Below are 49,619 nucleotides of genomic sequence, written 5' to 3' on the forward strand. Positions count from 1 at the left end.
CAATGAAGGCGATTATCAAGGTGGGGCTCGTGGTTTTACCATCTTTAATAAAAAAGGCGACGTTCTGTTTGAAAGCGGTGCCCGCTTTGAGCATGAAGTGATTCGTGTCGGCCATTACCCAGAAAAACGCTCAGGTAAAAAAGGCGCAGAACCAGAAGGCCTAGAAGTGGCAACATTCAACGGTCAAACCTACATCTTCGTTATGTCTGAACGTGGTTCTGTGATGGCCGTGTACAAAGATACCGGCGCTGAGCCTGAATTCGTGCAAATGCTACCATCAGGTATTGCACCGGAATCCGCAATAGCCATCCCTGGCCGTCATTTGATCGCCACCGCAAACGAAGCAGACTTGGTTAAAGACGGTGGTCCTCGTTCTCATGTGATGTTGTACCAGCTTGAAAACAAGGCACCCGCCTACCCGCAAATACGTTCAAACTTAGACGCACAAGGTGCTCCAATTGGTTGGGGAGCTTTGTCTGGCTTAGCCGCGGATCAGAAACAAGCCGGTAAACTGTACGCCATCAGCGATAGCTTCTACTCCAATCAGCCAGCAATCTTTACTATTGATGCTACCAAATCGCCTGCTCAGATCACTGAAAAGCTCGTCGTTACCCGCGATGGCAAACCAGCTGAAAAACTAGACCTAGAAGGTATCGTAGTGGACCCACAAGGTGGTTTCTGGCTGGCATCAGAAGGCAATGAGAAGAAAGAAGTACCGCATGCGCTGTACCACGTGACAGCAACAGGTGAGATTGATCAAACCATTGATTTCCCTGCTGAACTGCTAAAAAACCAAGAGCGTTTTGGCGCCGAAGGCATCACGCTAGTAGACCATACGCTATGGGTTGCTATTCAACGTCCTTGGAAAGATGACGCCAAAGATCAAACCAAACTACTGGCTTACGATCTCGTATCGAAACAATGGAGCGCAGCACATTATCCGCTTGAGAAAGCTGAAAACGGCTGGATGGGCTTGTCTGAAATTACCGCTCACAACGGCAGCCTGTACGTAATTGAACGTGATAATCAGCTCGCTGAAGCAGCCAAAGTGAAACGCCTTTACAAAGTGGATTTAGCGAACGTCAAAACAGCTGCCCTTGGCGAAAGTCTACCAACATTAAGTAAACACTTGGTCTATGACTTTATACCCGAGTTAAAAGCTCAAAACGGCATCGTGGTGGACAAAATTGAAGGCTTTACCATTGATGCGAGCAATACAGGTTATGCGGTAACGGATAACGATGGCGTCGACGACAGCACGGGTGAAACTTTCTTCTTTAAAGTCGGCGAGTTCAAGTAAGCAGCAATCTGTTTTACAAAAAAAACGGCGCTATTACGCGCCGTTTTTATTTAAATGACTAAGCTCTCAACATAACGTCTAATTGATCAACCACCTCTGACCAATCCGCATCATCCGCTTTCATCTGCTTCAATGCCGTTGCTTGCGCTTCTGTCCAAATTGGCGCATCCCAAAGGTTAACATGACTTGGAATCGGTGCTGAAGCGACGACAAATTTTTCAATGCCACGCTTGGTCCCATCTAATCCCAACTGCTCAAAGAGTGCGTTAATTGAGTGAACCTGAGTTTCCATATGGGCCTCCTTAAAATGTTGATGAGAAAATCGCTGTCTTTTAAGACTAGATGAAGGGACTCCATTCCGCTATGTCGAACATCGTAAACAATATCCAGCTTTCGAGTACGTTCTTGATGAAAGATTGAAATAACTCTACGTCAAAAAACCGCGCTTATCAGCGCGGCTCTTTCACATCGCACTCAGTTATTAGAGCTTGAATCGCGAAATAACGTTTTCCAATTGATGAGCCTGATCTGAAATATCATGGCTTGATTGCGAATTTAAGCGCACGGCGTCACTTGTATCCATGGTAATTTCACGGATCGTTACCACATTGCGATTAATCTCATTTGCAGCAATAGATTGCTGTTGAATAGCGCTAGCCACAGAACGCGCCATGTCAGCAATATCATGCACTTCTTGCGTAATTCTACCTAACACATCCCCAATAACAGCTGACTCTTCACTGCTGCGTAAACCATCCTCGCTGCAATCTTTCATAATCATAACGATTCCTTGCGTGCGGCTTTGCAGAGCGTCAATGATCTCTGAGATTTCCACTGTAGCATCGTGAGTACGGCTGGCTAAGGCACGCACTTCGTCTGCAACCACCGCAAAGCCACGTCCCTGCTCTCCAGCCCGAGCTGCTTCAATCGCGGCATTCAAGGCCAACAAGTTGGTTTGTTCAGCAATGTCTTGAATCACATTTAACATACTACCGATACTTTGACTCTGTTTCGCAAGCTCTTCCGCCGATTCCATCGCTCCGTCTAAACGAGAAGACAAATGCTGCACTCGACTCACCGCCTCTGTCACACGAACTTGGCCATCGGTGGCGCTCTGCTCGGTAGACTGAGTTTTATCGACGGCCACAGCCATATTTTGTGAAATGTCCTCAATGGTACTCACCAATTCAGATACCGAAGCGGCAACCATATCGGTTTCATCGCGCTGACGTTCGGCATCGTTGGCAGTACGCTCAGCGGTTTGAGACAACTGTTGAGTCTGCTGATTCATATGCAATACTGAATCGTTGACAGATTGAACGACCGCCTGAAAGCCATTCAACATCTGATTGGTGCTACGGGCGACATCTCCGATCTCATCGTTACCATCGTACTGAATACGCAGACTCAAATCTCTTGTACTGTCCACCTTAAGAACTGCCTCACGAATCAAAGCCAAGGGCCGATTGATTGAACGACTGATACGCCAAGCAATCAACGTAGCAATGATGGTCACCAAAGCAAAAACAACCGCCAAGGTGATTTCAATTTCTTGCAGCAAGACATCTGTTTGACGGCTCATGCCTTGTTTCATTGCCGCAAGCTTTTCTTCTGTTTGCTGAATCGTGCGGCGCATTTCGCCCATGATGCCTTGATCCGATGTCAGGCCGACAAGACGCTGTTGGTTAACGTAAGCATTAAAACTGGCTTGGTAAGCATCAGCCAAATTTAAAAGGCGATCCTGCTCCGCAATTGAAATGCTGGCAGCTTGTATCTGCTGTTTTAACTGCTTTAAGGTATCAACAAAACGCTCTGGATATTTGCTATCTAGGCGTAACATGAAATCCTTCTCATGGCGTCTAAGCTGCAACATACTCACCAAGATATCGGGCATCTCAAGTTGTTTCAATGCGCTTTCTATATCATGCACTGCGCTACGAAGTTGACCTTCTAAGCCTTCATCCTGAGTCAGCCCCATGGTTTGCTTAGCACTCACCAGCGCTTTGAACTTGCGCTCATATTCCTGAAACAGTGGTAAGAGACCGGCGAAATGCTGGTTGTCGATGCCAATTTCTAGAAATAATCGATCCAGCGATTTTTGTTGGGCTGTAATGCGGTCTATGACTTCAGAAAAGCGCTCAACATACTTTAAATCTTCTCTTGCTAGAAAATCTTTCTCATGTCGACGTAGCAATAGCATTTCCGATTCTTGGCGTTGAGCGAGCTCCTTACCCACGATTAATTCTTTTAGTTTGATTTCAGCAAACAGGAATGCAATAACAAGGACGACCATAGCTGCAATGACAACACAGGTATTTAATATGAGCTTTTGCTTAATTTGCACGGTTTGGTACCTTCAAGTTGGAAATGACTATCCTTGCTAGGCACTAAGATGGACTCCTAAGTTCCAAGTGTAGCAAAGACCGTAGATTTCGATAGCGAGACACCATATGAAGGTTTTGTGTCAGAAATGTTACAAACAATTTAATGGATATAAGTATAATTTATTCTTCCACAATTGCCCTTCCAAACTAGAACGGCCTTTTATCATGACCACTTGCTCTTCTCTTGAAGGATGATTGCTGTTTTTTCTGGTACAAAACCAGATGGGGAAACTCGTTCAGTTTTTTCGTTACGATCAAGACGTCAATCATGGAAGGGATTCGAACTCAGTACTCAGTGAGTGCCGCTACTTAGCGGTGGCTTTAAGACTCAAGCACGAACCATTCTTTTGGAATACTATCTAGGGAAGCCTTGAGAGCGGCAAAGCACTGGCGATCAATGGCAGTATCCAAATGCTCTTCCATAATGGATAAAACTTTAGAGACAGGCATCGCAGCACGATAAGGGCGCTCGGCAGAAATCGCATCGAAAATATCCGCCGTTGTGATGATTCGAGTGATTAAGGGAATGTCGGCACTACTAAGTCCTCGCGGATAACCTGTGCCATCTAGCTTTTCATGATGTGATGCCGCCACTCGCGCTAGGCTTTTTAGCGGGGTAATTTTTTCCAATATCACTTCTGTATTCGCTGCATGTTGCTGGACTTCTAACCATTCAGCTTGATCCAATTTTCCGGGTTTATCTAGAACTTGGTTACTTACGCCTAGTTTACCAATATCATGCAGTAGTGCCGCTCGCTTTACCCAAGTGCACTCTAATTCTGAAAGGTTAAGCTGCTCAGCAATCAAGGCTGAGTAAACGCCTACACGCTGGCTGTGATCTGCTGTATAAGGGCTCTTGGCGTCAACAATCTTACCGAAGGTACTGACAATACAATCAAAGTATTCATTGTCTAACAACACATGCGTTTGCGCTGGCCCGAGTGCCATAACATGATGACTGATTTCGGGATCATTTAACCCCTTTAAAAACTTCTCATCACTCACTAAGCATTCAAATTCATCTACCAGCTTAGGGTCAAACCAAGTTCCAGAGCGATGCTTTACTTCTTTGAGAGCGGCCTGTATGTCGTGTTCGATTTGAAATACGTCCGCAACTTGAGCTAGTAAAGCAATTCTAGCGTACAGAGGAATAGACTCCTCACGCAATTGTAGGGGCCGCCCACTGCCATCCCAATGTTCATCCAAGCTTGAAATGCCTGCAGCGACGTCTTCGGAAAATCGTAACTCTCTTGCTACTTCAGCGCCCCGGGTACAGCGAGTTTGAATCAACTCTTGAGCGTAGTCTGTACCGTTTTTTAGAATATCAATGGTCGTTGAAATGCGAGACAACCAGTTTTGGCCTTTACCAGCATTACGAATGACAAAGTTTATGACACTGCTAATACTCGTACCGACCGTTTTAAAGTCTTTCTTAAAGGCTCTGTCGTCGGTTAAGTACAGTTCACAAATACGTGCCGCATTACTGCTACAGCCTGCATCTTTTAAAAGCAGTGTATAAAACAGATCATGAAGCTCTAAGTCCGATAGCCCAAGCTTTTTGCCGAGGTGCATGCCAATCCAACAGCAGCGGATGCAATGCTCTGGCGGCTGCCCTTCGGTCATATCTAAGGCGGTGGTTAAGGCCAGCATGAGCTCAGAGAGAGGTATATGAGCGTTTAAAGAAGTCAGTTCCATAAAAGCCTATCCCTTAATAATGGGCACTCAACTTAATACGTCGTTTCTAAGTTAGCTTCGATCCTAACGAAAAGAGCTACCCATTAGTGTAGCTCTTTATGTCATCACTTGCTTTTTATAGTTCGCGAGAGGCTAAAAACTCATCGTAGGTGCCTTGGAAGTGCTCAATCTTGTGATGCTTGATATGCAGAATTTCCGTCGCCAATGATGATACAAATTCACGGTCATGGCTGACGAAAATCAGGGTGCCCGGATACATTTCCAGCGCCATATTCAACGACTCGATTGATTCCATATCCAAGTGGTTGGTCGGCTCGTCCATCAACAATACGTTGGTTTCTTGTAGAATCAACTTACCAAAAATCAGACGGTTCTTTTCACCACCAGAACATACTTTGGCTTTTTTATTGAAATCATCTGCCGAGAACAACATACGGCCAAGGGTCGCACGAACAATTTGATCATCGTCGGATGGTTTACGCCATTGGGTCATCCATTCAAACAAAGTCATGTCGTTATCAAACATATCGTTACTGTCCTGAGGACAGTAACCTAGGGTCGCATTTTCCGCCCATTTAATGGTGCCTTCTTGAGCCTCAAGCTCGTTCATAAGACAGCGTAGCATAGTGGTTTTACCAACACCGTTTTCACCCAAGACAGCAAGACGTGCGCCCGCTTCTAGGATCAAGTTACCACCTTGGAACAATTTTTCGCCTTCAAAACCATGGCCCAAGTTTTCCAGAACCAAAGCCTGACGATGCAGTTTCTTTTGTTGATTAAAGCGAATAAATGGGTTTTGGCGGCTTGAAGGCTTAATGTCTTCTAGCTTAATTTTATCCAGCTGACGAGCACGAGACGTGGCTTGCTTGGCTTTCGATGCGTTGGCCGAGAAGCGTGCTACGAACTGCTTAAGATCAGCGATTTGCGCTGACTTTTTAGCGTTCGCCGCCATCATCGATTCGCGGGCTTGGGCTGACGCCAGCATAAAGTCATCGTAGTTACCTGGGTAAACTCGTAGCTCACCGTAGTCGATGTCCGCCATGTGGGTACAAACAGAGTTTAAGAAGTGACGGTCGTGGGAAATGATCACCATAGTCGACTTGTACTGGTTTAGCATGTCTTCCAACCAGCGGATCGAGTCGATGTCCAAGTTGTTGGTCGGCTCGTCCAGTAGCAGGATATCAGGTACGGAGAACAGGGCTTGTGCCAATAGCACACGTAGCTTCCAGCCTGGTGCCACTTCGCTCATTGGACCAAAGTGTAATGACTCATCAATACCCGCACCTAGCAGGATTTCACCAGCTCGACTTTCTGCGCTGTAGCCGTCCATTTCCATGAACTCGCCTTCAAGCTCAGCCACCTTGATACCGTCATCTTCGCTCATTTCTGGCAGGCTGTAGATGCGGTCACGCTCTTTTTTTACTTCCCAAAGCTCTTTGTAACCCATGATTACTGTGTCGATCACAGAATATTCTTCAAAGGCAAACTGGTCCTGATTCAATTTGCCCACACGTAGGTTCGGGCTCACCGAAACGTTACCAGATGTTGGAATCAAGCTGCCGTCTAGGATTTTCATGAAGGTGGATTTACCACAGCCGTTCGCGCCAATTAGGCCGTAACGATTGCCATCACTGAATTTAACGGAGATGTTTTCAAAAAGAGGTTTGCTACCAAACTGCATGGTAACGTTAGAAGCTACGATCATGGGGTGTCCAGAAATTGAGAAAGCCCCAGTAAAGGGGCTTAGTGATTGATGAGCGTACTATAAAGCCTGTGTATGAAAAGTCTATGGCATTGATGAAAAAGTCATCATTTTTAACGCCTCTGCGGAGCGTTACTTTTTCAATGCTTTATTGATTTTTTCCATCAAGGCATCGATCTCTTTGTGACGGCCTTCATCTGCTAATGGACGGTCGGCACGAGGTGCCGCTTGCTGAGCCATCGTGATGTATTTCTGCGCTTCGGCATACTGTTTATCATCATATAGGAACTCCGCATAGAAATAGTTTCCATCAATGCCTTGCGGATTAAGCTTCAGAGATTCTTGCAGCAATTTCTGTGCTTTTTTATCACTGCCAAAGCCAATTGGCCAACCCGGTACTTTATGGTACAGCACGCCTAAACTGGTGTAAGCTGAGCCTTGAAGCGCATTAGGGTTTTGCTCAAGAGCTTGTTCAAAACTTGCTTTCGCCGCTTTAGCAAAGGATAAAGCCCCTAACCCCCCCTTTGCCCCTGCGGTGCTGGATTGAATAATGCCCAACCAAACACGGTATTCCGTTTTTTCTGGATGAGCCTGAACCATCTGCTCAGCTTGACTCATTAGCTGCGTGAAGGCTGCCTCACGCTCATCTTCTGGCATCAGATAATTTATTTCCGCCCACGTCTTTTGTAGTGTATGCAATCCTGTATCCGCTTCTTCAGCCCAAGTTTGAGACATCATACCCGCGCACAGTAGCACGGCAGAAAGGATCTTTTTCATAGTCGCTTCTCCTGAAAAGTTGGAGCGATAAAACGCTTAATAATGGGAAGTTTTTTTAGCAAAGCCTTGTCAACAAGACTTGGGAAAGCGCCGTTGAGTTTGACGAATAGACGCTCGGGGAAACCGATAAAGCCACGATTTTGAGCGCTTTCAAGCAGTGCCACAAAATGCTCTGCCACCGTCTCAGGTGTGTCCACGTGATTTCCCAGCGCTTTATTCATGGCATTCGCTACATCACTATTAATCGCTGTGGCGGTAGCTCTTGGTGCCAAATAGGAAACGCGAATGTTGCTATCCGCAAGCTCCCGCATTAGAGCTTCAGTGAAGCCGCGCAGGCCAAATTTACTGGCACAGTAGGCACTTTGCCCAGCAAAACCAATACTGCCAAAAGCTGAACCAATATTGACAATATAAGTCACGCGGTTTTGTTGTAGATGGGGTAGCAAGGCTTGAGTAAGCAACATTGGCGCCAGCAAATTGGTTTCAATGACCGACTCGATGGTTGTACTGTCCGTGTCTTCCAACAAGGATAAATGACTCACGCCAGCATTATTTACCAGCATGGTTAAACCACCTAACTCCGCTACTTTGGTGACTAATGCCACACGCTCTTTGGCACAAGATAAATCTGCGCAAATGACATCATGATTGCCAGGTAACGCTTCAGCCAAGGTATGCAGCTTCATGCTGTTGCGTCCCACAAGGATCAAACTGACGCCCTTTTCAGCTAAGGTTTTCGCAATCGCTTGACCAATGCCACCAGCTGCTCCCGTTAGTACACAACGTTGGTTTTCCCAGTTCATAGCAGCCTCTCTTATGCAGCCTGAGCCGCAGACTTACTGTCCAACGTACGGAAAATATTGGCATACAAAGTGAAGAACATCTTAGCACTGTGGACGATCAGATCTTGCTCTTTAGGAGCATCGATCTTATTCATTAGGTTCTCAAAGAATACGATGTGTTCTTGATCCAGTGCACCGTGAGAGCGCAGGTAACTGAAGGCACTGCTTGGTAGCCCAAGCTTGTCTTGAATATGTTGTGCGGCATTGTCCGCTAAAGCGGTGCTCGTCCCTTCTAGAACAAACACCATGCCAAAGAAGCCCAGAGGGTTGATTCGATTAACCATATCGTAGGCATAAGAGACCATCAATTCCGTCGCCGCCGCAGGGTGACTACGTCGCACAGCCTCTTTATCCGCACCACAAGCCTCTATGTCATTGAGGATCCATTCCTGATGACCCATTTCCTCTTCAATGTATTCACCCACTGCTTCTCGTAGCCATTCTTTTGATTCTGGCAAACGACTTCCCACCGCCATCAATAGCGGTACCGTGTGCTTCACATGGTGGTAGGCTTGTGACAAAAATGCGACATAGTCTTCTAGGCAAATGTCACCTTGAAAACAACGCTGAATAATTGGCGCCGTCACCAAATATTGACGCTCCATTTGTGTTTCATTCTGTAGACGTTGGTACAAAGACATCTCTATTCTCCTAAAAATTGGCGCACTGATTCATTTCATACATGGTTTCAATACGATCATGGAAATGACTCAAAATAGCGTTGCGAATCGGTTTACCCGTACTGGTTATAAGCCCTTCTATTTGCTCTAACGGCTCTGATGAAACAAGCCAATCACCGATTTGAGCGTAATCTGGTAACCCTGCGTTGACCTTATCAATTGTGGCTTGAATGGCGTTATGAGGCATATCCGCTTTTGCTAACACAAGCAGCGCGCCACAAAAGGGTTTTGCTTCACCAAACACGATCACGCTTCGGAAGCACTGGCTAGCCATCAACTCCGCTTCAATCCATTCTGGGGAAATATTGCGACCAAACGAATTAATCAACACGTTCTTACAACGCCCTTCGATGTGTAAGTAATCGCCTTCAAAGCTGACTAAGTCACCGGTCGCAAACTCTGTTGGATAAAAGCTCTCTGGCTGATTCATATAGCCAAGAAACAGGTTTCCTGACACAATCAGCTCGCCATTTTCTAACCGTGCTTGGGCGTGGGGGAGTAACTTACCAGCGCTACTGGGCTGGTCTGCATTGTTAGTATTTAATGAAACAACCGAGGCACACTCTGATAAACCATAGCCTTGGAATACCGGAAGCCCTAATGCTCGGGCTTGCTCGATCAGCGCTGCCGACACTTTGCCTCCACCGACTGCAATAAATTCAAGTGATGCAGGTGGCTGCCAACCTTGCTGACACGCTAGCACCATAAATGCCAACAGTTCGGGAACTAAAATAATACTGTTCGGTTGTTGCAGGCTAATCAGCGACAACATGGCTTGAGGTTGGGTTAAACGACTACCTTGAAAGCCTCGTTCGGCTTGGCTCGCTAAATAAACGGTGCCACCCACCATTAAAGGCGCATAAATTCCAGCGATGTTCTCCAGCAAGGTAGCCAGTGGTAATAAGCATAAGTGCTTTACTTGTGCTAGCCCTATAGTGCTGGCAAGAGAACGGGCGACCGTTAACTGGGACTCATTACTTAAGCAAACTCCTTTAGGCGTCCCCGTTGTCCCTGACGTAAACGTAATCTTGTGAGTACCTGCGGGTAACAACGGCGCAGCACTAGGATGTAAGCGCTGAAATAACACTTTAGCAAACGGTGTTTGCTTACTTACTTCTTCTAGCGTATTAGCTTGGGTCGGACCGACAACAAGCAATTCACTGGCACTGGCTTGTAACAAATATTCAGTTTGCTGAGCACTGAAAAAAACCGGTACAGGCACACAACAAATATTGGCTTGCTGACAGGCTAAATCAAATAAGGCCCATTCAATACTGTTGTCCATAAATAAGGCCACTCGACTGACCTTTTGATCGGCTAACCAAGCGCGTCGTGTTTCGACCGCATTGACTAACTCGTTATAGGTTAGCTGGTTGTCAGCATCCGCTAAGGCAACATTATGCTGCCATTTTTGGGAGAAGTACCACATCATAAGTTCCTCAAAGAGGCCAATAAGTTATTGGAATTGTTCTGCACGATAGCTAACAAGCCATGTAATTCCTTGCGTTGATAAGCAACCTTAATGGAGGCTTCAATATCCAGCACCATGACCTCTGGCTCGTTATCATAGTAACTTCCCCACTCAGATAAGCTTTGTGCAATACAGTCAGGTGATGCTGGCGCAAGGTAAGTCATTGGGAAGCCCATTGCCGTGAGCAACTGGCGCACTTTTTCTGTGCCAGAAAAGACAAGGTGGCGCACATCCGTTAGATATAGCCCCATCACCACAGTCATAATCAGCGGTAAAGTGAACCGTGGACTTTGCGAGTAAAGGTTACCCATTTCAGCAATTTGGTGGCGAGTTGTGCTAATACCAACTTGCGCAAGGGCTTGAGTAATAGAGGTGGGCAAATATTGTTCAATAAAGAGAGGGACATCAGCTCTACGCACACCGACAGCTGCACGCAGTTGCTTCGTTTTAATACCTAATAACAGCGGTAAGAAAGTGCTAAGGTTCGCATCGTAACATTTAGAAAAGCCAGCCTTGATAAACGCTTCTAGCTCACCACGATCTGAGCTTTGATGCTCAGCCGTTACAAATTCGAAGACCTGTTTTGGCCCTTGAAGTCGATTAACCTTAATAGGTTGCTGTAACACTAATGGCTCTTGCATAGTCAGTCCCTCATACTGGATAAGCTCAGACTAAACGCGAAACCTTATGTAAAACTTATGTCCTTTTTAAGTTTTCTTTCAAAGTGAAATGTTTTGTAATTCATCAAGGCTAATTGTCGAAATGATCCTGAGGACTCAGCAGTTTGCCGCCTCCCTCTTGCAACAAACTGTAAAACGTTCGGTGATGCAGTGGCTTAGAATAAAAATAACCTTGGTATAAACGGCAACCGCGGTGATCTAACAGTTGTTTCTGTATTGAGGTCTCAACCCCTTCTGCGATCACTTCTAACCCTAGCTTTTTCGCCATCAATAGAATCACATCAACGATCGGTGTTTCATCATCAACATTTTCAATATCGTTGACAAAACTTCTATCAATTTTTAGCACATTAATAGGCAACTGATTGAGATAACGCAGCGATGAATACCCAGTTCCAAAATCGTCGATAGAGAAGGAAATACCCTGTTCCTTAAGTAGCAACATGGTATCGATGGCGTGTTTAAAGTTATTTATCAGCAGGTTCTCTGTGATTTCAAATTCAATATTAATATCGTCAACGTTATAACGTTGTAAAATTGGCAAAATCCGTTGAATAAAGTCTGCTTGCATAAAATGGGCAGGACTTATATTGATGGATAAGTGACGGAAGGTATCAGGTAAGCCACTACTCTGCCATTGACACAGAAGGCGTAACGATTCTTCTAATACCCACTCTTCAATGACACTGATCTGACCTGACTCCTCGGCGACTGAGATAAACTCTACCGGAGAGACCATGCCTCTTTCTGGATGACGCCAACGTAATAATACTTCTGCGCCAGAAATAATGCCCATGTTGGTGACTTGCGGCTGTAACCAAATCTCCAATTGCTGACGCTCGATCGCCTTGTGTAAACCTTCCTCTAACTGCCAACGGCTCTGAGCTTGGCGCTGCATGCTGACATCGAAAAAGCGAAAACCATTGCGGCCTTCTGCTTTCACACGATACAAAGCCGTATCAGCTCGTCGCAGCACATGACTACTCGAGTCCTTGATCTGCGGAAACGTTGTTAAACCAATGCTGGTAGAACAATGAATCAAGTTACGCCCAATCTGCACTGGCACAGAAATCATTTCGGTAATACTTGCCGCAATATCCATGGCGCGTTGTTCAGCCTTACCTTCATCCTGATTTAGCTCAGGTAGCATGACCACAAACTCATCTCCACCAAAACGAGCAATGGTTGCTTGCTCTGGTAATCCCTCTTTCAAACGCTGCGCCAACGTCATCAGTAATTGATCACCAACCTGATGACCTAAAGAATCATTGATGGTTTTAAATCGATCGATATCAAGATACAGCACAGCGCCAAAGCAACCTCTTGGCTGAACGATGGAGGCATCAAGACGTTCAATAAACTTGCGTCGATTAGCCAGTTCTGTAAGTGGATCAAAATACGCCAACATTTCTACCTGTCGACTTGCTTGATCCTTTTTTTGCCAAATCTGTTCGACACTCTGAACTAACTCGCCTAATTCATCCGTTTTACAATAGGGTGAACTTGCTTCGTCTTTGTCTGTTTCTTTATCCAAACCAGAGACCCAATGCGAGATTTGTTGAATGGGTTTAGAAAGTGCGAAGTAAAAGACTACAAACAGAATCAGGCTCAACAACAAGGTAGAGATAAGCCCAGACAGAGCCAAAGTAATCGCTCGATTGGTTAAGCCTGTAGAAACAAAGCGTTTATCTAATTCAACAATTAAGCGCGCGTTTCGATCTTGGCTAGAAGGTATTTTGATGAAGCGCTCAATCTGATCGGGAAGCCCCAAGATCTTAAAACTATACTGTATTAAGAAAGACTCTTTATTGGCTCTCGTGATCTCTTTTGCTTCAGCGACTTTATCGCCAAAGTCATCGTCTATTTGCGCTGCTGAAAAAAGAGAATCACTCACCAAAGACTTGGCGATCGACTGTATGTGTTCTGAATCTAAGTTATAGATTGCCTCTTCGAGGCTGGGCCGGTACAGCTCAATAGATCGCTCAATGCTTTCTTTTAAACTGTCTCGTACATGATTAAGATCGAAATAAAACTGGGATAACGCCGAAAGCCCCCCAATAAAAAATGATGTTAATAAAATGATTTTTGCTTGGCGATATGCAATCCGTTGCCCCAATTTCAATTTGATAGGCCTTTATCTAGTTTGACTGTAAATAGTTTGAGCGGATTTGCTCGTACTGGCCACTCTCTTTGATATGGAGTAAACCTTCATTCACCGTTGTTAAAATGGTATCTGCATTTGGATAATATTTGCTAATGCAGACATGTAACGGTAAAACTGCTTCATTAGTAACAGGGGTCACTTTTAAATCTTGCTCAATGCCTAATTGCTTAATGTAAAAAAGCGCAGGATACTCAGCCATATAAAGCAGATCTATGTTTCTATATCTCACGGCTTTAATTGCACTTGCCAAATCAGGGGCTGTTTGATGCTCTATCTTCAAAGTCTCAAGCTGCTTTTGCATGCCCCAGCCTTCGACAGACACCACTGAAAAATTGGATAAATCTTGTAACGTATGGATATTGCTAGTATTCAATTCTCTAGCACTTACGACTACTCGCCTCACAGCAGAAATACTATCACTGAACAGCATAAATCCTTCTCGATCAGGTCGATTAGAACACGAAATAGTGCCTGCTATCAGACCTTGCTCCATCGATTTTACGATACGCTTCCAAGGCATAAGTTTGAAATTGACCGAAACATTCTGGGAGGCAAAGGCGGCTCGAGTGACATCAATATCAACCCCCGTCACTTCACTGGCCTCATTTTCTGCCATGAGATAAGGAGGATAGTCCACCACATAAAAAGTCAGGTCTTCTTCAGCATATAACAAACCTGCAGAGTAGAGACCTAAATACGAAATAAATAGCGTAAAAAGCCGTTTAGTCATCATATTCTAAATGAGCCATTATAAGTCAGTAGAAAGATGTCCCCATCAGTGGGCATAAAACTAACACAGTAAAGGAATGAAAGGATACTATTTACGTACACATTTTAAGCAAAACACTAAGTTCCGCTCTTCAGTTATGTCACTAATCTTTTCACACCAAGCCATAACGTCCATGAGACTTAGCCACATACACCCAAAGACAAAAAGCCCCAAGTTTTATCGACTTGAGGCTTTTATTTAAGGGTTTAATTAATTTCCCTTATTGACTGGATTTAAAACGACTGACCATAGATTGCAATTCATTTGCCAGTTCGTTCAATGACGCTGCCGTATTAGAGACTTGTGAGGCTAAATCACTAGACTCATTCGCACCATCATGAATCACCAACACATTGTTGTTGATCTCTTCCGCCACCAAATGCTGCTCTTCAGCCGAGGCACTAATCTGAATCATCATGTCTTTGATCGTCAAAACTGATGACAAGATTTGTTCGAACACTTTGTATGTCTGTGCCGCCAGATCTACTGAATTGTTCGCTACCGTAACGCTATTTTCCATTTTACCTGCAACGATATTTGTTTGTTGCTGTAAGCGTGTTAGTAACTTGTCAATTTCATCTGTTGACTCAGAAGTTCGTCCTGCAAGCGTACGCACTTCATCCGCTACCACGGCGAAACCACGACCTTGCTCACCAGCACGAGCGGCCTCAATAGCGGCGTTCAATGCCAATAAGTTGGTTTGCTCAGCAATCGCCTTAATCGTATCCAGAATACCGACGATATTGTTCGACTCTTGTTCTAAGGTCGCCATAGACTCATTGGAGCTGTTAATTTCAGCTTCTAACTTATGTAATGAGTCCATTGTTTGTTGAATCAAACGGTTACCTTCTTGCACCTGCTGTTCGCTGTGCTCAGCAGACGCCGCAGCAGAACTACAGTTAGAAGCCACTTCGTTGGCAGTTGCCACCATTTCATTGAAAGCAGTTGATAAATGGTCAACCGAATTAGCCTGCTTCATGACAATATTGCTTAAGTCAGCCGACAAAGTCTCCGAATGATGCGCCACTTTACCCATTTCATGACAAGAATTTTTTGTATGCCCAACGATGCTGTCAATCGATTCCACAAACTGGTTGAAAGCTTTCGCCATTTGTCCAGACTCGTCGTTAGATGACACATCTAAGCGTTGCGTCAAATCCCCTTCGCCTTGGCTGATATTGGTCAAACGCTCCGCCATCACTTTGACGGGTTTGATCACTATCGACGACAAGAAAGAGCCTATTACGATGAAAATAGCCACCATGATTACCGAGATAATGATGATGTTAGTAATAAGGCCATTGGCTTGCGCATAGACCACACGACTTGGAATTAAACCGATGAACTTCCACCCTAAGGCTTCGGATGTGTAAACACGAGCAAACCATTCTTCGCCATCAATGGTAAGCGATTGTACTGAATCGCTGTTATCTAATGAGGAATAAGGGCGTGACGCCTCAGCCAGTTTTCTAAAATTATTTTCAGGGTCAGCCGGATCAGCCAAGATAGTACCGGTATCCTCTACCATCACCACATAACCTTCACCACCGAATTTAACCGTCGCCAACAACTCGGTTAATTTTTTCAGCGTAACATCGACACCTACTACCCCTACAGCACCATCTTTCCCTTCAAAACGCTGCACGTAATCGACCAATGGCGCCCCCGTAAACGTATCACGGTAAGCAGGGATTCGGACTGGCGAAGTGGCATTTATGGACTGGGTATACCAGCCTTTCTTTGTTGGGTCGTAGTTCTCACTACTGTTTCCATGGGGCCATTGCAAATACCCCTTATCTGCAGTGCCTATCCAGATGTAGGCTAGATCAGGATGCGTTTCACCAAAGTCCTCAAACAAAGCAAATGCTTCTTGTTCTTCAGGGGAGTTAGACTCAGGAGTCATCTTCTTTACGGGTTGATTTGCGTAGCTTTCAATACTTCCTGGTGTGATATTTTTAACGGCATCTGCACGCGCAAAAAAAGCTGTATTTTCAGCAAGGTTGTTTAAATACATAGAAAACAGAGCATCTACGTAAAAGATTTCGGACTTGCTTTGATTCCCAAACTTATCAACAGCATCCGTTCGCACGCTACTAATAATAACTAATGACACTAGCAAAACCGGCAGTATTACCCCTGCCGCGACCAGAGCAATGATCTTTGCACGAACCGTCATGTTTACCTCACAAAAAAGCAATTGGGGTGATTCCCCTATTATTAGAATAAAATGCCTGATCAATGCTCTCGACTGCATTTACCCACTTGATCAAACAGTTGCCCCTGAACTTCCCAGTAAATTGATAAGCTAAAGCTGCAAAGTTAAACGCAGTTATTGCCTCAAAACGATTCCGATCTAACTCAAATATCGACTAATTTAGGCCAAAGTTAAATAAAAAATTACTCACATCGTTCAGAACACTCTGTTCTTAGTATCAATTTGATCTGATGCGAAGCAAAAACAGCCGAGCGCTTTAGTCGACACTTGCTTCGTAAGTGTAAACAAAGACGGCTCTATTTGCTGAGTTTCGATGGTCAAATCATGTTATTTTTTATTTCTAAATTGTACGGATATAAAAGCTTTAGAGCCTCCTATGCCTACCTTTTGACCACTCTGGCCAGAGATTTTTAGCGCTTAGGAGAGCCCTCGTATTAAATTATCTATGAGTACTAACAGGTGAGAGCGTAAATGAAAATGGCTTCATCAAAACGGCATTTTTGCATGAGTGATAACGTTTTACTTAAGCGTACATCAACAAAAAAAATAAAATACTGGTTCAGATACTTCCCTTCATAGAGTTTCTGCTTAACTCTCAACGAATTAGCCATTAGCTTAATCGCTACGTATTAGGCACTACTTATAAAAAAAACACATGCCCAAAGCTACATCTTATTGCTCATTTACGACAAGGTGTGCCAATTAGCGCAATTCTCCCTTTTGCTACTAGACGGTCTAAAAGCTAACTGTACTTGGCACACACGCTATAAATTGTTGTTATACTCGGAAGGTATAAGTCAAAATATCAGCCACTTTACGATCGATTTCAATACCCGCTGCAGCAATATCTTCTCGCGTGACCTGATAAAGTAAAGGTTTCATTTCCCGCAGTTTAATAACGGCTTTTGGATCTTCTGTTAATAAAACCGCGACATAAGAAAACGCATCGTAGTAAGCAAAACCATTGTCTTTTAGAGCGTTTAAATATGAATCCAGTGTCTCTTCACCAAAGACCTGTTTAATGGCAGTCACAGCGCCATAAATGGCCGTCCCCTCGCTTAGGGCGGTAGGTGAGTCTTGACTGTCTTTGCCCATAGGATACAAAGCACGTACCAGCGCTTGAATGACGTCCGCTAACAGCATTACATCATTGGTGAAGCTACGCGCAGGCATTTGAATTCGGTAAGCAAGAGGCTGCTCGGCGGAATCAAATAACAACTCAGGCTTAGCCACATCTGTATCCACAACAAACCCGTTGAATTGCGCTTGCTCTGTTGCAGGACCAAAAAGGAATTCCACTGCCGGCAGCCATGCCTCACGAATTTTCTCTAATTTTTGAACCTGCGTTAGCTGAGACTCTGACACCTAAATACCTCAATCATCTAAAACATTACATCAAGCAATAGAGCTGACGTTTCTGGGCACAAACCATACCACAGTGACGCTAATGGAGACTAGAAGCCCTGCTATTCTAACAACAGGGCTTAGATGAATTGGGCTTTAACGCTGATGGGCTAAAGCCGTCTTAGTACAGTCGCCCTGAATACGATGCTTTTCTTGCTCTAATATCTCATCGGTAAACTGTCCCATAAAGCAGCAACAAATCCCTTCCCCTATCATGGTACGTGGCCCCATCGGATGACCGATATGCTGGTAAACGCCATGATGGTGATGATGCCCTTCTCCATGATTATGGCCATGGGAATGACCGTGATGATGGTGATGTCCAGAATGGTCGTGGCTATGGGAATAGTCGTGGCTATGGGAATGGTCGTGGCTATGGGAATGACCAACCGCTTGGATTGTACCAAAGGTTATTTCATGCTTTTTATCCGATTCAGACAAGCCTTGTGTGTCATCTTCTGGATCCACGAACTCTGCATGATGGTGATGCACGTCCACTTCGCCCGCCGCCAAACGACGTTTAAAAGAACTCATTAAGGTTTCTTCTGCGCTATTGAACAGTGAACCATCCATAATCTCGTTTACACGATTCTCAAATGCATCAATGACACGCTCATGGTCACTTAAATAATGTGCTTGGATAAATTCGATGCCCGGATTTTCCTGCGCCACCTTATCTACGTAGCCTTGGATACGCTTAATCAGACGACCGGTAAATAGGAAGTAAGGCGCCACCACGATACGTTTAAAGCCAAGTTTGACCAGCTTTTCAAGGCCAACGCCAACGGATGGGTAAGTCACGCCTGAGTAAACTGTATCCGCCCAGCCAAAGCCCATATTCTCATTGACGATACGGGTCAGTTTCGCCGCTTCAGCGTTGGCAGAAGTATCGGATGTACCGCGGCCAACGACCACCAACATAGTGTCATACAGTTCTGCAGGAGGGTTATTTGGATCAAGACCTAGGGATTCATAAATACGTGCCTGAAAAGCTTCGATCATGTCTTCTTGAAGGCCCAGCTCACGACCGTAATGCATATCGAGACCATCGTTCTTCTCTTGGTAGGTTGTCAGCACCGATGGAATATCATTCTTAGCGTGAGTCGCCGCAAACAACATACCGGGGATGGCATAAATATCATTGACGCCCTGTTTGATTAGGCTATTTAGTCCCATATGGATATTTGGCGCAGAGAACTCTAGGAAACCATATTCAACCGGCAAATCAGGAAAGCGAGCTTTTAGACCTTCGGCTACCAAGCCAAACTCACGTTCTGCGTCCTTGTCGCGGCTACCATGACCACAAATCATAATGCCTTTCTTTTTCACTGGGGTTGAATTACTCATATCTCTCTCTAGATTAAATTACGCAATAGGCGCTTATATTAAAGGGTTAAAATAGATAGACAAGGTTAACTACCTTGTGCTTCTTGGCGCTGATCAATGTCCAATAACAGCGCTTGGATTTTTTCTGCATACTCACCAGGCTCAGACCACATGCCCCGCTGAATCGCTTCTAATAGACGCTCCGCCATCTCTTCTTGGGCGTGAGGGTTATTGTCCTGCATAAATTGTCTATTCTCAGGATCAAGTAATAACGATTCCGTGACTTGCTCGTATTGATAGTCCGCGATCAGGTCCGTGGTGGCATCGTAGGCAAATAAATAATCCACCGTTGCCGTCATTTCAAAGGCGCCCTTGTAGCCATGCTCTTGCATGGCTGAGATCCATTTGGGATTTAATACGCGGCCGCGAATCACTCGGTTCAGCTCTTCCTGAAGTGTGCGCACTTTAGGCTGGCTCGGATTGGAGTGATCATTGTGATAGACACTTGGTGCGCTGCCACGAAGCTGAGTGACCGCATTGGTCATGCCGCCTTGGAATTGGTAATAATCGTCCGAATCTAGAAGATCATGCTCACGGTTATCTTGATTTTGCACCACAGCTTCCAGTTGCCCCAGACGGTTAGCGAACGCTTGCTTCGCCTCCACTCCATCACGCAGATCACCATCGTAGGCATAACCACCCCAATTCAAATAAGCTTCTGCAAGATCGGCTTGTGTGTCCCAGCAACGCTCGTCAATTAAGCCCTGCAAGCCCGCCCCATAAGCACCCGGTTTACTGCCAAACACACGGTAGGAGGCTTGGCGCACAGCGTCTTCAGCATTAAAGCCTTGGCTAAGCAGTTCTTGCTGACGACGCTCCACATTGGCACGAATGGTATTGCCATTGCCTGGCTCTTCAAACGAAGCAATGGCTTGTACAGCGGCGTCATAGAGGCGCATCACGTTAGCAAAGGCATCGCGGAAAAAACCTGATACGCGCAAGGTCACATCCACACGAGGTCGCCCTAACTGCATGCAAGGCAAGACTTCAAAATCGGTTACGCGATTGGAGCCTGGTGCCCAAATCGGACGCACGCCCATCAGAGCAAAGGCTTGGGCAATATCATCTCCGCCAGTACGCATGGTGGCTGTGCCCCAAACAGATAGGCCTAAGTTGGTAGGGTAGTCACCATGCTCTTGCAGATGCCGTAACACCAACGCCTCAGCCGATTTCTGTCCAATCGCCCAAGCCGCAGGAGAAGGAATCGCTCTATTATCTACTGAGAAAAAGTTTCGTCCCGTTGGTAAGGTATCCAAACGCCCTCGGGTTGGCGCGCCACTGGGCCCAGGTGGGATAAATTGCCCCGACAAACCTTTTAACAGAGCTGAGATTTCATCCTCAGCACTTTGTTGCAGTGCCTGACCGAGCGTATTCTTCGCATGGTTTAGTAATACCGAAGTAAGTGGCCACTCTTGCTCCGAGATAGACAAACCATCCACCATCACCTGTAACACAAGTGTTTTGGCCAATAATTCCAAACGCTCTTTAGTATCTGCATGGGTACGCCAAGTCTGCCCTGAGACAGTCTGTAATGCCTGTGTTTTTGCGGACTGCCATGGCTTACTCGACGCCTCCATCGGATCAAAATCGGGCTCATCTAGCTCTAAATCTTTGGCTAAGGCATGTAAAATGCCCATGCTGGTAACACTATTACCACGGGGCAAACGCAGCAAAGCGACTAAGGTATCGGCAAGTTTATCGCGCTCGGGCAATTCCCCTAATCGATGCAGGCCATGACGAATTTGCGACTCTTTGATTTCACACAGATACGCATCCAACTCTTCTAAAACGGACTCATCATCGTCTGCTTGCACACCAGTGAGTTCTTCCAGCAGATGACTGCTTTTTACCTTTTCAAGAATCGAATCACGCAGCCACGCTTCGCGGCGAGTGTCCATGCCAAGAGCTTGGTAATACTCATCGACCAGCGTTTCCAGCTCCGCCATATCGCCATAGCTTTCAGCACGGGTCATGGGTGGCATCAAATGGTCGATAATCACCGCTTGCGTTCGGCGTTTGGCTTGCGCTCCTTCTCCGGGATCATTGACGATAAACGGATAAAAATGCGGCGTTGGCCCCATAGCGATGTCCGGCCAGCAACTTTCTGACAGTGCCGTCCCCTTGCCTGGTAGCCACTCTAAATTACCATGCTTGCCCACATGCACGATGGCATCCACTTGATACACATGTCGTAGCCAGAAGTAATAGGCTAAATAACTGTGCGGAGGAATCAAATCCGGATCGTGGTAGTTGGCGGCTAAATCAAGGTTAAAACCCCGCGCCGGTTGAATGCCTACAAAGGTTTTACCCAAACGAATGCCCGCCAACATCATGCGCCACTCACCGTCTACCGCGCGGCATTTATGATCGTTTTCCGGTGGGCCCCAACGATCCCAGACCGCATTTTGCGCGTCGAGGGGCAGCTGATAAAAATGTTCTAAATAATCATTGAGGCTGAGACTTTGCCAACAGCCACGTTGGTGTAAGGTATTAGGATTATTGGTAACCGTCCCTAACAATGCTTCGATTAAGGCATTGCCACTTTCTGGGACATCTTCAATGGTATACCCAGCTTGCTCCAAAGCACGAAGCAAATTCACGCTCGACGCGGGTGTATCGAGCCCAACACCGTTACCGATTCGACCGTCTTTGGTAGGGTAATTGGCTAAGATAAAAGCTATGCGTTTCTCGCCATTTGCCTGCGAATGCAAACGGGTGTAACGCTTGGCAAGCTTGGCAACAAAGGCTGCGCGCTCTTTATGAAGCTGGTAACAAATCAGATCAATTTGTGCGCGTTCATGAAAACGGGACAAGGTTTTAAAGCTCACCGCGCGGGTGATCACTCGCCCATCCATTTCCGGCAAAACAATTTGCATCGCCACATCACGACTGCGCAAGCCTTGAGTTTGCGCCAGCCAATCTTCTTCGGTACTGCCCGATAAGATTAACTGTAAAACTGGCAAAGGCTGTTCAAACGTCGATTGAAAGTCCGTTGGCTCTGAGGCCAAGTCAGGACTGCCCGCGCGATTGGCAGAAAACCCAGTGCAGTTTAAAATCACTCTGGCGTCGGCCCGCTCTGCCAGCCTATTGATTAATTCTAGGCTGAACGCGTCTTTGAGGGAGGACAAGGCAATCTCTAGCGGCACCACGCCCTGCTCAAGCAATATGTTAGACAGCTCTGTAAAGATCTGGGTATTGCCACTTTGAAAGTGAGAGCGGTAATACAACACCAGCGCCACAGGATAAGCTTGTTCCAGTTCCGACTCATAGCACTGATGCCATGTAGTCTGATCACAGGTTTTGCCATCTAACACCCTAAAGGCATTCGGAAGCGCAACAGGTTCACGCCAATTATCGTTACCCCCAAAATAGGTGTGATCTAAGAAACGGAAAAAGTGTTCGGCGTTGGTCTCACCGCCCTCACGCAGAAAACGCCACAACCGCTGAACAATGTCTTGAGAGGTAGAAGAAGCCTGCATAATGTCTGGATCAGCACTGTCATCCCCAGGCACAATAATCAGATGGCGATTACGCTTGGATTTGGCCCACACTTGTAAACGCTCAAAACCATAAGGCCAATAATGCTGCCCGCCCAGCAAAGACAGCACCACCACTTGGGCTCGGCCTTTTTGCGTGGGCTTATCTAAAACTGCGTCTTCGTAGAGATCATAGGCGGCAGGTTTGACCAACTGCATCCAGTTGGCCAAGCGTACGGAAGGTGAATTACTCTTCTGCCACGAATCAAGTGCTCGGCCAAGAGCACTTAATAACGAGTCGGCAGCCGCCAACACAATGATGTCAGCAGGGCTTTGCCCTAAATCGATGATGCCTTCATCGTCAACAAAGCCACCCGGTTTGGCTGCCAGTAAATGCACAGGTTCTCGCTTAGGCGGTTAAGGCCGCATTTAGTTTGTCTTCAATATCGCTTTTGTTGATGCCTTTACCAATAAACACCAATTGCGTTTGGCGCAATTCATCCGGCTGCCATAGACGATCAAAATAGCGTTCTAGACGCGTGCCCACCACTTGAAACACCTGACGCATCGGCTTGCCATTTACCGCTGCAAAACCTTTCACTCGGTAAATGTTGTTCGACTCTACTAGGTCTTCTAATGTGTCTTGCAAAGAGTCTGCGTCCACTTCGCCTAGTTTTACCACAAAGGATTCGAAGTGATCGTGGGCATGATCGTGCTCATGACCATGCGCATGGTGATGATCGTGGTGATTGTGCACAGCATCAATGCGTGCTTCCGTTGCGGCTTCTAAACCCAGCAAGACATCCAGCGCCGCTTCACCGTTTTCGATGTAAGCAATTTTAACGCTTGATTCGACTTCGTTTTCGATTACTTGCTTAACACGATCACGCTGACTTTCGTCTAGTAGGTCGTTTTTGCTGACAACCACTAAATCTGCCGCACTAAGCTGGTCATCCAGTAATTCTTGCAGCGATGGATCATGATCTAAGGACTCATCCGCAAGACGTTGTGCTTGGACTTTGTCTTCGTCATGAGCAAAACGACCTGCCGCCACCGCGGGCCCATCGACGACAGTAATCACCGCATCAACAGTACAATGCTCTTTAATACCCGGCCAGTTAAACGCCTGCACCAAAGGTTTTGGCAAGGCCAAGCCACTGGTTTCAATTAGGATGTGGTCAATATCATCACGACGCGCCACCAATTGTTGCATCACGGGCAGGAATTCTTCTTCTACCGTGCAGCAAATACAACCATTCGCCAGTTCATAGAAGCCGTCTTCGCCACGTTGTGCCGCGCTCTCGTCTTCACAATCAAGTGGACACGATCGCAGTAAGTCGGTGTCGATATCCAATTCCCCAAACTCATTGACGATCACGGCAATACGCTTACCGGCCGCTTGTTTAAGAACATTGGACAGTAACGTTGTTTTACCACTGCCTAAAAAGCCAGTAACAACCGTGGTTGGTATTTTATTCAGTTGCATAATCAATCCTTACGCCTCACCATCATTCTTACGATGAATCTTGCGGTATATATGAGCCTGTGATTTGTCATACAAGTACGAATCCGCGAAATCTTCGCTGTCTAAAACGTGCCCCACCAAAATCAAGCTGGTGCGAGTAAATTTCTTCGCGCGTACTTTTTCAACGATGTCTTTTAATGTGCCTGTTACATAATCTTGATCCGGCCAGCTGGTGCGATAACACACCGCTACAGGGCAATCCTCTCCATAATGGGGGATCAGCTCATCAACAATTTTATGTATGCGTGTCACCCCGAGATGAATCGCTAATGTCGCCCCACTCTTCGCCAGCGTTGGTAGGCGCTCACGTTCAGGAAACGGCGTTTTGCCTTCGTAGCGAGTCATAATGACTGTTTGCGAGACACCAGACAAAGTCAGCTCTTTTTTCAGCATGGCCGCTGAGGCAGCCACCGCACTTACGCCGGGGATCACTTCGTAATCGATGTCTAAGGCATCGAGACGACGCATTTGTTCCCCTATTGCACCATACAACGCAGGGTCGCCACATTGTAAACGCGCCACATTTTTGCCTTGTGCGGCTGCTTGACGAATGATCTCGGTAGTTTCATCAAGATTGAGTGATGCGGTGTCATAGATCGCTTCTGCGCGCTCACGCACATTATCAATGACTTCGCTTGGGATCAGTGAGCCGGCATACAGAATGACAGGACAGCGCTCCATGGTTTTCAGCGCTTTGACTGTCATGAGATCCGGATCACCGGGGCCGGCACCGATAAAGTAAACCGTCATGGTTTAAATCCTTTTAATTATTAAAGCTTTTTCGAGTAACCGCGGGGCGTGTAAATCCAGTGTTTATCACCGTTTTGAATATGGCGGGATTCACTGTTACCGACACTGACCATGGTAAACATGTCCACGTCTTTGGCGTCCAACTCGCCTAGGGTGGTAAAGGTGATATTTTCTTCTGGACGAGTAAGCTGGCGGCCAATCATCACTGGCGTAGTCGCTGGGCGGTATTGCAACAGCACATCGCGAGCATGATTTAGCTGCCAATCACGCTTGCGTGAGACAGGGTTGTAGAAGGAAATAACAAAATCCCCTGCGCCCGCCGCATGAATGCGTTTATCAATGGTTTCCCAAGGCGTCAGTAAATCACTCAAAGAAACGGTACAGAAGTCATGGCCTAGCATGGCACCGACACGACTTGCTCCGGCTTGCATGGCTGAGATCCCTGGGATGACTTCGATCTCTACATCCAGCCACTCTGGATGGTTTTCTTTGCCCTGTAGCTGCTGATCGAGCAATTCAAACACCAAGGTCGCCATGGCATAAATGCCAATGTCACCACTTGAAATCAGCGCCGTGGTTTTGCCTTGTGCGGCTAGATCAAGCGCTAATCGAGCGCGTCCTATTTCTTCACCAAGAGGCAAATCATGGAAGGTTTTTCCTTGGCTCAACTCACCTAGCAATTCTAAGTAATAACCATAGGCAACCCAGTCGCTGCAAGCGTTCAATGCTTTGGTGGCATTGGGCGCAACCAATCCCAAATCACCGGGCCCCATGCCCATCACAAATAGTTTGCTCATTATTTACTACTCTCAAAATTTATTAAATTGTACTCGTTCTCACGGCACAAAGGCATGAAAAGGACAGTAAATAAAATGAAGGATTCTCAGGAGGGGGTAAGGCTTTCTTGACGTTGGCAATCAAGCTTACGATCAGCACTATAAACCAATAAAGCCGTTTTTCCACGATCCCAAAAACTGAGGATATCGCCGTGGTAATAAGAACCGCTAGCTGATCTCGCCAAGGTTAATATATAGGAGTAATGATTAATGACCACATGCGCTTTGCCTGGCTCATAGACAACGTTGACTTTCAGCCCACCGCAAGCGTATTCATGCACATCCTCCGCCACATAAGGGTGCGAATAGTATGAGTACGCAGGGCAAGATAGTAATAAGCCAAGCATGTACAACAATCGTTTCATCAGCGTCAAGTCATCTAATACTAAGGCATTGGGGCGCTTATTCTAATCAAGCGCCCCAGACTTGTCTTGCCTTAAATCCTGACTAAATGATCAGTTTTAGATATTTTCTATTTGCTTGCGTAGCTCAAACATACATTCCTCAGTCATCTGATTCACCCAATGAATGACCTGCTCACTGCCCTCTTCCGCTAAACGCATGGCATCAACGATTTCGTTACGCAAAGAAGCTTTGGTTTCCCAACTGGTGTTCATCCGCTCTAGCGCCAAGTGTACGGACTGGTGCACCTGCTGATGTGGCTGCTCTAAATGCTTAAAGGCTGTCGATTTAGCCAATGATGAATGGCTAGCATCACCATAATACCATTTACCCATACGACACGAATGATGATCCACTTGTGCCGCTTGGTACTCAACGTCTTCAGGACCTGCATACAAAGCAACATAGCCATTTTGCTTATAGATAACGTGATCTAGCTTAATTAAAGAGTTGTAAATCACGGTGCCAACACCATCGACACTCAACGCAGAGACTCGAGAAGAGCGAGCTAGCTGATTAAACTGCTGCTCAAAACCACCTACCAACTCTTGCATGTTCGCACTCAAAGACTTGGACTCTTCGGTAATACGGCTTACTTCGTTGACTTGCTGACTCAAGGCTGCGAGTACTTGATCCACGGATTCTGCTGTTTCCTTCGTGCGATTCGCCAGTTGCTTTACTTCATCTGCCACCACAGCAAAGCCACGTCCAGCCTCCCCTGCGCGCGCCGCTTCGATAGAAGCATTTAACGCCAGTAAATTCGTTTGTTCAGCAATGTCTTTAATGGTGACCAATGACGCAGTGACTTTATTTGAGTCTCGACTCAATGCCTCAACAACACTTGCTACCTTGAGGATGGTATCGCTAACGGTATTGATCGAATAACGGATCTGTTCTATCGCCCCTAGGCTTTGTTCTGCAGAGGAGGCATTTTCAGAGGCCTGAACACCAATTCGTCTAACTTCCTCATCCACGCGCATCAAGTCGCTTTGAGCTTCTCGCAAGTTACCAATTAAGTTTTCAGTATTCAGCTCATGTAACTTCGATGACAACTCGTTACGATTGATAAGCGAAACGTTTGCATGCATCGCTTCCACAGATTTTTGTACCGCATTGATGGAACGCTTCATATTACCTGGCAAGCCCACACCCAGCGGGCTTCGATGAAAGTCACCTTTAGCGACATAAGCAAAGCTGGTATCCAACTCTTTAAAATAAGTCTCGATTAGATCAAGCAGATCATTTAACTCCCAAGCCACCAAACCCAACTCCCCAAGTCCTTTGGTATTGGTAATGCGGTGATGCAACTCCCCTTGACTGCAGGCTGAGATAGTAAAGGAAAGGCGCCCTAAGGTTTCCACTAAACGCATGCCTTGCCAGACCATCATTGCGAAAGACAACGCAATCAACGCTGCTGCACAGAAATTAAAAACAAAGCTTTGCCATAAAAAGTGGTTTGCTAGCATGGCCAACAATAAAAATAATACAAATAAACCAAGGCTAATAAATTGAGTGCGCAGAAAAGGAATACTGCGACTAATATGTCTTTTCGACATGTGACTAATTCCCCTGCTGATACAACGTAATCATGGCTTCATTGAATGAAGGTGCCAAAGCTTCAACGTACTCTAACAACCAGTTCATGGAGCGGTTGACACCATCATTCCCAGGGTAACGAGCTTCGATGTCTCGCATTTGTCGATAGAGTGCTTCGCACGTAGGCAACGCCGAACGAGGCGGTTTACGGCGCACCGAAAAATAGCCTTGTACTTCTCCATGAGCGTCTAAATCGACAGTGACGTTGGCAAACACCCAATAGTAACGACCATCAATACAACGGTTTTTTACAAATGCAAAAAATTCCTCGCCGTTTTGCAACATCTTCCACATCAATCGATATGCTCCCCGAGGCATATCCGAATGACGAATTAAATTATGAGGTTCACCCAGCAGCATTTTCTCGGAATACCCGGAGATCTTCATAAAACTGCGATTGGCGTAGGTAATTTTTCCTTTCTTGTCCGTTTTGCTCACTATTAAATCGTCGTCCTTGAGCATTACTTCCACTTCCAAAGCGGCTGTTTGGTCGTTGTACATGATTTTTCCTTTTGCCGGAAAAGAACGATTTAACTTTAGAGCGGGCATTCTAACGTCCTGAAGTTTCAAACCGCTGTCCTAGATCAAAAGCCAAGCGTGGCAAGGTTTTGATATTGGTAAAGAATTGTTCGTTTTTGTACAAGTATTTGACCTTTTTATCTTTGACAGATAACCCCAATTACTAATACAGTTGTCGCGTCGCCTAGGCGACTTCGTTCTCGGGGCGGGGTGCAATTCCCCACCGGCGGTAATGAGACATTCTCAAAGCCCGCGAGCGCTTTCTTGATCAGCCAATGGCTGAATAGAAAGGTCAGCAGATCTGGTGTAATTCCAGAGCCGACGGTAATAGTCCGGATGATAGAGGACGGCGTAGACAAGATACATCTATACAGACTTTGAACTCTTCAAAGCGGTTTGGCTTGCCTCCCGTTCGCCCTGATTCAGCATTTTTTTGTGGAATACAACCTTATGAATCAGAGCTCAACGAATTCTCAAACATTTAATCCAACAACTAAACGCGTAGCGTTCCTGCACGCCTCTTGGCACAGTGACATCGTCCTACAATGCTGGGAAGGCTTTAAAGAAGTGATGCTGTCTCATGGTTACAGTGAAGACAACCTAGAGTTGATCGCCGTACCGGGTGCATACGAGATCCCACTGCAAGCAAAACTGTTGGCGAAAACAGGCAACTATCATGCGATTGCAGCAAGTGGCCTAGTCGTAGACGGCGGCATTTACCGTCACGACTTCGTGGCGCAAGCCGTTTGTAACGGTCTAATGCAAGTTCAGCTAGAAACGGAAGTACCTGTACTGACTGCGGTACTAACACCACACAACTTCCATGAGCATGATGAACATTCTAGCTACTTCAAGCGCCACTTCGTTAAGAAAGGCCAGGAGCTAGCTGAAGCGGCTAACCGCACCATGCTATTGACGGAATTAGCAAAGAGCTAATCCGTATCTCGTGAAAAAGGCAGCTTACGCTGCCTTTTTAGTGTATCCATTGACAACTACCAAACCAAGTTAACCCCTGCCACCACGCCATTCCCTAGACGCCGTTCGTCAAAGTCGTCTGATACGATACTTTCATGGTAGTAATGGCCAAATACACCGATATTTTTAACCACACGCCAATCGATCCCCACCTTTAAACCCAGCTCAGTCAGCACATCATTGTCCCAATCTACCGATAAAAACGTTGGTCGAATATCGCCTCCAATGTACCAGGTTATATCCTTCATGACGGGCATAAAAATCGTGGCTTTGGCACTGAGGCCTGTACGTTTGTAATCCCCCGATTCCGTTTGGCTCAGCCCCATGGTGATATCTGCACCACGAGGATCATCACTAGAGCCTTCCACACTAAAACCACGAAAACCCAACAGTTTTATGTCTGCCCCAATACCATGCTCGAGTTCAACCTGTTCATAGTACAGCCCACCAAAACCGGGACGATTATTTTCTGGCTTAATCCCAATTCCTACGCCAAATTGCGAGTAATCCGTGCCAGAACTTCCTTCTAACAATAAGGTTCCAACTTTGTTTTCAACGGTATTGGTCGCAGCTGAAGCCATCGTGGCACATAACGTTAATCCTAGAACTCCAAATACTCGCTTCATTTTGCCTCTCTCTTTTAATCATCCTTTGTAAGCGTCGCTCTTCCTGAGCCCATGGTCTGCTATAGAGTAGGGAGATTTTTTACTTGAAACAAATAAAAAAGCCCTGCTTGGCTGATCTAACACAAGCAGGGCTTTCACTTTCATCCAATATCTCTATCGCATCAGCGCTTTAAATTCCAAGCGTCGCGCATGCAATAATGGCTCGGTATATCCGTTTGGTTGCTGTTTACCTTTGAACACTAAATCACAGGCAGCGTTAAATGCGACACCATCGAAACTCGGCGCCATGGCAATGTAAGCAGGATCCTGAGCATTTTGTTGATCCACCACCGCCGCCATACGCTTTAGCGAGGCCATCACTTGCTCAGCACTGCAAATACCGTGTTCTAACCAGTTTGCTAAGTGCTGTGAAGAGATGCGCAAAGTGGCACGGTCTTCCATTAAACCAATATTGTTAATATCTGGTACCTTGGAACACCCGACCCCTTGATCAATCCAACGTACTACATATCCTAAAATCCCTTGCGCGTTGTTATCCAGTTCAAACTGGATCTGCTCATCACTCAGAGTCGTTGGATCTTCAAGCAACGGAATAGTTAGAATGTCATCTAGGCTAGCACGCTCACGCTTCGCTAACTCAGCTTGACGTTCACGCACATTGACCGTGTGGTAATGTGTCGCATGCAAAGTCGCACCGTTTGGTGAAGGTACCCAAGCGGTACTCGCTCCGGCCATAGGATGGCCAATTTTCTGCTCTAGCATGGCGGCCATTTCATCCGGCATAGCCCACATGCCTTTACCAATTTGCGCCTTACCCGGCAAGCCACATTCGAGACCAACATCTACGTTCCAATCTTCGTAGGCTTTAATCCAAGCTTCTTGCTTCATGGCGGTTTTAGGCACAAATGGTCCAGCCAACATGGAAGTATGAATTTCATCTCCGGTACGATCTAAAAAACCAGTGTTGATAAACACTACTCGCTCTTGAGCTTGGCGAATGCATTCTTTTAGATTCACTGTGGTGCGACGTTCTTCATCCATAATGCCAACTTTGATGGTGTTACGGTCCAGTCCAAGCGCCTGCTCGATACGGGCAAATAACTCAACCGTAAAGGCCACTTCTTCTGGGCCATGCATCTTGGGTTTCACAATATTAACACTGCCTGCACGGCTGTTTCTTCGCTGAGTATTTCCTTGCAGATCATGCATCGCGGCCAACACCGTGATCATGCCATCCATAATGCCTTCAGGAACTTCGTTGCCGCTTGCATCTAAGATCGCGGGATTGGTCATTAGATGGCCCACGTTGCGAATAAACAACAAACTACGACCATGTAGAGAAAACCGATTACCCGACTTGTCGAGGTATTGTCGATCCGGGTTCATCGCTCGCGTAATGGTTTTACCGCTCTTCTCAAACGACTCTTGCAAGGTGCCCTGCATCAACCCCAGCCAGTTGCGGTACACCTCCACTTTGTCTTCCGCATCCACCGCCGCAATGGAGTCTTCACAGTCCATAATGGTTGAGACGGCAGCCTCCATCAAAATGTCCTGAATCCCAGCGTGATCGTACTGGCCGATAAAGCCATTGGGATCAATTTGAATCTCTAGGTGTAATTCGTTATTTTTCAGCAAAATCGCAGTGGGTGCATCCGGCTTGCCTTGGTAGCCAACACACTTTTCCGTGTTTGCTAGTTGAACTACGTCACCATTCTTCATGGTGACGACTAACTCACCATCCACGATTTGGTATTGAAGTGCTTGAGCATGGGAGCCAGCCACCAAAGGTGCAGCTTGATCTAGTAGCTCTCGACCAAACGCAATCACCCGATTCCCGCGCACTGGATTGTAGCCACCGGAGCGCTCCGCCCCCTCTTCCTCAGGGATGGCATCGGTACCGTATAGTGCATCATATAGGCTGCCCCATCGTGCATTGGCAGCATTTAAGGCAAAGCGCGCATTTTTAACTGGTACGACCAGCTGCGGTCCCGCTTGCAATGCAATTTCCGCATCGACATTTCTAGTAGAAACTTTGAAGTCCGGCCCCTCGGGCTGCAAGTATCCAATTTCGGTAAGAAAATGTTTATAGGCCTGCGCATCGTGTGCTTGACCCGAACGGGCGCGGTGATAGTCGTCTATTTGCTGCTGAATCTCATCGCGTTTGGCTAATAAAGCCGCGTTTTTAGGAGCTAAGTCGGTGACGATTTCTTCGAAGCGTTGCCAAAACACCGCCGGCTCAATACCTGTCCCCGGTGCAATTTGCTCGTTTACTAAATCAAAAAGGCTGGCGGCGATCTGAAGACCACCTTGCTGAATTCGTTCTGTCATAGCTCTATCCTTTCATTGGCCGGCTTATAAGCCAGTTTAATTATTGTTAATACTTCAAAATAGATCGCTCAATACATTTATTTAATGAATGACTACAAAAACAAACATGAATAAATAAATTCTGAAATTTCCTTACCAATCGGTAGTTTTCTTTCTAAAACCTAGTATTAAGCGTTTATACGCTCACTATGGCTGTGTTGCACAAAAAAATCACATTCATAAAAAATATGGTCACGATAAGCAATATAGACTAGATAAATCAACCAAAGCATCGCAGACTGAAATGGTCATCAAGAAATGCACGACCGCCAACAAGCGGTGAAGCGACCAAACCATGAAAGAGGAATCTGCAATGTCACATTACAAAAACGATATCGACGCAACTGCTACCCTAATCGCTCAGCATGGCGCACCTTGGGCTGCCATTAATCCTGAATACGCTGCCCGTATGCGTGCTCAGAACCGCTTCAAAACAGGCTTAGATATTGCCCGTTACACCGCTAAGATCATGCGTGCAGACATGGAGCGCTACGATCAAGATCCGAGCCAATACACACAATCTTTAGGTTGCTGGCACGGCTTTATCGGCCAGCAAAAAATGATCTCGATTAAAAAGCATTTCAACTCAACTGATCGTCGCTACCTATACCTATCTGGTTGGATGATTGCCGCGCTGCGCTCTGAATTTGGCCCTCTGCCAGACCAATCTATGCATGAGAAAACCTCAGTACCTGCGTTGATTGAAGAACTGTACACCTTCCTTCGCCAAGCGGACGCTCGTGAAATGGGTGGTTTATTCCGCGACATGGATGCGGCACGCGATGCTGGCGATGAAGTCAAAGCGGCGGCGATTCAAAAACAGATTGAAGAATACCAAACTCATATTGTGCCTATCATTGCTGACATTGATGCGGGCTTTGGTAACGAAGAAGCCACCTACTTACTGGCTAAAAAAATGATTGAAGCTGGAGCTTGCTGTATTCAAATTGAGAACCAAGTTTCCGACGAGAAACAATGTGGTCACCAAGACGGTAAAGTCACCGTGCCACATGAAGACTTCCTAGCGAAGATCCGTGCGGTGCGCTACGCCTTCCTTGAACTAGGTGTAGATGATGGTGTAATCGTGGCTCGTACCGATTCTTTGGGCGCAGGTTTAACCAAACAAATCGCGGTATCAACGACACCGGGTGATTTAGGTGCCCAATACAATGCCTTCCTAGATGTGGAAGAAGTGGATATGAGCACGGCAAATGAAAGTGACGTGCTGATGGTTCGTGATGGCAAGTTGGTACGACCAAAACGTCTACCAAGTAATCTGTTCCAATTCCGTAAAGGCTCTGGTGAAGACCGTGTGGTGCTGGACTGTATTACATCACTGCAAAATGGCGCGGATCTTCTTTGGATTGAAACTGAGAAGCCTCATGTTGGCCAAATTAAAGGCATGGTGGATCGTATTCGTGAAGCAGTACCTAATGCGAAGTTGGTCTACAACAACTCACCGTCTTTCAACTGGACATTAAACTTCCGCCAGCAAGTATTTGACGCATGGCAAGAAGAAGGTCGAGATCTTTCTGTCTACGATCGTGCCCAGCTGATGAGTGTGGAATACGACAGCAGTGATTTAGCACAAGAAGCGGATCAGCGTATTCGTAACTTCCAGGCGGATGCGGCTCGCGAAGCGGGCATCTTCCACCACTTGATTACATTGCCGACTTACCACACCGCAGCGCTGTCTACGGATAACTTAGCCAAAGAGTACTTTGGTGCAGAAGGTATGTTGGGCTACGTTAAGAACGTTCAGCGTGAAGAGATTCGCCAGAAAATCGCCTGTGTGAAACACCAAAATATGGCCGGCTCTGATATGGGCGACGACCATAAAGAGTACTTCTCTGGTGATGCGGCGCTGAAAGCATCAGGTCATGACAATACCATGAACCAATTCGCGTAAACTTCTTTTTTGCGGCTGATCTATACTCCAAAAGAGTGATCTTTTCCCCCCGCATTGGGTCGCTTCGGCGACCCATTTTTTATTCTCCTCATTGACGCCCTTTCAATCCTCGTTACACTGAACGTTAGTCCTGTCATGGATTGTTCATTATTAATACGACAAAATGATTCAGGGAACTAATTGAGAAAATAAACCACCAAGTTTATTAACCAAGATTGAGGGGTAAAATGATGACGGATATCTATGATATTTCAGTAGTGGACATCGATGGTAACGAGATGACCTTAGAGCCTTTCTGCGACAAAGTTCTGCTGATCGTTAACGTAGCTTCAAAATGTGGCTTGACGCCTCAGTACGAAGGATTGGAATCTTTGTATGAACAGACCAGAGATCTCGGATTTGAAATTCTCGCCTTCCCTGCCAATGACTTTGCCGGCCAAGAGCCTGGCAGTGATGCTGAGATAAAAGCGTTCTGCACGAGCAAATACAATGTCAGCTTTCCGATGTTCAGCAAAATCGTAGTAACCGGTGAGAACAAACACCCGCTTTATAAATTCCTAATCGAAGAAGCCCCCACCGCAGTTAATCGTGCCGAAATGGAAGAAAACTTACGTGGCTACAATATCGAGCCGACACCAGAACCGGAAGTGGTGTGGAACTTCGAGAAGTTTGTGGTGAGCCGTTCAGGACAGGTGTTAGGACGCTTTGCGCCAAACACGCCACTAGATGATGTCAACCTCGTAAACACCATCCGTGTAGCACTCGCAAACGGTTAGAGCAACTAATGAACTTAGCCGAAATAGTGGTTTAAAAAGTCACTATTTCGGCAACCTATATCTTAAACAGAACCCTTTAATGCTAGTGACCGTTTACTTATAAAAACCCTCACTATATTAGAGTAGACAAAATACAACGCTAATTGCGTAAACCAAACCCACCACGCAGACCATAAGTTATGGCTAAAGAAGTGCGCGCCTCGCATCACTTGCCCAAATCCCATCAGTAATCCTAAACCCACCGCGAATACCACAGCCGTTGTTGCCCACTTTCTCGAATAAGGGTAGAGGATAAAAAATAGGCCCATCAAAGCGAAACCTCCTGACGCATGCCCACCAGGGAAGCAGCCCCCCTTTCCAGCCATATTAGAAACCGGCCCAAGCAATGGATACTCCAAGCCATCACCACCATAACGGACTAAATCCCAAGGGCAAGAGTGCGCACTGACTGACTTCAATGCACTTACCACCAAAGGCCCAGCAATCATAATCAGTGCGATGATGAACCAATCATAACGACGCTTGATAATCCCCAACAGTATGACGCCTAAGGAAAAAGCAATAATCGCATTTTTCACGTAGACATGATTCACCACGGCTAACCAATAATTATCAATCAGAGGAAAGCTCTGGCTTTCAGAACTGAACCACAGATCACTAAGGTAAATGTCCAATGCTTGATTTCGCGAAATCAGTAGAAATAGCAAAGCGGTTAGACCGAGTAACCAACATTGCTTGAAATAGAACGCTTTTGAAAACTGATAAGGCATCCGTCTGACTCTTAATGAAAGTGGAAAATACGCTGTGAAATAGCACGTAATTTTTGTATTACGATATGATTGAAAGGCTTTACTCGGCGAGCACAGTAATACTCAAAAAGTCCACACCACAGAGCCGACAAAGCATATGCACCTAACACGTCAAACGGATAGTGCACACCAGAAAATACGCGAGCCCAAGCGGTCGCAAGAGAAAGCCCAAGCAAGCAAATGCCAAGGCTGTGATAGTGTTTGTCGAGAGACAAGCAAAATGCGATGCATGCCAAGAACGTCACATGGTCACTGGGAAATGACGAATCTGGTGTATGTCGAATAAACGTTAAGCCAATGTGATCAACGAAGGGACGGTTATGCTGCCACATCAATGAAATGACAAAATTTACCAATAGCGCAAAACTGGTCACATAAATTGCGTTTAGCACCACCGATTTACTCAGGTTGTCTTTTAACCACATTAACACTAAACATAGCAGTGCAAAGAAAACGGGCACTTGAGCCAAAAACTTTGTCAGCCCTAATAGGGCGACATTAGGTTGATGGCTCGCGTTGATAAGTAGGAAAAGACTTTGATTTAAAGGTTCCATAAGACCGCTACAACTTAAATTTGCAACAAAATCTATACCGCGAACCTTAGGAAAAAATTATGTCATGAACTTACCCATGCAGAGCCTCGTGACTGTAGCGTAATTCTAGACTCAAGCGTTGCTGCTTTGTTAAACCTTTGAAAACCATAGAATAGGAATGATCCACCATACGATACAGCTCACCAAGGGGTAATGAACCATCCAACAACACACTGTTCCAATGTTTCTTATTCATATGGTATCCAGGCTTTACTGCGTCAAAGATACTGCGAAGTTCCAGAGCATGGTTCGGTTCACATTTTAAATTAAAACGCTTAAGTCCTTCCGTTTCGGTGACTAGAGCGAACATCTTACCGCACAACTTGTAAACCAATACATCAGGGCCAAAAGGATACTCAGCGCTCGCTTCAGGCTTAGCGGCAATATAGTGGATCAGTTGATCATAATGACTCATACACTCGCTCCGTTTTTGTCATAACCGCAGCGTCTTCACCATAGCATTCAGAAACCGTCTGCTTAAGCAGCATGAAACCAAACCGTTGCCAAAAAGGTACACTGCCTTGAACCGAGACTAGACGAAACTCCTGCCAGCCACTTTTCTGCGCACGAGCGAGTAAAAACTCCGCTAATAGAGGTCCAACCCCTTGCCCCTGATATTCAGGAGAAATGGCGAGATCATGAAGAAAGACATACTCCTCCACTACTCCCTTCGACAGTGACTGTCCAAGCTCTGGAAGTGATTCACCAGCCCAAGTATGAGCCAGTATATAACCGCCAATTTGTGCAGGATTGGTGTCGCAGCAATATACAAAGCACAATTGCGGTGAGCGAAGCCACTTCCCCTGCATCACTTCGAGGGGCTCAGGCACCACATCATGATACACCTGAGACTGAATCCTCATAATTTGTGGCCAGTCTGTATTCACAATCTCTCGAATCATAATGTTTACCTTATTAATTTGGTCGATAGCCATTTTGCTAACAGTGGGCCAACAATCATCACTAACAAGAAGCGCGATACCTGCATAGTCATGACAAATCCCGTATCGACTGGAATATTTGCAGCAATGATGGCCACAGAATCTGCGCCACCAGGGCTTGTTCCTAAGAAAGCAGATAAAAAGTCGATGTCGATCCAGAGGACCAACACCCAAGCCACCAGTACATTCATCAGTAGTAAGAAGAAGATCGACAACAAAATAAATGGCAAAACATGCAGAGCATGCCGTACCACGGCAGGGGTAAAACGAAAGCCGATTCCCCACCCCATCGTCGCAAAAGCCAGCATTAGTAATGATTGCGGTAACTCAATCACAATCAGGTTGAAAGATTGCAACACAAAGCTAATGAACATTGGCAACAATAAAAAACCGCCAGAAATACGTACTTTTGTGGCGACTAAAAGGGCTAGTATTACTAGGATTAAGGTGACTAAGAAATTATGCCAATTGCTAACGAACCAATGCGTACTACTGCTTGGCAATGCTTCGGGCTCCACTAACAAACCCGCAGTTAACATCGCTGCCAAAGCGCAAAAAGCCACACGCGTATATTGCATCACGGCGACTAGACGCATGTCGGCGCCATAGGATTCGCTCATGATGGTCATGACCCCCGCCGCCCCTGGTGAGGTTCCCCAAATAGCGGTCGTGCCCGGCAGCAATGCCGATTTTGTCAGTGCCACGCCAACAATTCCCGATGCTAAAATCGTCATCGCGGTACCAAATAGATACACCTGCCATTGCTCTGCTATGTCAGCGAAGGTCGAAAGTGGTAAGTGAGAAGCTATCATCACTCCCACGACAGTCTGAGCCAGTCGAAAAGGCAATGTATGTAGCGTCAATGGATGATCCGATACGACTAAGATAATCGCAGCCAACATCGGCCCTAACAGAAAAGCTGCCGGAGCACTAAGTAACTCAAGCCCCGTTACAAACAGAGAAGAAATAACGACCAACAAGCACCAGTGCCTAGGCTTGTTAAAAGCTTTCGGAGTGCTAATGAAGGCTGTTTTTGAGTCGTTTTGAGGATCAGACATCGCTTATCTTTTATGAAAATTATTCCCTAGTATATTAACACCAGCAGCTCTAGAGGGCTTCGCAACAAAAGAGACTTCGAGCGAATAAAACTATATTTGAAAGAGCAAAAACTTAGAGCTAGATCAATATATTAAATTGATTAGAAGCAATACACTGGATGAGATTGTAAGTTTTTACACATTCTTAAAAGGTTGAGAGGCAGCTATCTATGCATCAGTACATTTCTGTTCGTTGGAAAATTTTATTGCCGATGGCAGGCATACTGATTTTCATTATTGCAGCACTCAACTTGTACTCTTCTCATCAGCAGAAAGACCAGTTATTGGAATTAACTGAGCACCAACTGGTCGATATTGCTAATGGTTATATGGACAGTATGAACGCCTTGATGTTCACAGGCGCTATGGCCAGTCGAGAAATGCTACGAGACAAAATTTCCCAACGCGAAGGCATCGCGGGGGTGCGGATGCTGCGAGGCGATGCGGTCAGTAATATCTACGGTCCAGGCTTCGATCATGAAAAACCACAGGACGACCTAGATAAACGTGCTCTGGCGGGTGAAACCATCATCAATGTCGAGACAGTGGAAGGTGAACGACACATTACCCTGCTGCTGCCATTTGCTGCCAGCACGGATCGACACGGTACGAATTGCTTAACTTGTCACCCTGTTGCCGAAGGTACTATTCTAGGCGCTGCACGCATTACTTACTCGATGGCGGCACGCGATCGAAACATTGAAAACGCCATTTTAAAGAACTCCACGATTAATTTCATTGCCATTTTGTTTGGCCTAGTGGTGATTTACTTCATTATGTTGAAAGTACTCATCCAACCACTTAACCGCTTAAAAGATACCATGTCAGTCATCGGTGAAAATGCCGACCTTCGCCCACGTATTCAATTGGGCGCCAACGATGAGTTCCGCAAAGTCGGGGAAGCGACTAATAACATGTTAGATCGTTTCCAACCAACCATTCACAGCCTTACAAAAACCATGGATAACCTCAGTGCATCTGCAGATCAATTAGCTTCCGTCACTCGTGAAACAAGCGAAGGTGTTGATAGGCAAAAAAATGAAAGTGCCTTGTTAGCACAATCGATTCAAGAGTTATCGAATGCCGCAGAAGAGGTGGCACAAAACGCAGCCAATGCAGAAACCGCTGCCAGTGAAACAAAGCACCTCGCAGATGATGGCAAGAACATGGTGCTACATGTGGCCCAAACTAACTCGGAGTTGGCCCAGAAAGTTGAGTCGGCAACTGATGTCGTGAAGAAGTTGGCTGAAGATGCCCAAGGTATTGGGCGCGTTTCACAAGAAATCAGCGATATCGCAGAGCAAACCAACTTACTGGCATTAAATGCGGCAATTGAAGCGGCCCGCGCCGGTGAACAAGGACGTGGCTTTGCCGTGGTAGCAGATGAAGTTCGCTCGTTAGCAAGCCGCACTCAGCTTTCAACAGAAGAAATTCGAAATATCATTGAAAACTTATCAAGCATTTCCAAAGAGGCAGTTAATGCCATGGAAAGTAGTAAAGCGCAGGCAAACGATAGTGTCGATGACGCCAATAAAGCGGCTCATGCGTTGGAAGAAATTGCATCAAGCGTAGAGCAAATTCGAGAAATGAATACCATGATTGCCGCGGCAGCCTCGGAACAAAGCGCAGTCGTCAATGAAATTAACAACAATATTCATGCTATCAGTGCTATCTCTGAGCAAGCGGGCACAGGCTCTCATAAAACCCAGCTGCAGAGCGAAGAGATTGCCAAGATTTCACAATCTCTAGACAGCACCATCAATCAATTTAAGTCTTAATTTCACACTCTTTATGCTGCCACATCGCTACGGCGATGTGTGCAGAATTGATGTACCCACAGGACCCATAGCACGCCTAGTAGCCATCCTGCGATGATGTCGGTTGGCCAATGAACGCCCAACATTACCCGACTAATTCCCACCAATAATGCACTGAGTAAAGCACACATCAGTAAAGCACGACGAGCACTTATTGGCGTCCACAGTCGTGAGATGACCAATGCCCCACCAAAAAAACAGACCATCGACATGGTCGCATGTCCTGAAGGGAAACTAGGTGTATAGACCTCAATCAAATGTGGCACCAGATCCGGGCGTGGACGGCCGAATATATATTTTGCCCCCATGCTAAGCAGTACACCTCCGAGGGTCATAAACACTACTTCAAAAGCATCCCAGAGTCGTCGACGTAGCCCTAAAACCAGCGTCAAAACCACCGTGCCATAAATCAGCACCCAGTTACTGCCTAATGCAGTAATGTCTCGCACAATAACCCCTAACCATTCGGGGCCGGCTAAGGCCAACGAGTCATCTCGAAACCACAGTAACCCGGCACGATCAATGGTGCTGTGCCCCACTAACGCAATCCAAGTGGTTACTGTAAGAGTGATCAATAACACCAAGTAAGTAATACGAATTCTCACAATGCACTCCATCCCTTCACACAACTTTGCAATAATAAGTAAATATACCTGTCCAGATTGTAAAAGGGGGTGTTTACGCGTAGTTTCCTCCTTTTTTAACTCTGTAGACCAAGCTTCTGACTACTATTTTCATAAAGGGATTTGCCATGCAAACATATCAATGGGGGATTTTTGCCCTAGCGCTAGGAGCCTTCGGGCTTGGCACTACGGAATTCTTTCCCATGGGATTATTACCCACCATCGCTGACGGTGTTCAAGTCTCTATCCCTGCTGCTGGTCTATTGATTAGCGCCTATGCCGTAGGCGTTATGTTTGGCGCGCCACTCGTTACCCTCTACATGACACGCTTTAGTCATAAAGCTTCATTAATCGCGCTAATGGCAGTGTTCTTCGCTGGGAATTTGTTATCCGCCATTGCGGTTGATTACACCACACTACTGATTTCCCGTGTGGTCACCAGTATGTCACATGGCGCTTTTTTCGGTATTGGTGCTCTAGTAGCAATGAAGCTCGCTCCGGTTGGCAAGCAAGGCTCGGCGGTGGCCTCGATGTTTTTAGGCTTAACCATTGCCAATATTATTGGTGTCCCTATTGCGACTTGGCTAGGTCAAAGTATTCATTGGCGTACGGCTTTTGCTGCCACCTCCGCACTTGGCTTAGTCGCTATGATTGGTTTACTGCGCACCCTACCGCATATGGAAAAGCCCAAACGTCCCAATGTTAAAAGCGAATTGCAGGCGATTCTGCAACCCGCAGCCTTACGCACATTCTTGACCACGGTTTTATGCGCTGGATCGATGTTCACTCTTTACACCTACATCACTCCGATCCTGCAAACTCTTGCCAATGTAGTGGATGCCAATATTGCCTATTTACTCATGACTGCTGGGATCGGCTTTACCATTGGTAACTATGTCAGTGGTAAGTTGGCCGATAAATCCCCAGACTTGTCTTTGACAGTTTCACTGGTTGGACAAGTGATTATTTTGGCCGCGTTTAGTTTTGTTACGGTTAATCTGATGACAGCGGCCATCACTATTTTCTTGTGGGGCGTTGTGAACTTTATGATTGGACCACCGTTGCAGATGAAAGTCATGACCATCGCAGATAAAGCACCGGGGTTGGCTTCTTCAATAAATATTGGCGCATTTAACTTAGGTAACGCCTTAGGTGCGGCATTGGGCGGCGCGGTGATCACAATTGGCCTAGGCTATGAATGGATCCCTGCATCAGCAGCAATCTTGTCACTGGCAGCATTAATCTTGCTGGCCATTAATCGTAAGCTAGTAGCGAAATCACAATAGCTTTAACGTTAAGGAAAAGTTTCAAATGGAACAACTGGTCGCCATGATGCTTGACGCGGGCAAATCTGGCTTAAATATGGCGTTGTATATCCTGCTCCCCATTATGGTCATCATGTTAGCTTTCATGAAACTACTTGATGCCAAAGGGGTTTTAACGTGGTTATGCAATAAGATTGCCCCCTTTTCACATGTATTTGGTATACCAGGCTTAGGAGCATTTGCTGCATTAAAACTGACCTTGGTGGGCTTCGCTGCACCTATGGCCTCTCTGTCAATCATGGACAGTAAGCGTTTTAATAAGCGCCATATTGCGGCGACCTTAGCAATGATTTTTACCATGTCGCAGGGGAATACCACCTTCCCCATGCTTGCTATTGGCCTCAACCTCCCTGTTCTATTGATCAGCTCCTTAATCGGCGGTCTACTTTCTGCGGCTTTTACTTACTACTTGATGACAAAGAATTTGCCCATAGATGAATTTAACGTAGACGAAGATGCTGTCGCTCAGGCTGACCAAAAACCAGCTTCAAAGACTGTGATGCTAACCCTGTCTGAGGGCGGCATGGAAGGCATGAGGATTGCGCTCAATATGGTCCCCATGCTAATTCTGGCGTTGTTCTTGGTAAATGTACTGGAAGCCCTACATATTATTGATCTGCTCACATCTTTACTTGGCCCTGTGTTAGCTCTTATCCATCTACCTGAATCCGCCGTCTTGCCACTTGTGACGAAATACATCGCAGGCGGTACAGCGTATATGGGCGTTATGTTTGACCTAGTTAATCAAGGCGAGATCAGTGTTCGTGAAATGAACATGATGGCGGGCTTTGCCACCAACCCCTTCGATGTAGCAGGCATTGCTCTTTTCGCTGCCACGGGTAGGCGTATTAGTGAAGTAATTCGCTATGCCTGTTACGGCTGCCTAATTGGTATTGTTGTACGCGGAATCATTCATATTGTGGTGTTTTATTAACACATTCACTCTACCCTGATCGTAAAACATCCGATCCGCTAGGTTATTGATGCATACTTGATAAACATTGCATAAGAACCTGCATGACAATTGATTAGCCTGCTAGGCTTTTTTAAAATACCTAGCAGGCTAATCAATTAAGTAATCACATGGATCAAAATATCGGCTGGAACCTAGCCCGAGCAGCAAATAGCTGGCGTCATGCCGTCGACTACCAAATGTCGGATATTGGCTTTACCCAATCAAAGTGGATCGTAATGATGCACCTGAATCGCTTGGGGCAAGGTTGCACACAAAGCGATCTGGCTAGCACGATCGGTATCGAACAACCCTCACTTATAAGAACTCTAAATCAATTGGAGTTATCCGGTTTTATTGAGCGACGCGAGTCATCTCATGATGCTCGATGTAAAACCTTGTGGTTCACAGATGAAGGACAACAACAGCTCAATACCATGCAAAACATCGCTGAAAAAGGACGCGCTGAATTGCTTCTTGGCCTCTCAAAAGAGCAGCGTGCCTTACTCGATGAAGCCCTGCTCATGATTATTTCTAACGCCCAAAAAATGAGTTCGAAAGACTAACTATGACTCCTGATGTACATTTTAATCGCTGGATGAAACGCGCAATCATCCTATTTTTTGCTATTTTCGCGTATCTCGTCATAGCTGATACGACCATCCCTATGACCAGCTATTCAACGGTGCAGCGTCCTGTGTTAAGCATCGCGCCACAGGTTTCAGGTAAGGTTCTTGACGTCGCAGTACACAATAACCAACAAGTAAAGAAAGGGGATTTGCTGTTTAAAATTGAAGACACTGATTTTCTTCTCGCTGAACGCCAAGCAAAACTAGCACTCCAGCAAGCTTATCAGAACAATGCAACGCTTAAAGCAAATATCGCCGAAGCGGATGCAGAGATCGCTTCAGCGAAAGTTTCTTTGCAAGAAAGTGAACGAGAATACCACCGCCTGAACAAACTTCGTGGGCAAAACCTAGTCAGCGAACAACAGCTCGATCAAGCACAAACGCTGATGCAAGCTGGCCGCGCCAACTTAAAGGCTATTGAAGCTCGAAAAAGTGCCATTTTGATTGAATTGGGCGAAGACGAAAACAATAACATTGATGTTAACAACGCTCGCAATGCCCTTGCTAACGCCCGTTTAGATGTGACTCGTACCGAAATTCGAGCACCGCAAGATGGCGTAATTTCTAACATGCAGTTAGTACCGGGGATGGTGGCGCAAAGCGGTCAAGCACTGCTGTCCTTAGTGGTGACAGGCCGTGACCGTATCACCGCTGATTTCCGTGAGAAAAGTATTACCAATGTACAGCAAGGCGCCACGGCATTAATTGTCTACGATGCTTTTCCTGGACAAGTGTTTGAAGGAGAGCTAGTCAGCCGCGACTTCGGTATAGCTCAAGGCCAAAATATGGCCAATGGCGTTCTAGCGACACCTGACGATAGCGATCGCTGGGTACGCGACGCGCAACGTATTCGTGTTTACGTTAAGCAAGATAACGTATTACCTGAGCCTCTGGTGAGTGGCTCTAAAGCGACGGTAATGGTGGAATCTACTAATTCGTCAATCTTCCGCTTTATTGGTCACGTACAAATGCGCATCGTGAGCTTATTGCACTATGTTTATTGAGATGCAAGCCAACGAAAAACGACGCTTACTACGCATAGCATTTGGCACCACCATTGGCTTCGCTGTGTGCAAACTAATGGATTGGCCTTATGGTGTCTTTTTCACGGTATTCCCCATGCTCCTACTGGGCATGGTGCCAACCTTTAATCGAACTTTAGCCATTGAGTTTATCGTTGGCGGTTTTATTAGCGCTGCCGAGATGTGGATCTTACAGACAATCTTTAAGCCCTACCCTACAGCGATGTGGTTTGTGGCTCTATTTATCTTTGGTTACCACTTCCGCTTTATGCTCACCACACGCTATTTTTTAATGTGGGCGTCTGGTCTAATCACTTTGTCGACATTGCTCAACTTTGGCAGTTATGACGCCAGTCAGGCAACCGATATGGTAGTCACTACAGTATTAGCAGCGATCATATCCGTAGCTAGTGCTTACTTACTCTATTGGTTACTACCGGATCTTGAACCATTCCAGGGGGCACCGCCAGCACCACCCACAGCAGCACAAGTGAACCATAGAACGATCTTAGGTGCCTTACTGGCCACCGCTTCATTCACAGTCTTCCAAGTGTTTGACTTGCGCGATTCTCTTTCTGCACAAGTCGCGACCATGTTGATACTGTTCCCAATGACCTATCAAGGCTCTATTGCGAGCGCTAAGAAACGCTCAAAAGGGGTAGCCTATGGCTGTGGATTGGCTTTGGTGGCGCAGGTATTAATGTACACCCTGATCGGCAACTTCTTCCTTGTATGCATTTCGTTATTCATAACAGTGATGATAACCGCCTACTTCCACTTAGTAGAGCGCTCTGGCTCTGGCATCGGTTTTGGTGCTTTGACCACCATCGGCATCCTGTATGGGCAATATTTGACCCCTCATAACGATATTTTTTACAGTGCTATCTATCGTTTCAGTTCAGTCGTTGTAGCCATGTTTTTAGTGCTTATGCTCGCTTATATCATTGATTATGCACTGAATAAATTTGAAGCCACCAGTAACTATGCATGACCAACATACATTCAAAAACCGCATTCATCGTATGCGGTTTTTTATTTATGGGAAGCAAACGACATTTTGTGATTCCTCCCATGCAGGAAATTTAGTCATGACTGTTTGAAAACAGTCGCTCTCGACAAAGCTATTTAACCAACACTTCAAATACGGGTAGTGGCTTTGCTCAAACCATTTCAAATCAACACCTGCAAACTGGCGAATAAATGGGAAGACAGCAATATCAGCAAGCGTCATCTTCTCCCCCATCAAAAAGCGAGAATGCTTCAAACGCTGCTCTAAGCGTTTCAAAAACCTCTCGCCCTTTTCTCGATAATAGCTTTGCACCTGTTCAGGATGACGATCAGCATATTTATAGCGGTCTAGCCATGGTTTAAAACAATGATCATTAAACCCTATCCAAGCTTGAATCTTCGCTTGTTGTTGAGCGTTCTCTGGCCATAATTGCTCAGATACGTCAGCATGTTTTGTGTGCTTTATTGCCCAAAAAATGATATCGAGACTTTCAGGGTAGCGTTGGCCATCGGCTAAAAGCTGTGGCACAGTGGAACGTCCACCTAAGTTAAGCAGTGCTGCAGGCTTATTTTTCAGAACGACTTCACGCAATTGCACTCTTAGCTCTAATATAGCGAGTGTATAACGCACACGGATGGCATAAGGGCATCGGCGAAAACTGTATAGAATGGCAGGCAAAACGCCCTCCTAATCAATAAATTTAAAAGCTACTATTATAAATAAAAGCGCAGCAAACGATGAAATAGCTCCAGTTTTTACGTCAATTCCAGCAATACGACTAATGTCTGCCCGTTTACGACACCCTGTCTATTGAATAGACAACAATGTTCATAGAATGAGTAAATAGTATAAGTGTTTAACACCAAAAAAGGATTAACAATGAAAAAGCTTACGAAGTTCTTTTCCGCACTAGCGTTTGCACTACCTCTTACAATCCAAGCTCAGACTGTTGAATTAACGACTATGAACTGGCCACCTTTCTATGGCGACAGTTTAGAACGTGGCGGTTTTATCACTGCTATTGTTGACGAAGCACTAGCTCAATCTGGTTATGACAGCACTATTGAGTTTACAGCTTGGCAGAATGCCCTGGACGTTGTGAAGAGCGGTGAGAAAGACGCTATTGTCGGTGGCTACTACTCTGAAGAACGTGCTCAAGAATATTACTTCTCTATTCCAATCTACACAGTGTTAGCAGGCCTTATTAAAAAACCTGACTTTCCACTTAACAACTACGACTCATTTGAGTCCCTTGATCAGTACAAAATTGCAAAAATCAAAGCAACCGTAATTGGTGAATCATTCGATAACTTCCCATTCTCTAACCTTAAAGAATACCCAGAAGTTAAAGATGCAGTAAAAGCTCTAGATGCAGGTGAAGTGAATCTATATGCCGACAGTCTAGCGGTAGCTAAAGCTGCGGCAGAAGCAGAAGGCATTGATGCATCAAAGCTACAAATCCTGTTACCTCCATTGGAAGAAAACGATCTATATCTATTGATCTCTAAATCCATTCCAAATGCAGAAGAACTACGTGACGCATTCAATAAAGGTTTGATCGCGATTCAAGGTTCTGGCCGCTACGACGAGATTCTAGCTGAGTTTAATCAGCAGTAAGGCCGTTATCCTGTTCAATAGAGCAGGCGAAGAGTATGCTAATAAGGCTCACAGACTTGTTCTGTGAGCCTTATTTTTTCTGGAACTTCGATATGGAGCAAGGGATGTTTTCTCCAAGTACTATCACCTTAGTTGCTACCCCACCTCGCCTTAGTGACTATGATACTGAATCAAACGATTATGCTCTAAAAGATAAAGATCAGTATCATAAGAAACTGAAAAAGGCTCAGGAGCTAATGCTTCAAGTTCAACAAGCTTATTATCATCAAGGTAAGCGCGCGATTATCGTTTTTCAAGGCTGGGATGCTGCAGGCAAAGGCGGTGCTATCCGCCGAATTAGGGAAAAATTAGACCCACGAGGTTACCGCGTACACCCAATCGCTTCACCAACAAAAGATGAGCAAGGTCGACATTACCTCTATCGCTTTCAAGCTCGCCTACCTAAACCCGGTTCGATCGCAATATTTGATCGCTCTTGGTATGAGCGAGTATTGGTCGAGCGCATTGAAGAGTTTGCCTCGCCAAATGAATGGCAGCGCGCTTATCAAGAAATTAACGAGTTTGAGCGAATGCTGACCGACGACGGTGTGCGCATCATCAAGATTTTTATGCACATCTCGAAAGACGAACAACTTAAACGCTTTGAGGAACGTCTCAACAACCCCGTCAAACAATGGAAATTAACGGAAGAAGACATACGTAATCGCTCAAAATGGGAGCTTTATGAAACGGCAACAGATGAAATGTTCCAACGTACTTCGACCATCTCAGCACCTTGGCATATTATTCCAGGCAACAAGAAATGGTTTGCCAGAGTGGAAGTATTAAATACCGTGATTGAGGCCTTATCGAAAGAAATGGACTTATCACCACCACCTGTGGACGAAGCGGTCGTGAAAGCTGCGCGAAAACAGCTGGGAATCGAGATTAACGACTAGCACATCATATAAAATCAAGAGGGCCGATTAAATCGGCCCTCTTGCTTTCTTACCACATCAAATCATCTGGAATTTGGAACTCAGCATACGGATCATCTTCGTCGATATCCTCTGCTTTAGAAGAGGTATTTAATACCAGAATCATATCAGGCTCTTTCTCTTGAACCTTCTCGGCAATACCTTTCGGTACAATCTCGTATTGACCTTCTAGCTTAGCAATCGCTAGACGTCCTTCTGATAAGTCTTTATGCATCTTCTCTGATACGTACAGTTTCTTCACCTTTTTCTCATCGGTGAAGTTGTAAGCAATTTCGCCATCTTCCTTTGCTACACGGTTTTGAATAATAATCTGACGAATCTGACCTAGAATGGCTTTGTACTCAATCTCCGCCTGACGTTTAAGGTTTAACTCTTTATCACGCGCCGCCTTTTCTTCTTTCTGACGCTTTAACTCAGCCTGACGAGCTTCTTCTGCCGAATTGTCTAGCTGACCTTTCTTCATTTTTTGTTTCGTCTGAAGCTTTTCAGCCTTAATTTTATTCGCCTTTTTCTTATCGACGATACCAGCACCTAACAGCTGTTCTTGTAAGGACTTAGCCATGTAAAACCTCTAATCAACGCGTATCAATAAACTACCCGCATTATAACGCTTTTAAAGGGTAATGCCCTGCCATTTTCACCGTGATTTGAAAGTGATACACCTACTAGGATCTGCCCCCTTTGCTACGATCGGGGATGAAGGCCGGGCATTTTCGACAGACGTAAAAAAGCCCTGACTGCATCAGCAATCAGGGCTTCTTAATTAAAAGCTTGACGACGACCTACTCTCACATGGGATCTCCCACACTACCATCGGCGATGGCGCTTTTCACTTCTGAGTTCGGGATGGGATCAGGTGGTTCAACGCCTCTATGATCGTCAAGCAAACGGGTTTGCGTTCGTTCTGATGTTGTCATCAAAACACGCAAGTTCGTAAACTTGAGTCCTTAACAATTAGACTTTGAAATAGTCGATAACCAAG

General features: G+C 45.8%; 43 protein-coding genes, 1 rRNA gene and 1 riboswitch (1 of these 45 running past the window's edge). Of the genes, 12 read left to right on the plus strand and 32 right to left on the minus strand.

All coding sequences use genetic code 11. From position 1 onward, the window contains the following. A protein-coding gene (locus ASC49_RS02270) for an esterase-like activity of phytase family protein (protein ID WP_055461572.1) crosses the window boundary here: on the plus strand, positions 1-1,300 show its 3' portion. Its footprint begins 875 nt before the window's first position; 1,300 of the gene's 2,175 nt are visible here — the last part of the coding sequence; the start codon falls outside the window, past its left edge; its stop codon occupies positions 1,298-1,300. 58 nt (positions 1,301-1,358) lie between these two features. Here ASC49_RS02270 and ASC49_RS02275 read toward each other — a convergent pair whose 3' ends face one another. From ASC49_RS02275 to ASC49_RS02375, 21 genes are all read right to left on the minus strand, one after another. Continuing rightward, on the minus strand, positions 1,359-1,592 hold the full coding sequence (locus tag ASC49_RS02275; RefSeq protein ID WP_055461573.1) for a DUF2789 domain-containing protein: 234 nt from the start codon (positions 1,590-1,592) through the stop codon (positions 1,359-1,361). Positions 1,593-1,781: 189 nt separating this feature from the next. Beyond that, positions 1,782-3,644: a methyl-accepting chemotaxis protein gene (locus tag ASC49_RS02280; RefSeq protein WP_055461574.1), complete on the minus strand. Its 1,863-nt coding sequence runs from the start codon at positions 3,642-3,644 to the stop codon at positions 1,782-1,784. Between the two features lie 361 nt (positions 3,645-4,005). Further along, a complete protein-coding gene (locus ASC49_RS02285) occupies positions 4,006-5,379 on the minus strand; it encodes an HD-GYP domain-containing protein (RefSeq protein ID WP_055461575.1) in 1,374 nt (457 codons plus the stop codon). 115 nt (positions 5,380-5,494) lie between these two features. After that, on the minus strand, positions 5,495-7,084 hold the full coding sequence (locus tag ASC49_RS02290) for an ABC-F family ATPase (RefSeq protein ID WP_055461576.1): 1,590 nt from the start codon (positions 7,082-7,084) through the stop codon (positions 5,495-5,497). 129 nt (positions 7,085-7,213) lie between these two features. Further along, positions 7,214-7,858: a tetratricopeptide repeat protein gene (locus ASC49_RS02295; RefSeq protein WP_055461577.1), complete on the minus strand. Its 645-nt coding sequence runs from the start codon at positions 7,856-7,858 to the stop codon at positions 7,214-7,216. Then, the gene (locus ASC49_RS02300) at positions 7,855-8,661 is read right to left on the minus strand and encodes an SDR family oxidoreductase (protein ID WP_055461578.1); all 807 of its coding nucleotides are present in this window, start codon (positions 8,659-8,661) and stop codon (positions 7,855-7,857) included. Before ASC49_RS02300 ends, ASC49_RS02295 begins: the two co-directional genes overlap by 4 nt. Positions 8,662-8,672: 11 nt before the next feature. Next, complete coding sequence (locus ASC49_RS02305; RefSeq protein ID WP_055461579.1) at positions 8,673-9,341, minus strand: TenA family transcriptional regulator; 669 nt, start codon at positions 9,339-9,341, stop codon at positions 8,673-8,675. A 10-nt stretch (positions 9,342-9,351) separates the two neighbouring features. Then, entirely contained in the window at positions 9,352-10,812 is a 1,461-nt protein-coding gene (locus ASC49_RS02310; RefSeq protein WP_245624609.1) for an AMP-binding protein, read from the minus strand. Further along, positions 10,809-11,492 carry a thermostable hemolysin gene (locus tag ASC49_RS02315; protein ID WP_055461581.1) on the minus strand — a complete coding sequence of 228 codons (684 nt, stop codon included), beginning with the start codon at positions 11,490-11,492 and terminating at the stop codon, positions 10,809-10,811. Before ASC49_RS02315 ends, ASC49_RS02310 begins: the two co-directional genes overlap by 4 nt. A gap of 109 nt (positions 11,493-11,601) precedes the next feature. After that, on the minus strand, positions 11,602-13,653 hold the full coding sequence (locus ASC49_RS02320) for a putative bifunctional diguanylate cyclase/phosphodiesterase (protein ID WP_055461582.1): 2,052 nt from the start codon (positions 13,651-13,653) through the stop codon (positions 11,602-11,604). 16 nt (positions 13,654-13,669) lie between these two features. Then, the gene (locus ASC49_RS02325) at positions 13,670-14,428 is read right to left on the minus strand and encodes a transporter substrate-binding domain-containing protein (protein WP_082443664.1); all 759 of its coding nucleotides are present in this window, start codon (positions 14,426-14,428) and stop codon (positions 13,670-13,672) included. 256 nt (positions 14,429-14,684) lie between these two features. After that, positions 14,685-16,640, minus strand: a complete 1,956-nt coding sequence (locus tag ASC49_RS02330) for a methyl-accepting chemotaxis protein (protein WP_055461584.1) — start codon at positions 16,638-16,640, stop codon at positions 14,685-14,687. Between the two features lie 816 nt (positions 16,641-17,456). Further along, entirely contained in the window at positions 17,457-18,044 is a 588-nt protein-coding gene (locus tag ASC49_RS02335) for a hypothetical protein (protein WP_055461585.1), read from the minus strand. A 135-nt stretch (positions 18,045-18,179) separates the two neighbouring features. Further along, entirely contained in the window at positions 18,180-19,430 is a 1,251-nt protein-coding gene (locus ASC49_RS02340) for a sirohydrochlorin chelatase (protein ID WP_055461586.1), read from the minus strand. Between the two features lie 65 nt (positions 19,431-19,495). Continuing rightward, positions 19,496-23,344 carry a cobaltochelatase subunit CobN gene (gene cobN / locus ASC49_RS02345; RefSeq protein WP_055461587.1) on the minus strand — a complete coding sequence of 1,283 codons (3,849 nt, stop codon included), beginning with the start codon at positions 23,342-23,344 and terminating at the stop codon, positions 19,496-19,498. 10 nt (positions 23,345-23,354) lie between these two features. Next, entirely contained in the window at positions 23,355-24,431 is a 1,077-nt protein-coding gene (cobW, locus tag ASC49_RS02350) for a cobalamin biosynthesis protein CobW (RefSeq protein WP_055461588.1), read from the minus strand. A gap of 9 nt (positions 24,432-24,440) precedes the next feature. Then, a complete protein-coding gene (cobM, locus tag ASC49_RS02355) occupies positions 24,441-25,220 on the minus strand; it encodes a precorrin-4 C(11)-methyltransferase (protein WP_055461589.1) in 780 nt (259 codons plus the stop codon). Positions 25,221-25,240: 20 nt separating this feature from the next. Then, the gene (gene cobJ / locus ASC49_RS02360) at positions 25,241-26,017 is read right to left on the minus strand and encodes a precorrin-3B C(17)-methyltransferase (protein ID WP_055461590.1); all 777 of its coding nucleotides are present in this window, start codon (positions 26,015-26,017) and stop codon (positions 25,241-25,243) included. An 86-nt stretch (positions 26,018-26,103) separates the two neighbouring features. Beyond that, positions 26,104-26,421 carry an MliC family protein gene (locus ASC49_RS02365; protein ID WP_055461591.1) on the minus strand — a complete coding sequence of 106 codons (318 nt, stop codon included), beginning with the start codon at positions 26,419-26,421 and terminating at the stop codon, positions 26,104-26,106. Between the two features lie 96 nt (positions 26,422-26,517). After that, the gene (locus ASC49_RS02370) at positions 26,518-28,014 is read right to left on the minus strand and encodes a methyl-accepting chemotaxis protein (RefSeq protein ID WP_055461592.1); all 1,497 of its coding nucleotides are present in this window, start codon (positions 28,012-28,014) and stop codon (positions 26,518-26,520) included. A 4-nt stretch (positions 28,015-28,018) separates the two neighbouring features. Next, positions 28,019-28,555 (minus strand): PAS domain-containing protein, encoded by a 537-nt coding sequence (locus tag ASC49_RS02375; protein WP_055461593.1) that lies wholly within the window; start codon positions 28,553-28,555, stop codon positions 28,019-28,021. Between the two features lie 210 nt (positions 28,556-28,765). Continuing rightward, positions 28,766-28,925, plus strand: a riboswitch (FMN riboswitch). 98 nt (positions 28,926-29,023) lie between these two features. Here ASC49_RS02375 and ASC49_RS02380 point away from each other — a divergent pair. After that, entirely contained in the window at positions 29,024-29,509 is a 486-nt protein-coding gene (locus ASC49_RS02380; protein WP_055461594.1) for a 6,7-dimethyl-8-ribityllumazine synthase, read from the plus strand. A gap of 56 nt (positions 29,510-29,565) precedes the next feature. On the opposite strand, the gene ASC49_RS02385 is transcribed toward ASC49_RS02380, so the two are convergent. Together ASC49_RS02385 and ASC49_RS02390 are read right to left on the minus strand one after the other, a co-directional pair. Next, on the minus strand, positions 29,566-30,174 hold the full coding sequence (locus ASC49_RS02385; protein ID WP_055461595.1) for a hypothetical protein: 609 nt from the start codon (positions 30,172-30,174) through the stop codon (positions 29,566-29,568). Positions 30,175-30,327: 153 nt separating this feature from the next. Next, positions 30,328-32,502 (minus strand): malate synthase G, encoded by a 2,175-nt coding sequence (locus ASC49_RS02390; RefSeq protein ID WP_055461596.1) that lies wholly within the window; start codon positions 32,500-32,502, stop codon positions 30,328-30,330. 352 nt (positions 32,503-32,854) lie between these two features. Between ASC49_RS02390 and ASC49_RS02395 the strand changes: the two genes are divergently transcribed. Both ASC49_RS02395 and ASC49_RS02400 read left to right on the plus strand, forming a co-directional pair. Further along, positions 32,855-34,450, plus strand: a complete 1,596-nt coding sequence (locus ASC49_RS02395; RefSeq protein WP_055461597.1) for an isocitrate lyase — start codon at positions 32,855-32,857, stop codon at positions 34,448-34,450. A gap of 230 nt (positions 34,451-34,680) precedes the next feature. Then, positions 34,681-35,226, plus strand: coding sequence for a glutathione peroxidase (locus ASC49_RS02400; RefSeq protein WP_211262001.1), 546 nt, complete (start codon positions 34,681-34,683; stop codon positions 35,224-35,226). 62 nt (positions 35,227-35,288) lie between these two features. On the opposite strand, the gene ASC49_RS02405 is transcribed toward ASC49_RS02400, so the two are convergent. The 5 genes from ASC49_RS02405 to ASC49_RS02425 all read right to left on the minus strand — a co-directional run bounded on the left by ASC49_RS02405 (position 35,289) and on the right by ASC49_RS02425 (position 38,627). Further along, the gene (locus ASC49_RS02405; RefSeq protein ID WP_055461599.1) at positions 35,289-35,996 is read right to left on the minus strand and encodes a phosphatase PAP2 family protein; all 708 of its coding nucleotides are present in this window, start codon (positions 35,994-35,996) and stop codon (positions 35,289-35,291) included. 11 nt (positions 35,997-36,007) lie between these two features. After that, a complete protein-coding gene (locus ASC49_RS02410) occupies positions 36,008-36,589 on the minus strand; it encodes an undecaprenyl-diphosphatase (RefSeq protein WP_055461600.1) in 582 nt (193 codons plus the stop codon). A gap of 70 nt (positions 36,590-36,659) precedes the next feature. Further along, on the minus strand, positions 36,660-37,043 hold the full coding sequence (locus tag ASC49_RS02415; RefSeq protein WP_055461601.1) for an MmcQ/YjbR family DNA-binding protein: 384 nt from the start codon (positions 37,041-37,043) through the stop codon (positions 36,660-36,662). Continuing rightward, complete coding sequence (locus ASC49_RS02420) at positions 37,030-37,530, minus strand: GNAT family N-acetyltransferase (protein WP_055461602.1); 501 nt, start codon at positions 37,528-37,530, stop codon at positions 37,030-37,032. Before ASC49_RS02420 ends, ASC49_RS02415 begins: the two co-directional genes overlap by 14 nt. Before the next feature lie 5 nt (positions 37,531-37,535). Continuing rightward, entirely contained in the window at positions 37,536-38,627 is a 1,092-nt protein-coding gene (locus ASC49_RS02425) for an AbrB family transcriptional regulator (protein ID WP_055461603.1), read from the minus strand. Between the two features lie 209 nt (positions 38,628-38,836). Here ASC49_RS02425 and ASC49_RS02430 point away from each other — a divergent pair, with 209 nt between their 5' ends. Then, positions 38,837-40,444 (plus strand): methyl-accepting chemotaxis protein, encoded by a 1,608-nt coding sequence (locus ASC49_RS02430; protein ID WP_055461604.1) that lies wholly within the window; start codon positions 38,837-38,839, stop codon positions 40,442-40,444. 11 nt (positions 40,445-40,455) lie between these two features. On the opposite strand, the gene ASC49_RS02435 is transcribed toward ASC49_RS02430, so the two are convergent. After that, on the minus strand, positions 40,456-41,088 hold the full coding sequence (locus tag ASC49_RS02435; RefSeq protein WP_055461605.1) for a phosphatase PAP2 family protein: 633 nt from the start codon (positions 41,086-41,088) through the stop codon (positions 40,456-40,458). Positions 41,089-41,234: 146 nt separating this feature from the next. Here ASC49_RS02435 and ASC49_RS02440 point away from each other — a divergent pair, with 146 nt between their 5' ends. From ASC49_RS02440 to ASC49_RS02460, 5 genes are all read left to right on the plus strand, one after another. Next, positions 41,235-42,392, plus strand: a complete 1,158-nt coding sequence (locus ASC49_RS02440; RefSeq protein ID WP_055461606.1) for an MFS transporter — start codon at positions 41,235-41,237, stop codon at positions 42,390-42,392. A gap of 25 nt (positions 42,393-42,417) precedes the next feature. Continuing rightward, the gene (locus ASC49_RS02445; protein WP_055461607.1) at positions 42,418-43,365 is read left to right on the plus strand and encodes a nucleoside recognition domain-containing protein; all 948 of its coding nucleotides are present in this window, start codon (positions 42,418-42,420) and stop codon (positions 43,363-43,365) included. 149 nt (positions 43,366-43,514) lie between these two features. Next, positions 43,515-43,949 carry a MarR family transcriptional regulator gene (locus ASC49_RS02450; protein WP_055461608.1) on the plus strand — a complete coding sequence of 145 codons (435 nt, stop codon included), beginning with the start codon at positions 43,515-43,517 and terminating at the stop codon, positions 43,947-43,949. Between the two features lie 2 nt (positions 43,950-43,951). Further along, on the plus strand, positions 43,952-45,016 hold the full coding sequence (locus ASC49_RS02455; protein ID WP_055461609.1) for an HlyD family secretion protein: 1,065 nt from the start codon (positions 43,952-43,954) through the stop codon (positions 45,014-45,016). After that, a complete protein-coding gene (locus ASC49_RS02460; RefSeq protein ID WP_055461610.1) occupies positions 45,006-46,025 on the plus strand; it encodes a DUF2955 domain-containing protein in 1,020 nt (339 codons plus the stop codon). Before ASC49_RS02455 ends, ASC49_RS02460 begins: the two co-directional genes overlap by 11 nt. 45 nt (positions 46,026-46,070) lie before the next feature. Here ASC49_RS02460 and ASC49_RS02465 read toward each other — a convergent pair whose 3' ends face one another. Continuing rightward, positions 46,071-46,721: a glutathione S-transferase gene (locus ASC49_RS02465; RefSeq protein ID WP_055461611.1), complete on the minus strand. Its 651-nt coding sequence runs from the start codon at positions 46,719-46,721 to the stop codon at positions 46,071-46,073. A 201-nt stretch (positions 46,722-46,922) separates the two neighbouring features. Between ASC49_RS02465 and ASC49_RS02470 the strand changes: the two genes are divergently transcribed. After that, on the plus strand, positions 46,923-47,660 hold the full coding sequence (locus tag ASC49_RS02470; RefSeq protein ID WP_055461612.1) for a substrate-binding periplasmic protein: 738 nt from the start codon (positions 46,923-46,925) through the stop codon (positions 47,658-47,660). A gap of 35 nt (positions 47,661-47,695) precedes the next feature. Beyond that, positions 47,696-48,598: a polyphosphate kinase 2 family protein gene (locus tag ASC49_RS02475; RefSeq protein ID WP_245624610.1), complete on the plus strand. Its 903-nt coding sequence runs from the start codon at positions 47,696-47,698 to the stop codon at positions 48,596-48,598. A 49-nt stretch (positions 48,599-48,647) separates the two neighbouring features. Here ASC49_RS02475 and ASC49_RS02480 read toward each other — a convergent pair whose 3' ends face one another. Then, positions 48,648-49,199, minus strand: coding sequence for a DUF2058 domain-containing protein (locus ASC49_RS02480; RefSeq protein WP_055461614.1), 552 nt, complete (start codon positions 49,197-49,199; stop codon positions 48,648-48,650). 207 nt (positions 49,200-49,406) lie between these two features. Beyond that, positions 49,407-49,521, minus strand: a 5S ribosomal RNA gene (gene rrf, locus ASC49_RS02485). Between the last annotated feature and the right edge of the window lie 98 nt (positions 49,522-49,619).

This window comes from Marinomonas fungiae (assembly GCF_001418205.1).
GTDB lineage: Bacteria > Pseudomonadota > Gammaproteobacteria > Pseudomonadales > Marinomonadaceae > Marinomonas > Marinomonas fungiae.

Bases quoted from the DNA above. Each gene is read 5' to 3' on its own strand.
- ASC49_RS02275 (WP_055461573.1), bottom strand. From the start codon at position 1,592: ATGGAAACTCAGGTTCACTCAATTAACGCACTCTTTGAGCAGTTGGGA.
- ASC49_RS02285 (WP_055461575.1), bottom strand. From the start codon at position 5,379: ATGGAACTGACTTCTTTAAACGCTCATATACCTCTCTCTGAGCTCATG.
- ASC49_RS02290 (WP_055461576.1), bottom strand. From the start codon at position 7,084: ATGATCGTAGCTTCTAACGTTACCATGCAGTTTGGTAGCAAACCTCTT.
- ASC49_RS02295 (WP_055461577.1), bottom strand. From the start codon at position 7,858: ATGAAAAAGATCCTTTCTGCCGTGCTACTGTGCGCGGGTATGATGTCT.
- ASC49_RS02300 (WP_055461578.1), bottom strand. From the start codon at position 8,661: ATGAACTGGGAAAACCAACGTTGTGTACTAACGGGAGCAGCTGGTGGC.
- ASC49_RS02305 (WP_055461579.1), bottom strand. From the start codon at position 9,341: ATGTCTTTGTACCAACGTCTACAGAATGAAACACAAATGGAGCGTCAA.
- ASC49_RS02310 (WP_245624609.1), bottom strand. From the start codon at position 10,812: ATGATGTGGTACTTCTCCCAAAAATGGCAGCATAATGTTGCCTTAGCG.
- ASC49_RS02315 (WP_055461581.1), bottom strand. From the start codon at position 11,492: ATGCAAGAGCCATTAGTGTTACAGCAACCTATTAAGGTTAATCGACTT.
- ASC49_RS02325 (WP_082443664.1), bottom strand. From the start codon at position 14,428: ATGATGACTAAACGGCTTTTTACGCTATTTATTTCGTATTTAGGTCTC.
- ASC49_RS02330 (WP_055461584.1), bottom strand. From the start codon at position 16,640: ATGACGGTTCGTGCAAAGATCATTGCTCTGGTCGCGGCAGGGGTAATA.
- ASC49_RS02340 (WP_055461586.1), bottom strand. From the start codon at position 19,430: ATGAGTAATTCAACCCCAGTGAAAAAGAAAGGCATTATGATTTGTGGT.
- cobW (WP_055461588.1), bottom strand. From the start codon at position 24,431: ATGCAACTGAATAAAATACCAACCACGGTTGTTACTGGCTTTTTAGGC.
- cobM (WP_055461589.1), bottom strand. From the start codon at position 25,220: ATGACGGTTTACTTTATCGGTGCCGGCCCCGGTGATCCGGATCTCATG.
- cobJ (WP_055461590.1), bottom strand. From the start codon at position 26,017: ATGAGCAAACTATTTGTGATGGGCATGGGGCCCGGTGATTTGGGATTG.
- ASC49_RS02365 (WP_055461591.1), bottom strand. From the start codon at position 26,421: ATGAAACGATTGTTGTACATGCTTGGCTTATTACTATCTTGCCCTGCG.
- ASC49_RS02370 (WP_055461592.1), bottom strand. From the start codon at position 28,014: ATGTCGAAAAGACATATTAGTCGCAGTATTCCTTTTCTGCGCACTCAA.
- ASC49_RS02375 (WP_055461593.1), bottom strand. From the start codon at position 28,555: ATGTACAACGACCAAACAGCCGCTTTGGAAGTGGAAGTAATGCTCAAG.
- ASC49_RS02380 (WP_055461594.1), top strand. From the start codon at position 29,024: ATGAATCAGAGCTCAACGAATTCTCAAACATTTAATCCAACAACTAAA.
- ASC49_RS02385 (WP_055461595.1), bottom strand. From the start codon at position 30,174: ATGAAGCGAGTATTTGGAGTTCTAGGATTAACGTTATGTGCCACGATG.
- ASC49_RS02390 (WP_055461596.1), bottom strand. From the start codon at position 32,502: ATGACAGAACGAATTCAGCAAGGTGGTCTTCAGATCGCCGCCAGCCTT.
- ASC49_RS02395 (WP_055461597.1), top strand. From the start codon at position 32,855: ATGTCACATTACAAAAACGATATCGACGCAACTGCTACCCTAATCGCT.
- ASC49_RS02400 (WP_211262001.1), top strand. From the start codon at position 34,681: ATGACGGATATCTATGATATTTCAGTAGTGGACATCGATGGTAACGAG.
- ASC49_RS02405 (WP_055461599.1), bottom strand. From the start codon at position 35,996: ATGCCTTATCAGTTTTCAAAAGCGTTCTATTTCAAGCAATGTTGGTTA.
- ASC49_RS02410 (WP_055461600.1), bottom strand. From the start codon at position 36,589: ATGGAACCTTTAAATCAAAGTCTTTTCCTACTTATCAACGCGAGCCAT.
- ASC49_RS02415 (WP_055461601.1), bottom strand. From the start codon at position 37,043: ATGAGTCATTATGATCAACTGATCCACTATATTGCCGCTAAGCCTGAA.
- ASC49_RS02420 (WP_055461602.1), bottom strand. From the start codon at position 37,530: ATGATTCGAGAGATTGTGAATACAGACTGGCCACAAATTATGAGGATT.
- ASC49_RS02425 (WP_055461603.1), bottom strand. From the start codon at position 38,627: ATGTCTGATCCTCAAAACGACTCAAAAACAGCCTTCATTAGCACTCCG.
- ASC49_RS02430 (WP_055461604.1), top strand. From the start codon at position 38,837: ATGCATCAGTACATTTCTGTTCGTTGGAAAATTTTATTGCCGATGGCA.
- ASC49_RS02440 (WP_055461606.1), top strand. From the start codon at position 41,235: ATGCAAACATATCAATGGGGGATTTTTGCCCTAGCGCTAGGAGCCTTC.
- ASC49_RS02445 (WP_055461607.1), top strand. From the start codon at position 42,418: ATGGAACAACTGGTCGCCATGATGCTTGACGCGGGCAAATCTGGCTTA.
- ASC49_RS02450 (WP_055461608.1), top strand. From the start codon at position 43,515: ATGGATCAAAATATCGGCTGGAACCTAGCCCGAGCAGCAAATAGCTGG.
- ASC49_RS02455 (WP_055461609.1), top strand. From the start codon at position 43,952: ATGACTCCTGATGTACATTTTAATCGCTGGATGAAACGCGCAATCATC.
- ASC49_RS02460 (WP_055461610.1), top strand. From the start codon at position 45,006: ATGTTTATTGAGATGCAAGCCAACGAAAAACGACGCTTACTACGCATA.
- ASC49_RS02470 (WP_055461612.1), top strand. From the start codon at position 46,923: ATGAAAAAGCTTACGAAGTTCTTTTCCGCACTAGCGTTTGCACTACCT.
- ASC49_RS02475 (WP_245624610.1), top strand. From the start codon at position 47,696: ATGCTAATAAGGCTCACAGACTTGTTCTGTGAGCCTTATTTTTTCTGG.
- ASC49_RS02480 (WP_055461614.1), bottom strand. From the start codon at position 49,199: ATGGCTAAGTCCTTACAAGAACAGCTGTTAGGTGCTGGTATCGTCGAT.